We start from the raw sequence: 56,356 nt of genomic DNA on the forward strand, positions 1-56,356 counted from the left end.
CGCGCTTCTCGACCCCGGTATAACCGGCATCGGCGCAGACCACGTTTTCCTCGCCATGCAGCAGTTTGTCGACCTGCGTGACGTCGGCCACATTGGCCGCCGTGACCACCACGCTGTGCACCAGGCCTGACTCATCGTCGACACCGATGTGGGCTTTGGCACCGAAGTAGTATTGGTTGCCTTTCTTGGTCTGATGCATCTCAGGATCGCGCTTTCCATCTTTGTTCTTGGTAGAACTGGGCGCATGAATCAGCGTGGCATCGACGATGGTCCCTTGACGCAACGACAGACCACGATCGCCCAGATAACCATTGATCACACTGAGAATTCCGTTCGCCAGCTCGTGTTTTTCCAGCAGCCGACGGAAATTGAGAATGGTGGTTTCGTCCGGAATTCGCTCCAGGCTCAGACCGGAAAACTGACGCAGGATGGTCGTCTCATACAGTGCTTCTTCCATCGCAGGATCACTGTAGCCGAACCAGTTTTGCATCAGGTGCACACGCAGCATCGCCATCAGCGGATAGGCCGGACGACCACCTTCGCCCTTCGGATAGTGCGGCTCGATCAAGGCAATCAAGCCCTTCCAGGGCACTACATGATCCATCTCGATCAGGAACAACTCCTTACGGGTCTGCTTGCGTTTGCCGGCGTACTCGGCGTCGGCGAAGGTCATCTGTTTCATCATTGAAAAGCTCGGCGACTGGTGTCCGGTGATCTTGCCAAATCAGGAAGTCTTTTTCAGAGTTTCCCTAGATGTTTGGTCTTGCTCACCACATAACGCCAATCGGCGCCCACCAAGTCGACATCTTCCCAGCGCATCTGCACCAGTTCGCCTGGGCGGACCGGCAACATGACCAGCAGGCGCATTGCGACGGCAACGCTGCCGTCGTTGCAGTCATCCAGACGCAGAAGAAATCTGCCCAGGTCCGCTGGCCTTTCGATCGCTGGGTTGCTGGTCACGACATGGCGGATCTTCAACTCTTCAATGTTGCTAAGCGCCACATTGCGTTCCACCCATCCGCGCCCCTCGGCAAAGCCCAGGACTGCACGGATGATGGTACGCACGCGCCGGGCCATGGCCATGGTGCGCTGGCGGCGCAACTCCGTAATGATTGTAGTGATGTGCTCCAGTTTGATCTCGCTGACCGGTTTTTTACCGATTGCGGGCAAGATGTGGTTGTTCAGCGCTCCGTTAAACCCCGAGATGGATTTGGTCACAAGTTCGGCAGACTTGAACGCCAACCATTGCTTGGCTACGTATTCGAAGGTGCGCACTTCGTTGAGCAGGTGTGCTTCGATCTTGGCGGTCTTGGCCTTGAGAGGTGCGGTTTGGTTAGCCACGTCGCGGCGTGCGCCGCGGGCAATGTCGCGCGCCTCCTTGAGACCAATGTCGGGGTAAGCACCGATGGAGAATCGGTTTTCCTTACCATGCAGTCGATACTTCAATCGCCAAACCTTGGAAGGGGATTTGCCGACCTTGCTCGACGCCCTGACCTCCAAGTAGAGGCCAGGGACTTCGCCATCGGCGTGTTTGCCGGGTTCGGTCAGGGAGCGGATTAAGGCATCGCTGAGTTTTCGTTTGAAAACGACCGTATTATCTGGGGGCATCGGTGGGGGCATCCTTTTCAAGGAACCGAAATTTGCCCCCAATTATGCCCCCATGAGTCGTGGAATCCATTGGATTTAGACAGACGGCAATGGACTGAAATTAACAATAAGTCCTTGTTATAAAACAGTTTTATAGACCTCACTAGAACTCCATTACAAGCTATCGGGGTCCCCAAAAAACATCTGAATCCGCGAACGCAACCAGCGCTCCCCAGGGTCGTTGTCCTGGGAGCCGCGCCAGGCCATGTGCAGTTCGAAGCTGCGCACCGGTATGGGCGGGTCTTCGGCGCGTACGCCGCCGGCGGCGGTCAGCGCGTCGGCGGTGTAGTCGGGTACGGTGGCGATGATGTCGGTGCCCGCCAGCAGGGTGCTCAGGCCGTTGAATTGCGGTACGGCCAGCACCACGTGGCGCTTGCGGTCGAGTTTCGCCAGCTCCTCATCGATGAAGCCGCTCAAGTCACCCGCGAAGGACACCAAGGCATGGGGGCGTGCGCAGAACTCGTCCAGGGTCAGTCGGCCCGGCGCGGTGTCGGCCCGCAACACTTTGGGCAAGCTGCGGCGCAAGATCTTGCGTTTGGCGTTGGCCGGCAGGTCGTCGGTGTAGCTGACGCCGATGGAGATTTCACCGGACGCCAGCAAACCGGGCATCAGAATGTAGTTGACCCGGCGCACCACCAGCACAATGCCGGGCGCTTCGGCCCGCAGGCGCTTGAGCAGCATCGGCAGCAGGGCGAATTCGGCGTCGTCCGACAGGCCAATGCGAAACACCGAGGTGCTGGTGGCCGGGTCAAATTCCGCCGCGCGGCTGACCGCCGTGGAAATCGAATCCAGGGCCGGGGAGAGCAGGGCGAAGATCTCGACCGCCCGGGCTGAAGGCTCCATGCTGCGGCCGGTACGTACGAACAATGGGTCATCGAACAGGCTGCGCAGGCGCGACAGCGCGGCGCTGATGGCCGGTTGGCCCAGGAACAGCTTCTCGGCCGCGCGAGTCACACTGCGTTCATGCATCAATGTTTCGAACACGATCAACAGGTTCAGATCGACACGCCGCAGGTCATTACGATTCATCTGGAGTCCTGGCAGATTCGGCAAGCTTGACGTGAGCGGCCATATGGGAACAATGGCCGGCGTGAATCTTACGGGGAAAGGCTGGTACTCTGCACCGGCTAATTGAGTTTTCTTAGGTTAAGTCCTACAGGATTGGTTGGTTTTCTGACTGCGGAATCAATGACAGGCATGTCGACTATTAATAGCCACTGATGGTCTTGGGTACAAACCCCGGATAGAGTTCATGGCATTAGGGTTACTTTGACGAGGTTTGCGATGTCCCGCACGATCCGTTTTCACAAGTTTGGTGGTGCCGAGGTGCTCAAATGCGAAGAGCATGCGGCGGCTCTTCCTGCGCCAGGAGAAGTGCAGGTCCGCGTCGAAGCGATCGGCATCAGTTGGTACGACATCTTGTGGCGCCAGAACCTGGCGTCGTCCCAGGCGCGCCTGCCTTCGGGCCTGGGCCATGAAATGGCCGGCGTGGTGACGGCCGTCGGTGACGGCGTCGATGACTTGGCCGTGGGCGACAAGGTCGCCAGCTTCCCGGCCGAGAGCCCGAACGATTATCCGGTGTACGGTGAAGTCATCGTGCTGCCACGCACCGCACTGACCCGTTATCCCGACGCGCTCAGCCCGATTGAAGCCGCTGTGCATTACACGCCGCTGCTGATCGCGTATTTCGCCTACATGGACCTGGCGCGGGTCAAGCCGGGGCAATTCGCCCTGGTCACTGATGCCAGTCATTGCGCCGGTCCTTCCTTCGTACAGCTGGGCAAGGCCCTGGGTGTGCGGGTGATCGCGGCCACCAAGACGGCTGACGAGCGTGAGTATCTGTTGTCGTTGGGCGCCGAGAAGGTCATCGTCACCGAAGAGCAGGACTTGCTGATGCAAATCAATAAGTTCACCGACAACCGTGGCGTCGATGTAGTATTCGACGGCCTCGGCGGGCCGCAGATGTCGCTGCTGGGTGATGTGCTGGCGCCGCGGGGCAGCCTGGTGCTGTATGGCTTACAGGGCGGCAACCAGACGCCGTTTCCAGCCTGCGCGGCGTTCCAGAAGAACATTCAGTTCTTTGTGCACTGCATCGGCAATTTCACTGGCAAGCCGGAACTGGGCATTCTCCAGGATCAGGTGGCGTTGCTACGAGCACTGCGCGATATCAATCAACTGACCGCCGACCATGTGCTGTTGCCGCTCAAGACTCGGGTCTTCCCGTTCTCCGAGTTTGTTGAGGCTCACCGTTACATGGGCGAATGCCCTTGCCGTGAACGTGTTGCTCTTCAGGTCGTCGACCCGGCCTGAACCCTGTCTTGCGCAAGAGTCATCGTCCGGGCTCTTGCGCTGCCTTCGCCCTGACACCCCATCCTTTCTTACGGCTCCTCCTGCCTGGCGGTGCTGCGTTCGTACCTCACCTTTCGTGCCTTGAATGGCCTGTCCCGGTTCGCTCAAGACTGAAACGGTCTGTCAGCCAACATCTGAACTGGTTTTTGCCCTCAATCTGTATCTTCTAATCATTGTTTAAGTCTTGATAATTGAACGCTGATTTCCATATCAAGGAAGAAATCGTGGTGCGGTATAACTTTTTCGAAGGTCTTCATCCTTCAAGATGCATTCAAGGGGTAATCAACGTTAATGGGTGCGGGGCTATCTATCGACCTTGGGAGAAACAGGGCGGGGTAGAGAACCAATTAAAGTTCGGCAAGTTCTTTGTTTGTCGTACTCATTGTCTGTGGGACGTTGTCGGAATTCTCCTAGGACGTGCCGCTCGGTCGGTTAACCCCTCTGTTTTCGCGGCCTCTGGCCGGAGCGCGATGGGGCGCGAGCTGACTCTCAGTATATGTATCAAATAATTACGACAAGCACTGCTTGAGCGTATTGCTAATACTCTTTGAGTACTAGAAAAACCCTCTAGACCAATACGTCGCTCGGTCACGTTGGTGCGGGTGCGACGCCGATAGTTGAATTTCCAGGTAAATGGCTATGAGTGCAATTCATGAGCAGGCAATGACTCACGTGTATCAACAGATACTGCAACGACTGTTAGGTTTTTATTCCCGGGCAGAACGTACCGCGTTGCAGCTTTTGATCCAGCGTTTAATTGTCGCCGCCGGAGGCATCGAGCGGATTGGCGATTATCGCGTGTTGACGGTCCAGAACGGGAGCAGGGAAAGTTTTTATGTGTTGACCGCCTTGCGGGCCGCACAGCTGAGTATCGCGGGGCGACATCCGGTGACCTTCACCTTGCGCGTCGCCACGCCACGCTTGAGCGAAACCACCCAGGCGACGTTGGAAAACATCCACCGCTGCTACAGCGCGCTGTTTGTCTACGATGATCCCCGGGTCGAATTGCTGATGGCGGATAACCGCGAGGTGTTGCCGTTCAATCACCGGCAGCCCTTATCGGCGGCGGGGCACGACGCCAATCGCATGGACCTGCTGGTCCTGGGACACCTTCGTGCGGTCGACAGCCCCTTGGAGATTGGGGACGACGGCTACCTGGCGATGGCCGAATTCTATCGGCACATGGCCCGCTGGGAATCGGGCGTGGATTCGTTGGTCAGCAGCGATACACCGCGCCAGCAAAAACAATTCATATCGGGCCTTCGCCGCGCGACTCGCAAGATCGGCCTGCTGACCGAGTACGCCTGCAGCTTCGACAACCTCTTTGCCCATCTCGATACCCTGGGCGGTGATGTCTACCGGCATTTCTATGGGCCGGAGCGCCTCGATGCCTGGAGACCCGAGGGTCACTTCGAGGCCTGTCGACGAGTGGGCCACGTCGGCATTGACGACCTGATCGTCGATCGCTCGGAGGGAACCAACTGGCCGCTCTTCAACGAGTTCCTGCGGGTGCAGACCGAGGGGCTTGTCCCATCGGCGCCTGAAAACGAATACCTCAGCCCGTTATTGTCGGCCCATTTGCATGGTCTGCAGGCCTGCTACGTGCACGGACGCAGTTATGAAACGGGATACGGGGACTACGCGCAGCGGGCGATCATGATCATGCATCGCAAGCAACTGCCGGAACACGCCTGCGAACAGGCTCGGGCGCTGTTCGGGTCACCGTTGTCGATTCTCGAACGTCGTGCCTATGCGGCCCTTGAAGCGCAAAAGATCCTGGGGCTCAGCGAAACGCAACTGGTGTGCATGCTGTTCGCTCCCTTCGTGGGCCAGGGCTCGGGCCTGGAGCATTTTCTGCGTTGCTGCCATCCCGGCATGCTGGTGGCGATGCCGGACCTGCACAACGCCATGCAGGGCGCGACCGTCGCCGATCAGGTTGCGCAGTGGATGGTCGATGTCAGCGGCCTGCCCATCGACATCCTCGGCAAGCTGTACCGGGCGTGCATCTCACTGCCGGAACAGCCGGAAATTGCCCCGGGCGCCGATCTGCGGCAGGCCATTGACGGCGTCGACACTGCAGAAGCCGGGTCGCCTGCCGATGGGCTGCATGAACGCTCGGCAAGGCATTGAGGAGCGAGGTTTGACGGACTCATCTACCTCGTCCCCAGTCCTTGTACCCGGCGTTGTGACTGGGCCGGTTGCGACCCGCTGCCCTGGCCTGAGCCGATGAAAGGTTGCCGGGAAACAGACTTCGCCTACCAGGCGGTTTATCGCTACCTGACCACGCTGATCAACGAGCTGGAAGTTGATGCACGGGTTCGTCTGCCGTCATTGCGGCAACTGGCTGAACGTCTGAACGTGTCGATATCGACTATTCAGTACGCGTATTCGTTGCTGGAAAAGGAAGGGCGGGTGTATTCGATCGCCAAGTCCGGTTACTACGCGCTGCCAGTGCCCAGCATGGCCACTCTGGACGGCAGTGACGATTTGCTCGAGACCCTGTACGTCAATGCTCGACGTCCAGGGATGCGGGTGCTCAGTGCGGACGAACCGGCGTCGATGCAGCCATTGGACAGCCCGCTGTTGCTGCTCGAACGCGAACTGCTGCGCCAGTATCCACGCTCCTCGCAGACGCCCTCGCAACCTTGGGGCGAGCTGGAGCTTCGCGCCGCGCTGGCGGCTCGCTACACGTCTTCGCCGGCCCGCTGCTGGAATGCCGATGACGTCTACATTGGCGCCGACCTGCGGGGCGTCCTGGAGATCCTGATCGCGGTACTGGCGCTCAGGGGGGCTGCAGTGCTGATCGAGTCGCCCTGCGACTGGGCGGTGTTGCGCCTGCTGCAGGCGGCGGAGGTGAACGTCATCGAGCTGCCACTGCTGGCAGGCGGCGAGCTCAATGTCGAGCAACTGGAACAACTGCTGGTGAACGAAACGGTACGCCTGGTGGTGGTGTCGTCGGTCTTGAACATGCCGAGGGGGACGCTCGTTCCTGAAGAGAACCGCCGTGCCATCGCGCAATTGCTGGAGCGGCAGGGGATTTGGGTGCTGGAGAACGACAGCCATACAGACTTGGCGTTCGAGGCAAGGGTGACGCCTTTTCGAGACTTGCTCGACCCGGACCGGCTGATCGTCTATTCGACGTTCGAAAAAACCATTGGTCCAGAGGCACCGTATGGCTACGTGTTGTCACGCCAGTTGACTCTGCACCTGCAACGACATTTCCTGTTGCGTGCGTTTCGCTTGTCGCCGATTCGCCAGAAAGCCATCGCCCGGTTGTACAGCAACGGTCGGATCGACCAGCACTTGCTGGTGTTGCGCCGCCTGCTGCGCGAAAGTGCGGTTTCGACCACACAATTGCTGCGCGAGCGGCTGGGGGACAGCCTGCAATGGGCAGAACCCCAGGGTGGCGCAACGATCTGGGTGCAGTCGACGCGACGGGTCGACTTGCGACGGGTCTTCCATCGACTGCTGGCCCAGCGAATCGTCATCGCGCCGGGGGAGTTGTTCAGCCTCCAGGGCCTGTATGCACAACATATGCGCCTGACCCATGCCCTGAACGGGCCACAGGACATGGACGCTGCGCTCTGCGCGCTGGCCGATGCCTTGAGGCTCGAACAATCGTAAGTGGCGGCAGTGGATCGAACCCATCGCGCCATGGTCGAACTGTCAGTAAACTGCACTCCATCTATCGAGCCACTCCACTCAGAGGTTTTGCATGACAGTCAGTCCATTTGCGGGCCAGCCAGCACCGGCAGAGTTGTTGATCGATATCCCGCGACTGGTGACGGCCTATTACACCGGCCGACCCGATGCCTCGGTTGCAACCCAGCGCGTGGCTTTTGGTACCTCCGGGCACCGTGGCAGCTCCTTCGACCTGGGCTTCAACGAGTGGCACGTGTTGGCCATCAGTCAGGCGATCTGCCTGTACCGCGAAGCCCAGGGCATCAACGGGCCACTGTTCGTTGGTATCGACACCCACGCGCTGTCGACCCCGGCCGGTGCCAGCGCTCTGGAAGTATTCGCGGCCAACGGTGTCACCGTAATGATCGCCGAGGGCGATGAATACACCCCGACACCGGCGGTTTCCCACGCCATTCTCTGCTACAACCGTGGCCGCACCTCGAGCCTGGCGGACGGTATCGTCATCACGCCGTCCCACAACCCACCGCAAAGTGGCGGCTACAAGTACAACCCTACCAACGGTGGCCCGGCCGATACCCACATCACCAAATGGATCGAAGCCAAGGCCAACGAACTGCTGGCCAACCAGCTCGCCGGCGTTAAGCGCATCAGCTACGAGCAAGCCCTGAAGGCCGACACCACCCACCGTCACGACTACATCAACACCTACGTGGCGGACCTGATCAATGTCATCGATTTCGATGCCATCCGCGCCGCCGGGCTGCATTTGGGCGTCGACCCATTGGGTGGCGCAGGCGTGCGCTACTGGCCGGCCATTGCCGAGCAGTACCGCCTGGACCTGGAAGTGGTGAACACTCATGTGGATTCCACTTTCCGCTTCATGACCGTCGACTGGGACGGGCAGATCCGCATGGACCCGTCCTCCAGCCATGCGATGCAAGGGTTGATTGGCCTCAAGGATCGTTTCGACGTGGCCTTTGCCTGCGACCCGGACCATGACCGCCATGGCATCGTGACGCCGTCTGGCGGCCTGTTGGCGCCGAACAACTACCTGGCGGTGTCAATTGACTACCTGTTCCAGAATCGCCCGCAATGGCGTGCCGATGCCGCCGTGGGCAAGACGGTGGTCAGCAGCGGGCTGATCGATCGCGTGGCCAAGCGCTTGGGTCGCCGCCTCTATGAAGTGCCGGTGGGCTTCAAATGGTTTGCCGACGGCCTGTTCGATGGCTCGCTCGGTTTTGGCGGCGAAGAAAGTGCCGGTGCTTCGTTCCTGCGCAAGGACGGCGGCGTTTGGAGTACCGACAAGGATGGCCTGATCCCGGCGCTGTTGGCCGCTGAAATGACGGCACGCACCGGTCGCGACCCGAGCCAGGCGTACCGCGCGTTGACTGATGAGCTGGGCGAACCGTTCTCGGTACGCGTCGATGCCAAGGCCAGTCCACAACAGAAGGCGCTGTTGAGCAAGCTGTCGCCCGATCAGGTGGCCTCCACCGAACTGGCCGGGGAGAAGATCCAGAATATCCTCAGTCATGCCCCGGGCAATGACCAGGCCATTGGCGGCCTGAAGGTCATGACCGAAAACGGCTGGTTTGCGGCACGCCCGTCCGGGACCGAGGATATCTACAAGATCTACGCCGAAAGCTTCATTGGTGATGCACACCTCAAGCAACTGGTGGCTGAGGCGCAAACGTTGGTGGATGGGGCTATCACCAGCCAGTGACACCGTTGGCAAGCCTTGTCCTAATGTAGCCAGAGGACTATGTGGGAATAAGGCTTGCCCGCGATCCAGGCGATGCAGTCTCTAAATCGAAGCCCGTTTCGCGAGCAAGCTTTGCTCCCCCGCAAGTTCCCCTCACCACAAGACCCATCAAGCGAGGTCGACGAGCACGATTTCGCTGTCTTCAATGGCGGTTACCCGCAATATCCGTTCATCTTCAATCGCAACACCGTCTCGAGCTTGTACGCGCAACCCATTGATTTCTATAAGCCCTGTGGCAGGCACAAGGTAAGCTCGACGTGCGGCGTCCAGCCTATACTCCGCACTTTCACCCGCCTTGAGATTGGCCGCTACCAGCCGTGCGTCGGCGCGAATGCGCAGGCTTTGGTCATCGCCGGCCTTGCCACTGGCCAAGGTCACGAAGCCTTCGCGCGAGTGCTTGGGAAACGGCTTGGCGCCCCATGACGGTGCCAGGCCTTCTTCGTTGGGGATGATCCATATCTGGAAGATGCGGGTGGCCGTCGATTCCAAGTTGTATTCGCTATGGGCAATTCCGGTGCCCGCACTCATGACCTGTACATCACCGGCCTGCGTACGGCCCTTGTTACCCAGATTGTCCTGGTGGCTGATCGCGCCTTCGCGCACATAGGTGATGATTTCCATGTCCCGGTGCGGGTGCTGGGGAAAACCACTACCGGGGGCGATGACATCATCGTTCCAGACCCGCAAGTTGCCCCAGTTCATGCGCCGTGAGTCGTAATACTCGGCGAACGAAAAATGGTGGCGGGCATCCAACCAGCCGTGGTTGGCGGCGCCCAAGGTGGCGAAGGGCCTGAGTTCGAGCATGTTCGTGTCCTTTTCCGCTGAGCAGCGAAAGCGATGGTTGATGGGGTTATTTTCGCCAAGGAAAACATCGATAAAAAGCGTAAAAAACGCGTCAAAGCTATTGTCTATTTAGATATAAAACCGTGAGCCAACTTTCACTTCATCGCCTAAACCCATGACTTAAAAGCTTTTGGGTGGAACCCGGCGGCAAATACAGACACCATAGCCGTCATGGTTCATGAACACCGGAGTCCCCAGCGTGACGCAACACACTCCCGATCTTCCCCCCGAACTTCTATCCCTGGCCCAGATGCCACTGTTCAAACGCCTGGCCGCCCGGTTCTTCGGCCATGGCCTGACACGCCTGCGAGCTCAGCATCGCGCCTCCTGGTTGCATGGCCAGGCCGACGGTTTTCGCAGCGGTCATACCGCTGGTTTTGACTACGGCTACAAGGAAGGCCGGGCCGAAGGGCTTGAGGAGGGCCGTCAGGTCCTGTTGATCCGTGATTCGCGCAGCACAGAGCATCCGGCACCGCAGGTCGATGATCTGCTGTTCGATGACTGGCGCCTGCCGCTGACCGCCGAGTTGAAGAAACGCATCAAGGCAGATGTCGCCCGATTGCTGCCGGCGCATGCACAACCGAGTGCTGCGCAATGGAAGATGATTTTCAGCGATACGCCCTCGACCTCGGTGGTCGCCGGGGCCGGGGCGGGCAAATCCACCACCCTGGTGCTGCGCATTGTGCTGTTGTCCCATTACCTGGGTTTTGAACTGGGCTCGATGACCGTGGTGACGTTCACCCGGGAGTCGCGCAAGGACTTCATCCAGAAACTGATCGAAGTGTTTGCCCTGTGGGGGCGAACCGTCAGCCTCAAGGAAGCCCGTGATTTGGTGCGGACATTCCATTCACGCATCTTGCCCATGGTCCGCAGCCTGCCCGGGTTCGAACGGCTCCAAGCCTTCGAGACCCTGAGTCACCGCGCCGAGGCGGGTGACGATGATGCCCAGGGCAACCCTTTTGACTTGCGCATCAACGACGCCCAGCGCCAGCAACTCAATGCCTGTTATTACAACCTTTACCAGTGTGACACGCGTTTCCGTGAGTTGATCCTGCCGTTGTCCCGCCACGCGCTGCAGCTCAAGGCGCTGGAGCGCGATCACCCGGATGTGCAAAAGCGCGTCGCCGTGACCGAGCTGGCAGCCCAGCGCGACGAAGCATTGTGCGACGCGGTTGAAGACCTGTGGTTGCGCGCCGGTGCCTGGCCGATCAAGGGTATCGAACCGAAACGACAAACGTTCGAAATCAATGGTTCGACCTTCCACTGCCATGGTTACGCGCCTTCCCTGGATGCCTGGGTGATGCTGGGGTTCGATCCACGGGAAGACGCCCGGCTCAGTCGTCCCAGCGCCAAGCTGAGCATCCGCGCGGAATGGGCCGTAAAACGCACATTGTTTCAAGCTTTCTGCCGTAAACCACTGATATGGCTGGAAAGTTATGACGCATCAAAACGTGTATTAGCATCATTGGCGGGCGACGCCAGCGCCGGGCCTGGGTTCGACTACAAGGTCAAGGGCGAGCTGGGCTCAGCGCCTCTACTGGACTGTTTTGTCGCGGCGGCGGGCTTTATCGAGAACCTGGGCCTGGACGTCCCGGATGCCGTGGGTCGGATGTCCTTTGCCCAGGATGACCCCGATCGGTATTTCTTCGAGGCACTGAGTCGCTACTGGCGGGCATTCGAAGACCATTTGCTCGACCAATCGCCGCCGGTCATGACCTACAACCGCATGTTCGCGCTGTTCAGCGAGCACTCGCCAGAAAATTTCAAGTTGTTGGGGGATGCGTTGCTCAGGCCGCTTTCGCACCTGATGATCGACGAATTCCAGGACGTGTCGCCGCAGATCGTCTCCTGGCTGCGCGCCAGTCTTCGGGAAATACGCAGCCGTGGTCCCGCGATGCACGTTGGCCGCGGCGCCCAGCGCTCTTCATTGTTGTGTGTAGGGGACGATTGGCAATCGATCTATGGCTGGCGCGGCAGTTCACCGAGCTATTTCATGGCATTCAACAAGCAATTCCCGTCGCCGACAACGACCCGGGTCATGCTCACAGACAACTACCGCAGCCACCAGCACATCATCGATGCGGCCGAGCATATTGTTCGCGCCGCTGCGGCTATCCCTGGTAAGAAGGCCAAGGCCAGTGGCGTGTCTCGCGCACCGATCCCGGTCAATGTGTTGGATCGAGACGACGAAGGGCTGGCGCGGCGACTGGATGAGCATTACCGCAAGGGCGATTCGATCTTGATGCTGTATCGAAAAAGCAGCGATAAGATATTGATAGAAAAGTATATTCAGTCAACAGTTAATGTGGATTCTAGCTTGCCGTACGAGGCCCGGCGGCTCAGGCAAATGACTTACCACAGCGCCAAGGGGCTCCAGGCCGATGCAGTGTTCCTGCTCGGCGACTGCCAGCACCTGAGCAGTTCACCCTACAAGAACCAGGTCTATCGAATGGCGGGGTTGGGCCAGGACGGTGATGCCGCCCCTTACGACTCGGCGCAAAAGGACGAAATCCTGCGCCTGGCGTATGTGGGTATCACGCGTGCGGTGCAGCACTGTTACTGGTACGTCGATGGTCAGGACGGCCAGGCGACCAACGGGCCCAAGGCCTCGGATCGTATTGTCGGGGACAAGCCCTTTTTTGCTGATCATCGCCGGAGTGTGGCCAATGGCCGGCAAACAGCCTGAAACATGATGGCACCTTTGAATAAATGATCCACGCCTATGGCAAGGGATTGCATTACCAAGGTCGGCATGCGGTTGATCGGTCGATCACCGCGCGAAATCTTCGCCATACTCCCTTGATAACGTTCCCACCCGGCTGCCAGAGCCAGACCTGATCGCGCCCACTTGGCGGGCGCCAAGGAGTGCGTCACATTATGGCCCCAGTGGTATCCGCGGGCTCACCAAGGAGGCAAAGGCCTACGCCATCGGTGGCAAGCGCCGCTTGACGGGCGTCTTCTTGACGATGGCCGTATTGGTCTCGGCGTGGACATTGAGCTTATCCAGCAGGGTATCCAGCTGTTCCATCGAGCGCACGTGCAGGCGGGCGATGAAGCAGTCGTCGCCGGTCACCTTGTCGCATTCGGTGAATTGCGCGATGGCCTGGATCTGCCGTTCCACTTCCTGCAACTGCCCCGGCAGCGGGCGGATGCGCACGATGGCCTGGAGTTGATAGCCGAAGCACTTGGGGTCCACCTCGACGGTATAGCTCCTAAGCACGCCACGTTCTTCGAGTCGACGAAGGCGCTCGGCGACACTGGGGGAGGACAGGCCACTGAGGTTTGCCAGGGCCTTGAGGGAGCGTCGGGAGTCCTCCATCAGGGCGCTGATGAGGATCTGGTCAATGTCGTCTGTCATTTCAACTCCATTAGGCGAATGTGTGAAGTTGCCTTGATAAAAAAGGTGAAAGTCCAGTTTAGCCTTTTCCAAACCATGGAGAAGCCTCCCGTCGGCTCGGCATACTGTGCCTACTTGCTGATGGAGCCTGAAGATGGACAAGACCTTACGCCGCGGTTCGCTGGAAATGACTGCCGCCATGCTGATCTCCGGAACCATTGGTTGGTTCGTGCTGGTTTCCGGCCTGCCGGTGCTGGATGTGGTGTTCTGGCGCTGCGTGTTCGGCGCCGTGACCTTGCTGCTGATCTGCGCCGGTTTCGGCTTTTTGCGCCCCGGCATTCTCACCCGTACCACCTTCCTGCTGACGGTACTCAGCGGTGTGGCGATCGTCGGCAACTGGGTGTTGTTGTTTGCCTCTTATTCCCGCGCCTCGATTGCCATCGGCACGGCGGTGTACAACGTCCAGCCGTTCATGTTAGTGGGGCTGGCGGCGTTGTTCCTGGGGGAAAAAATCACCGCGCAGAAGCTGTTCTGGCTGGCGGTGTCGTTTCTCGGAATGCTGGCCATCGTCAGTGCCCATGGTGAGCAAGGGCAGGGCGGCGGCGACTATCTGCTGGGCATTGCCTTGGCGCTGGGGGCCGCATTGCTGTACGCCATCGCGGCGTTGATCATCAAGCGTCTGACCGGCACGCCGCCTCATCTGATCGCGCTGATCCAGGTCAGCACCGGCGTGTTGCTGTTGGCGCCCTGGGCGAACTTCTCGGCGTTGCCGCAGCAAACCGAAGCCTGGGCCAGCCTGCTGACCCTGGGCATGGTGCACACCGGCGTGATGTATGTGTTGCTGTACAGCGCCATACAACGCTTGCCGACTGCATTGACCGGTGCGTTGTCGTTCATCTATCCGATCGCGGCGATCTTCGTCGACTGGTTCGCCTTTGGCCATCGCCTGGAGCCGCTGCAATGGTTGGGCGTGGCGGCGATCCTGCTGGCGGCTGCCGGCATGCAACAGGGCTGGGCTCTGACGTTTCGGCGACCGGCTCCGCTGTAATCAGTCAGAACACTCGGTCAGTTTTTGTTTAATCGTGTCAATTTTTTCGACCCCTACACTATAAGTCGCATAGTAGTTTTGTGCTCCTTTGCTTTCGAATATCGCAGCTTTGGGGCTGCCGGTAACAAAGATGCCGCAGGACTCTAGCCATCCAGGGGCATGGCCGGTCTCTTCTGTTGTCATTGTCCATTTAGTGGAGCAGTTTTTTTTAAAAATCAGATAGATATCAACGCTTCTTTTTTCTGACATTCTGAATAGAGGTGTGGTGCTGATCTGTTCATCGCTTAAAAGCTCTTGGCAGTCCTGCTGTAAGGCGTTAATTTTTTTTTGCCAATCGTTTTGATCCAGGTCCAGGCGCGCCGCTAATGTTGGTAAATACCAGTCAAGAAACTGAATCGGTGAATCATCGAAGCACTGGGGCAGCCTGGAGAATAAGGGCAGCGGCACGTGGTTCGGGATATATTGGAAATGCGCTGTAGCTTGATCGCTGCTGCTTTCGAGTGGGTTTTGTACAATGAAGTCGCCCGGAATATTTTTTTGTGCCAAATATTCAATCATCTCGATAAAATAGCGCGCCTTGTTTGATAGTTGTCCGGAGGCGCGCATGAGCTGTTCGTTTTTATAGACGATGTCGTTATATGATTTGAGCTGTTCAATTGGCGCTGGGTCGAACCCTATCGCACTGTCGTCGTGCGTACGGCAGCGTATTAAGTTTATCTCTTGATTTTTTTCGTCGCGCCGATAGATTCTGAAGTCTGGGGTAATGATCCGTTGGTCCCTGAAGTATGGGCTTGTTGGCTCTTGCTCGATAAAGGGATCGCCATTAAGGGTGAGTGCTATGGGCGTAGAAGTGTAGAATCTTGAGATATTGATGTGATCGGAAAATAGTCTGGCTTGGCGTTTTGGTTTCGCACTGTCGTCAATGCCAAGCGAGTCCAACATTCGTTTTCTTGACATCTGAAGTGTTCGCTCAGCGAAAGCCAAGGTCGTCGTGCGGCCTAGTAGATCTATCATGTAAGGAGAGTAGCCATCCTCGTCAGGCGTGGCAAGAGGCTGTGTCATTTTTTCAATGCTGCTAGGGCCACTTCCTCGCACGTCGTCAAGAATGACGATGCCTGTTTCTTTCTGTCGGTTCAACTGCGTTGAATGGGGCTGATCGGCTGGTTTGAGTGGAATAAAATCTACTATCGTCAGTCTGTAATTATTATTAAGTAGCATAAGAGCCTATTGCGGTGGAGTGACGATCAAGACGTCGGGCTTATATGAAGTTATATAGTTCTTTAATGCACTGCGGGGGTTGTTGTCAACCTTTTTGGCTATCGCCAATTGTGCGGTGAGCTACGAAGTGCTGCAGTATTCGTACTCTTTCTTCTCGGATTTGTTTCAGTTTTGGTGTGGTGGCTTCAGCATCGGTAATATTGTTAAGGTCTTCAATCATGTAATAAAGAAACAGGCAGAGCGTTTGGTGGGTTTCATCTGTTGTGGCCCTTGTAGGCAATTGCTCTGTATATTCTTTCGCTAGGGCGGCTCGGCTTTTATACAGCTCGATGGTGGCCTTTGACTGCATGGCTTCCGGTTGCTGTTCAATGTAATCGTTGTAGAAAATATGGATTTTTTGTGCTATGTCGATGAGTCGGTCGGGTGTCAGGAGATCACGGGAAGGATTGATGTCGGATTTTATGCTTCCAAAGTCCCGTTCTAGTGGGGTAAGAAAGGCGCTCTTTGCTCTTTCTCTTAGTTCGGTGCGCGCGGGGAAAGCATCATTTTCCGAACAGTCTGGTTTGAGGGCTGCATTCTGGTCGTAGTTCATCATCGCCGGGACAATTCTAGATATTGTTTCTAGCGAGTAGTTGTCTCGTGTCAAAAGTGGGAGTTTGTCAGGAAGCTCTGGCAGATTTTCGTACGTATTGATCTGCTGATCGAACTGCGCACGATCTATGATAGTGGTGCCATCTATAGAAAATTTGGCAATTGTCAGGCTGTCGAGAGACTTGATTTTCGTTTCAGTGATCAGGCTCCGTACTTGGTCGTTAAGAATTTTTTTCTCGCTGGCTAGGCGCTCCATGAAAACGCCTGGCTCGACATTTTTGAAATCGCCTAGCACGAAGCGTTGCAATGGCGTAAGGTGTTCTTCTTGCGCTAATTCTTTCTCGCTGAGAAACGGTTTGCAGCGACCCACTGAATGGAGTGTCATCAGCTCGGAACTTCTCGACTCATGTCCTTTTTCATCACTCGCTGAACGGTGATGTGGGATCATTTCGGTTCGAATACCGGTTTCCAGTGGAATGCCACCGGGGTTTTTTATGACCACATAACATGCACCGGGTACCCCACGGAATTCTCGCTCAAGGTTTTCCAGTGTTGGAAATTTCGTAGCGGCTTCGCTTTGGGTATATCGGATGGATTTTGTGGTGTCATAGGGAAAGGCGGCCAGGCACTGTTCGTCATTGGCTTCACAGGTGTTGCTTCTACGGGTGGTAATCAGTTTAAATTCTGCGTCATAGTTACTATTGTCGAAGTGGTACATCCACTCTCTATATTTGCCGTCACCTTTGCTGGGTGGGTTTTCCATGAATCGAAAGTTTGAGACGGCCGGTTCTTCACCAAGCTGGTAGGCAGCCCTGAAAATTTGAAGTGGCGTTAGCTTGGCGTCCAAGCAGCGATTATCTGCGATGCAGGGTTTTATATTTTGCGCGGCGAAGTCGAGCTTGCTGTAGTCGTCCTTTCGTATGGCATGCTCGGACATTTTTTCGTCATAGAACTTCTTGAATCTAGCATAGGTGGGGGTATCGACTTCAGTGACCGATATGCCAAAAACTGCCCACTCTTTCAATACTAATTCAAAGGGTGCTTTCAAGTCTTTATCGATGAGCGAGAGAAGGTTGGCTCGAATGCGCTCAATTGAGTTTGAATTGGATAGTTGTTTGTAGTTACCAACTTCTTGCGGAGCTAGATCATTGATGGCTTGAAATCTATTAGGCAAGGAGGAGGAATTGGTAAACCGCGCGAGAATGGTGTTTTTCAGGCTGGGGTTGGGATAGATTGTTTCTCTGATCTCTGCGAAATTGCGTTCGTCAAGTGCTTTTTTAAAAGGGGGGGATAGCACTAATTTGGCGTTGCTCTGGTTGGTTGCCCTACGTAGTTCGCTCGATAATGTGTTGCAGGTGATTACAGCGGAAAGTTCTTTTTCAGAGGGAGGTGTTGGTACGCTTGATGCAAAGATTCTGGGCATTTGTCATTCTTCATGGGTTGGGGCTTTTAATTGCGGTCACCATTTTAATAACATGGGTCGATTTGGCCAGCCTATTTTTATGTAGGAATATTCTTCGAAATCAAATATTTCATTCGTGGCGAAGGTTTGAATAGCCGAAATTTATCCGGCTATTGCACGATGGTGTTTGTCAAAATATATAATCAGTGGTCAGGAAGTTGGAATCCCGCTCTCGGATAATGTCGCTGATCAACGCCTTGTTGCTGTCCTGGAACTTGGTTGCCACCAGCGTGCGGATGGAAAAAGTACGTAGCGCATCGTGCACCGACAAGGTGCCCTCGGCCGAATTCTTCCGGCCATTGAACGGGAACGTGTCCGGGCCACGCTGGCATTGGGCGTTGATGTTGATGCGGCCGACCTGGTTGGCGAAGGTGTCCACCAGTTTGCCGACTTGTGCCGGGTTAGTGCCGAAGATGCTGAGTTGCTGGCCGAAGTCGGACTCCAGCACGTAATCGACCACGGTATTGAGGTCGCGGTACGGCACGATGGGCACGACTGGGCCGAACTGTTCTTCGTGGTAGACCCGCATCGCCGTGTTCACCGGGTACAGCACCGCCGGGTAGAAGAACGAGCTTCGTGATTCGCCCCCGTGGGCATTCTTCACTTCTGCACCCTTGGCGAGCGCATCGGCGACCAGCGCATGCAGGTAGCCGACTTTTCCCGTCTCGGGCAATGGCGTCAGTGCCACACCGTCTTCCCAAGGCATGCCAGGTTTGAGGCTGGCAAGCTTGGCGTTGAATTTCTCGATGAATGCCGGCGCCACATCTTCATGGACAAACAGGATTTTCAGCGCCGTGCAGCGTTGGCCGTTGAATGACAGCGAGCCGGTCAATGCCTCGCTGACCGCGTTGTCCAGGTCCACGTCCGGCAGCACCAGCCCGGGGTTTTTCGCATCCAGCCCCAGGGCGGCGCGCAAGCGGTGCGGGCGCGGGTGGAGTTTCTTCAGGTCACTGGCCGCCTTGTTGGTACCGATAAAGGCGAAGATGTCGATCTTGCCGCTGGCCATCAGCGCACTGACGGTTTCACGGCCGCTGCCGTAGATCACGTTGATCACGCCTGCCGGGAAGCTGTCGCGGAAGGCTTCGAGCAACGGCCGCACCAGCAGAACGCCGAGCTTGGCCGGCTTGAACACCACCGTGTTGCCCATGATCAAGGCCGGGATCAGTGTGGTGAAGGTTTCGTTCAGCGGATAGTTGTAAGGTCCCATGCACAAGGCCACGCCCAGGGGGACGCGGCGGATCTGCCCGAGGGTGTCCTGTTCCAGTTCGAAACGGCTGGAGCGGCGGTCCAGTTCCTTAAGGGCGTTGATGGTGTCGACGATGTAGTCGCAGGTGCGGTCGAATTCCTTCTGGGAATCCTTGAGGTTCTTGCCGATTTCCCACATCAGCAACTTGACCACGGCCTCGCGCTGCTCGCGCATGCGTGCCAGGAAGGTTTCCACATGGCGGATGCGCTCGACGACGCGCATCGTGGGCCACAGGCCCTGGCCGCGATCATAAGCCCGCACGGCAGCGTCCAGGGCGGTGAGGGCGGTCTCGGCGTCCAGCAACGGCGTGCTGCCGAGAATCACTTGCTCATCGCCCAGCTCACCCGCCAGGTAAACGGGGCTGCGGACGACGGCCAGTGGCCCTTGCCAGGTTTCCAGAACACCGTCGACCAGGTATTCGCGCTGTTCGATCCGGCCTTCGAGGCGGTAGGCGTCCGGGATGTCGGCGGCGCTGGGAAACAGATTGGCGAGGAAGGGGGCTTTGGTCATGTCGTTACTCCATCAATGAAATGAGCCAGGGGCAGACGGCTTGCAGGTATAAAACGCTTTTAGCGTTATACGCCTTAATGGAGGTGTTTTTTAAGTGGCGGCAGATTGCCTGCGCCAGGCTTATGTGGGCGCTGCCGAAGGCTGCGATCTTTTTGATCTTGATCTTGATCTTGATCTTTCGCTTGAGATTCAAGTGTCTGGGGAAAGATCGCAGCCTCGTTGCACTCGACAGCTCCTACATGGCTCCTACATAGCTCCATGCGGGGGCATCGATTACAGCGTCGGCGTCACCAGCGCATCTTGACTCCCATGCTGGTAATGATGCCGTTGAGATCGTTGTCGTCGACGTCACTGCTGTAGTCGGCGCTGAAATACAGGCTTACCGCCGGCGTGACCCGGGCCACCAGGCCCAGGCCGACTTCGACGGTGGAGGATTTTCGGCTGCTGCTGATCTTGTCGACCTTATCCAGGGACACGGTATCGGTGTTCTGCACGGTGTGCCATAGGTTGGTACGCACATAGGGCTCCATGCCGAGGCTGTTGACTCGGTAATTGCCTTTGAGTCGTGCACCGACACGGCCGCTCCAGCTGCTCAGTTCGTTGCCAGTGCCGCTTTCGGCATTCGGTGTATCGAGGCTGATGCGTTGATTGATCAGTTGGGCCTGGGGTTCGACGACCCAGTGGGTCCCGATGCCAATCGGAAAGCCACCTTCGACCGACAGCGTCACCGCATTGCCTTCGGTGGCCTGGCGCTGGCCTTGTTCGGTGCGGCTGTAGCCATTGACCCGGCCGCCGCTGGCGCTCAGGTCCACGTGCCAGCCTGCGGGGCCGGTCAGGCTCCAATATGCGCCAAGGCTCGAGCCTTTCAGGTTCAGGGCATCTTTGCCCGGTTCGGCCATCGCAGGTGTCACCAGCAGGCCGCTGCCTGTTGAAATAATCTGGTTCTGTCCACTGATCAGGCCCATACGCTGGGTATGGCCGCTGTCGTTTCGCAATGTGAACAAGGCGGGACTCTTGCCGGAGGCGGGGTCGCTGCCGATGGCTGCGGCAGTGAGGTTGCTGGACTGCGCTCGCCCATACCAGGGCTGCACTGCCTCTTCGCCAGGCCAGGCCTGTACTTCTATGGATGAAAGCAGTAACAACGAAGAGGAGAGGGTGTGGAAGGTGGCGGTGGAGATACCTTGTAGACGGAGGGAGGTTTTCATGGGGGCCTGCCTTGCAATCGCATGCGTTTCTCGCTTTTTGGCGTCTCTCCTACCCCGAATGAGGGGCGACCGAATGGATTGAGGCAAGCCTCTGGCGGCCCGTCTTTGGCGGGTTCCAGAGGCCTGCCCCTGACTGTATTTCCGGGGGTAGTACGGTGTAGTCAAGAAGACCGATGGCGGCGCGTCAAGAAAATGAACGATGAATGGCAATATGAAATTAGCGTCAATAAAGCGCTGATTTAAATTGGTTAATTAGGAAAAAATTTGGGCGTCAAATCATCGTCGTAGAACCTGGCTACCAACTGATACGCACACCAAGATTACCCGCCACACTTCGTTGCTGATGGCTATCGAGGTTGTTGCTGTAGTCCGCGCCGGCGTACACGCTGACTGTGGGCGCTAGGCTCACGATGACGCCGACGCCCAGGTCACCGGTGGACGCACGCTGTTGCGTCACGACCCGGTCTGTATCATCGAACGTCACCGTATCGGTGCCGGAAAGCGTGTGCCAGAGGTTAGCGCGCAGATACGGTTCCACGGGCATGCCGCTGACCTGATAGCGGCCCTTTAGGCGAGCGCCGAGGCGACCGGTCCAGGCACTGTCGGAATCGAACTCGACCCTGGAGACCCCATCGTCCTGGGTATCGAGGGAGACCTTCTGGTGGATGATCTGAACTTGGGGTTCGAGGACCCAGTCGGCAGCCACCGCGAAGGGGTAACCGGCTTCCGCCGACAGGGTCAGGGCGTGTCCGCGATTGTCGATTTTCAGCCCGCGTTCGGAGCGGTTGTCGCCGTCCAGTCGCGTGCCCATCACCACGGCGTCGACGTAGCCGCCAGTGGGATCGGTGAACGTCCAGTAAAGCCCGTAGCTGTCACCATCGAGTTCTATCTTGCCGGCGCGTCGGCCTTCGAAACCCAAGTTGAAACCATCGACATTGCCGTTGAGTTCGGTATGGCCGACGAAGAAACCGATACGCTGGGTCAACCCATTGGACAGCAGCGAGCTGTACAGGTCATTGCCCACCTGGAAACCCTTGATCGACCCATCGAACCGTGGCGTTACCGTGCCGGCCCAGGTTTGATCCAGGTCCTTGCCATAGACCCGGCCCCAGCCTGCACCGAACGCGCCGTTTTCCGTGAGCAGGCGTTGGTCTCCCTGGCGGTCATGGAACGTGCCCAGGGCCACCAGGGTCAGTTGTGCCGCCGCCGGGGGCAAGACCGACCAGGTCGGCACTTCCGGCCGGTACAACGGGATGGGCGCCGCACCGGGTACCGCGGTTGGCAGGGGCGGCAGCGTTGGCACGGGTGGCGCACCCGGCGCGGGAGGCGCCGTCGGGATAGGCGCCGCTAGCGGTCCGGCGACCACGGTGGAGCGCAAGTACCAGTTGTTTTCATTGCCGCTCACGCCGCCTTTGAACAGTCGGTAATCGAACGCACCGGCCGAGACGGATTGTGCCTGCGAAAAGGCGCCGCTCTCACTGACCGCGCCGCCTTGGGCCTGGACCACTTCTATGCCGTCCTGGGTCGTCAGTGCGCCCGTGCCGCCCAGGTTCGTGATCGTGATGGCGGTACTGCCCGTGAGCGTCCCGCCATTGACCACCAGCTTGTCGCTGGGGGAGTCGTCGGCGCCGAGTACCGTTTGCAGGTGCAACTGGCCGTTGTCACCGACGTAGTTGCCCTGGACGGTGAGGGTATCGTTGGTGCGGGTGTTACCCTGTGCGAGGTCCACCACGCCGGCGTTGTTGAGCGTCGCCAACTGACCGGCAGTAAAAGGGGCAATGACGCCTTGGGGCGACGTTAACGTGCTGCCTGATTCTATGTTGAGCGTCCCGGTGGCGGTGGCGCTGTCCCCCAAGATCAGGGTGTCGTTCAGGTTCAGTTGCGAGCCTTGGGTGAGGTTGATCGTTTCCCAGTTGAGATAGCGGGCGCCGGTGCTGGAAGTGCTGCCGTCAAAGGTCAAGACGTCCTGGCCCAACCCTCCGTCCACGCTGGGCGTGGTGGCGAGCTCTGTTTCGTCGAGGGTACTCAACCTCGCCGTGTCGTTGCCCACCCCCATTAAAACGGCCGAGTGAATGAGGCCGCCGCTCCACTGGAACTGGTCATCGCCCGCGCTGGTCCGGACCTCGCCGATGATTTCGCCACCGCTGACGGTAATGCTGTCATTGCCGCCGCTGACACTGACATTGCCGCCGATGCGTCCTGCCGAGAGGATGATGGTGTCGTGGCCGAAACCGCTTACCAGGTTGCCGATGATATTGCCGCCGGACATGTCAAAAACGTTGTCATCGAGTTTCATGTTGACCCGGCCGATAGTGCCGCCGGTCATCTTCGCAACGTCACCGTCTTCGAACGCGTCGACGATGGTGCCGCCGGTCATCAAGAACGTATCGAGACCGTCACCTTGGGCAAGGGACAGGATCCTCCCGCCATTCATGATGAAGTCGTCCACGCCGGAGCCTTGCTGGACATCACCGTCAATCAAGCCGTTGGCATTGATCACGATGCGGTCGACACCTGTGCCGAATGTGACGTCGCCGCTAATGACGCCGCTGCCGTTGGCGGGCATGGTCAGGCTGTTGTTCCCCGCAAGGTCTGTCAGCCCGGGGCTGGTGCCGCTGTCGCAGACAAAGGCGTCATCGCCTGCGGTTGGGGTCAGCGTGCAGGCCGCGAGGGCGACGGGTGCAGGTAGCAGAAAGGGGGCCGATACCCACAAGGCGGTGAGCAGCCGATGGAGTCCTTTATCGTGCCGAGTCATGTGCTATCCCTCTGAGTCGGCATCCCCATGGACACCGATTTCAGCATCGGTTGCGCAACAGATGGCACGCTGGGCCTGGCAACGCTCGCTGTATGGAATGGCACCCTAGCAACGAATAAAGGGCGTCGCTACTGTCAGAACTTACAGGTCAATGCGCTGAAAGAGTGAGGGAAGGCCGCTCTACAAATGCACTTCCACCGACAGCGGCAGGTGGTCGCTCAGGTGGGGCCAGGGTTTGTTTCCCAGTATTTGCGGGCAATGACTGCTGGCGTTGCGCAGGTAGATGCGGTCCAGACGCAACAACGGGAAGCGGGCCGGATAGGTCCTGGCGGGGCGGCCCAGGTGGTGCTCGAAGGCTTCGTGCAGGTAGCCACGACGGGCGAGAGCGAGGTTGCCGCGCAGTTGCCAGTCGTTGAAGTCACCGGCAATGATCACCGGAGCGTCTTCGGGCAGCGAATCGAGCAGTTGGCAGAGCAATTGGAGTTGTAACTGGCGGTGGCTTTCCAACAAGCTCAAGTGAACGCAGATCCCATGGACCGCGGCGTGCCCCGGCACATCCAGCACACAGTGCAACAACCCGCGCCGCTCCGGGCCGGTGATGGACACGTCGAGATTGCGGAACTGGCGGATCGGGTATTTGGAGAGCAGGGCGTTGCCATGGTGGCCATCGGGGTAGACCGCATTGCGGCCGTAGGCGAAGTCGCTCCACATGCTGTCGGCGAGGAATTCGTACTGGGACGTCTGGGGCCAGTTGTCGTAGCGAGATGCGTGCCGGCCATGTTCACCCAGCACCTCTTGCAGGAACACCAGGTCGGCACCGGTACTGCGCACCGCTTCGCGCAATTCGGGCAGGATGAAGCGACGGTTGAGGGCGGTGAAACCCTTATGGGTATTGACCGTCAGGATCCGCAGCCGATGAACCGTCGCAGGCAGGTCCGATAGCATGGGATCGACGGTTCGCCAATCGGGATCTTGAGTCACGTTCCCTCCTGAATCAGACGTACCTGTTCATGCGACTGACCCAAGGCGCCGGCAGTTCCGGATTATTCGTGCCCTTGTCGAGTTCATCACATCTGACCCACAGCCTTCGCGGGCAGACTTGCTCCCACAGGGGATTCGGGGGTATGCAGCATTTTGTACACCATCGAACTCTGTGGGAGCTTGCCTGCTCGCGAAGGCGGTGTCCTGTCACCGAGACGCCGAAAACACCGCGATCTCCACAAAAACAACTCCGGCCCCCACAGTTGCATGTTCAGATGAAGACAATCTCATACGGCATGCCCATCCGATCAAGGATGACCCGGGGCACCAGCGGGGAGATGCCGCTCGCCGGTTCGCCGTTGAGTTGACTGACGTACGCGTACATGGCATGACGCTTGCGGGCGGTGGTCCAGACGTCGAGGCGCAGTTTGCGGGCCCGGTGCCAGGGGATTTTATTTTGCGCGCGGACCGGCCAGTGCCAGGCCCACACGGGTAGTTCGTTGAACGCCACCCCGATCCTGTCGGCGGCCACGGCCCCGGCGCGCCCGACGGTGTCGTGGTCGCTGTCGCCATCCTGGCGCCAGGTGCCGAACACCACATCACCGGGGCGCAGGTGACGTGCAATAAAGTCGACGAGCTCGGCTTCGTGTTCGGCCAGGGCCTTTTCCGGGAAGCCGCCACGCACCCATTGCAGGCCATGGGCTGCAATGCCCAGGCGATGGAGGGCGTCCACGCTTTCCTGCGGGTGAGGGCGGTGTGTACGCAGGCGCTCATCGGTCCACAACGGTGAACCGGGATGGATCAGGGCTCCATCGCTGACCGAGATCAGCAACATGGGTTGGTCCAGGTTGTTCAGCAACTGCAGCAATCCGCCACAAGCGCCGATCTCATCGCCCGGATGCGGGGAGAGGATGACGGCGCGGGCGCCGGCGGGAATGAGCGTCTGGGTACTGATGATCGGGATATCGGCCAGTTGCGCAGCACTGTTCCAGATTTGCGGATGCTGCCGGCCGGGCAAGCGAGAGGCGGGTTTCATGAGAGACGTCCTTGTTTGTTTTCAATCTTTCAGCCATGTACCGGGCCTACTGTCCGATGATGCCCGCGTGGGCATGGCTGCGATTCACAGCGCTCCGAATCCTGGAGACTATCGCAGGTGAAGTATTGACCATGTCGGCCGATTCGTCTCGCGAGATGTGTGTCTGAACTGCATTTTTTTCTTCAAACTGAGCTGGGCGCATCGAAAAACCGCGTCCTTGCGGTCCTCATGGCTGTTTACAGCCGATACCTCATTCCTCCTCTTCGCGTTGCAGCTCGAACAGCAGCAGCGAGCGCCCGGTGACGGAGTATTCGCAATCGAAATCGAAGCGCTCCTCGCCACGAATGGTCGGCTGGTTCGTGTCGACCATGCAGGTCCAGAAACTACCCTCAGGGACTTCAGGCAAGCGGAAGTTAACGATGTCATGGTGGGCGTTGACCACCAACAGCAGCGTCGCATTGCCGCCCTTGCGCCGAATACCGGTCTCCTGAGCCCGGCCATCCATGAGCATGCCGAGGCAGCGACCATGGCTGTCCTGCCATTGCTCAATGGTCATTTCGCTGCCATCCGGGGCCAGCCAGGTCACGTCCTTGACGCCGATGTCCTCGTTGTAGTTACCCACCAGGAACCGCCCGCGCCGCAGGATCGGATAGGTCAGGCGCAACTTGATCAGGCGTTTGACGAACTTGAGCAGCGTCGCGCCATCCTCGCTCAGGTTCCAATTGACCCAACCGATCTCGCTGTCCTGGCAATAGGCGTTGTTATTGCCGTGCTGGGTACGGGCAAATTCGTCGCCGGCGACGATCATCGGCGTGCCTTGGGCCAGCAGCAGGGTGGCGAAGAAGTTGCGCATTTGCCGATGACGCAGTGTGTTGATCTCTGGATCGTCCGTCGGTCCTTCGACGCCATGGTTCCAGGACAGGTTGTTATTGCTGCCGTCCTGGTTGTTCTCGTCGTTGTCCTCGTTGTGCTTGTCGTTGTAGGACACCAGGTCATGCAAGGTGAAACCGTCATGGGCGGTGACGAAGTTCACCGAGACGTACGGACGTCGGCCTCGCTGATTGAACATCTCGCCCGAGGCCGTCATTCGGCTGGCGAAATCGGCAAGCTGGCCGTCGTCGCCCTTCCAGAAGGCACGCACCGTGTCGCGGAACTTGTCGTTCCACTCGACCCAGCCCGGCGGGAAGCGCCCCACCTGGTAGCCCCCGGGGCCGCAGTCCCAAGGCTCGGCGATCATTTTCACCTGGCGCAGCACCGGGTCCTGGCGACAGGCCACGAGGAAGCTGTGGCGCTCGTCGAAGCCGTCATGGTAACGGCCCAGAATGGTCGCCAGATCGAAGCGGAAACCATCGATGTGCATCTCCGTGGCCCAATAGCGCAGGGAGTCGGTGACCATTTGCAGAACACAAGGATGGCTCAGGTCCAGGGTATTACCGGTGCCGGAATCGTTGATGTAGTAGCGCTTGTCGTCGGGCATCAGCCGGTAGTACGAGGCATTATCGATGCCGCGCATGGACAGGGTGGGGCCTTGTTCGTTGCCTTCGGCGGTGTGGTTGTAGACCACGTCGAGAATGACTTCCAGGTTGGCCTCGTGCAGGTGGGCGACCATCTCCTTGAACTCGGCGATCTTGCCACTGGCCAGGTAGCGTGGGTCCGGGGCAAAGAAGGCGATGCTGTTGTAACCCCAGTAGTTGGTCATGCCTTTGTGCAGCAGGTGCTGGTCATTGACGAAGGCATGGATGGGCAGCAGCTCCACCGAAGAGACACCCAGTTTGCGGATGTGCTCCAGCACATCGTCGACCATCAGCCCGGCGAACGTACCGCGCAGGTTCTCGGGCACCGAAGGGTGACGCATGGTGAGGCCACGCACGTGGGTCTCATACAAGATGGTCTTGTCCCAGGGGACGCTGACGCGATGGTCGTGGCCCCAGGTGTGCGCAGGGTCGATGACCTTGCACTTGGGGACGAACGGGGCGCTGTCGCGCTCATCGAAACTGAGATCGCCATCGGGATGGCCGATGGTGTAGCCGAAGAGGGCTTCGGACCACTTCAACTGACCGACCAGTTGCTTGGCATACGGATCGATCAGCAGCTTGTTCGGGTTGAAACGGTGGCCGTTCGCCGGGTCGTATGGGCCGTAGACCCGGTAGCCATAGATCAATCCCGGGTGGGCGTCCGGCAGATAGCCGTGGTAAATCTCGTCGGTGTACTCCGGCAGCTCGATGCGTTCGAGTTCGACTTCGCCGGCATCATCGAAAATGCACAGTTCGACCTTGGTGGCATTGGCTGAAAACAGCGCGAAATTGACCCCGAGGCCATCCCAGGTTGCACCCAGTGGAAAAGGCAGCCCTTCACGAATCCGCGAAGCCTCGATCACGGGCGGCGGTGTGGTTTTGTTTGGACGGGTCATAGTTGCTCCTGCAAAAGACAGACAGACTCAGCGATGCGGTTCACTTGCGGTGGATGGCTCCACCCTTCACCTGTGGCGAGGGGATGTGGGACAACGTTGCTTCTCTGTGGGAGCAAGGCTTGTCTGCAGGCATCGAGGTGCCTTTTTTGCGAACAAGCTTTGCTCCCACTTGGCGAGGAGACCGATAGGGGGATGAATCAAACCGCCGGCGGCTTGCGTGTGGCCCGCGGCTTCTTGTCTGCGCTGGTCGCAGCAGCTTTGGCCGCAGGCTTGGTCTTGGGCGTGGTGGTTTTTGCCGCGGTCTTGGGCGTGGAGCTCTTGGCGGTCGCAGGCTTGGCGCCATCGGTTTTACTGGCTGCTGATTTGCTCGCCGCCTTGGGTGGCTTGTTGGGCGCCAGCGCTTCGGCTTCGGCCAGTGTGCGCGCCATCTCCCAGTGGCGTTTCTCCTGCCCCGTGGGCTTACCCTCGGACTCCCATATCTGATAGGCGAATTCGCGAATGCGTTTATCGTCGGTACTCATCGCAGTGCTCCTGATTCAACTCGAGGTTGGATAAAGACATTGACCGGGAAATTCCCCAGCGCGGCGCTGATCAGCAGCTCCCTTTGGGGTGTGACTGTTGCGCTTGAAAAAAGTCCCTTCAGTTGTTCATCCTCGGCGGCGAACGGTAACGACACACGGGTATCGCCCCAATCCGACGCAGCCACCAGCGGCACGGCACTGTTTTCCAGCAATGACGCCGCATGGACAGGTACAACAATGATCGCGCGTTGTTGCGCGTCTTCACGCATGAAGGCCAACACCCGTTGAGCCTGCTCGCCGAGCACTTCCAGCGGCTGGTAGCGACCCTGGCGCCATAGCCGCGGATATTCGGCGCGCATGGCCAGTGTCCTGGCGATCAATGCCTGTTTGACTCGGCCGTCACGCCAATCGTGTATCAACGCGGCTGGCGTGCTGTCGGCCCGTAACGCCTCGCGGCGTGCCTGGAAATCCACTGGGCGACGGTTATCCGGGTCCACCAGGCTGAAATCCCAGAGCTCGTTGCCTTGGTACAGATCCGGTACGCCGGGCACGGTCATACGCAGCAAAGTTTGCGCCAGACTGTTGAGGGCACCTGCCGGGGCGATGGCCTGGACCGCTTCGGCGATGGCGCTGCGCAAGGGCAACCCCTCATCGCCCAGCAGTAAGCGTTCAAGGAACACCTGGGTGGCTTGCTCATAAGCGTCGTTGACCGCCGCCCAGCTACTTTGCAGCTTGGCTTCGCGCAGGGCCTTGCGTTGCCATTGCCACAGGCGCTCGTTGTATACGGCCAGGGCCTTGTGGTCCTGGAGGTCGAGGTCCAGTGGCCAGCTGCCGAGCAGGGCCTGGTACAGAATCAGTTCATCGCCGGCCGAGGGCGCCGCCGGGTCACTGTGCAGCGAAGGCGAAAGGATGCGCCATTGCTCCACGCAGGCGGTGTACCAATCGGCGCGCTCGCTGAGCACGGCCAGCCTGGCGCGGGTGTCTTCGCCGCGCTTGTGGTCATGGGTGGCGGTGGTGATCAGGTTGTCGGGAAAATATTCGAGTCGTTCAAGGCAGGCGTCGTGGAACACCTGCGCCGGGGCACTGAAGCGCTCGGTGTCATAGCCCACGTCGTTGCGTGACAACAACACCGCCGAGCGATAGAGCGCGGTGTCCTCCACCGCTTTGGCTGCGGTCGGCGAGGTCAGTTGCTGGAAACGCACGCAGGCATGGCGCAGGCGCTTACGCTGGTTGCCGCGTGGACATTGCCGCCAGGGCTTTCCTCCGAGCCAGCCGGCCAGGCAATCGAGCACCGGCCAGTCGGCTTCGCTGAGGGTTTGTCGGGCGCCTTCCAGGGCCTGGCGGAAGAACACCTCGTCTTCGGCGGAGCGGCCCATGGGGGTGATGTAGGTGCGATACACCGGGAAGTGCACGATCAGTTCCTGTAAGGCTCGCCGAATCGCGCCCAAGGTCAGGTCGCGGGTCATCACATCGTCCCGGGCCACTTGCAGCAGTGCCTGGGCCACGCTTTCGAAGTCTCCGGCCAGGGAACCATTGAGAATTTGCTGGCGGGCCAGACGGGCTTCTTCGATGAAGTGCGCTGGCCGTTCACTGTGCCGGCTCCAGAATTCGGCGAGGGGGGCGGCGCCGGCCGGATCATGTTGGAGCAGCGAGACCTGGTTCATGAATTCGTAACCGGTGCTGCCGTCGATGTTCCAGTCCCGCCGCAACGTCTCGCCATCGCCAAGGATCTTCTCGACGAAAATTGGCAGGTGTCGGGTCGGCGACAGTGAATCGACGCGTCTGCGCAATTTGCGGCAGTAACCGCGAGGGGCGGCAAGGCCATCGATGTGATCGATTCGGAGGCCGTCCACCAGTCCGTCGCCGATCAATTGGAAAATCTTGGCATGGGTCGCCTCGAATACCGCCGGACGTTCGACCCGCAGTCCCCCCAGTTCGTTGACATCGAAAAAGCGCCGCCAATTGATGTCGTCCGCCGCCGTGCGCCAGCTGGCGAGCCGGTAGCTCTGACGTTCGAGCAGTTGGTGCAGGCGCTCGAAGCCTTGGGGCTGGGTAGCGTCGTAGCTGGCCAGGTTGTCCTCGATGGCGGTGAGGATGCCCACTTGTGCCGCCAGGTCCCGCAACTCTTTTTGCAATGGGCGGGCGAGGGTGTGGGCGTCGGTCTGGTAATTGAGTGTGGTGAAGCGCTCGGCCAGGGCCTTGAGCAGTTCGATTTGCTCGGCAGGCAAGGTTTCGGTGGGTTTGAGCAGTTCGCCGTAGTGCATCGGGCAAATCGGGAAGCGGTGTTCGTAGTGCTCGACATAGAAGCTGCCTTGGCTGGCATCGAAGTGCAGTTGCAAGGTGCCTTCCTGTAACGCTACGCCGTAGTCGCTGCCGAGGAACGGCAGCAGCAGTTGGCCTTCCATCAGCGGGTCTGGGGAGTGCCACTGGATGTCGAAGAACTCGCCGTAGGGGCTGAGACGCCCCCATTCCAGCAAGTCCAACCACCAGGGGCTGTCATTGCCGCCGACGGCCATGTGATTGGACACGATGTCGAGGATCAAGCCCATCTGATGCTCGCGCAAGGTCGCGACCAGGCGCTTGAGCGCGGCTTCGCCACCCAGTTCGGGGTTGACCAGGGTGGGGTCGACGACATCGTAGCCGTGCATGGACCCGGCCCGGGCCTTGAGCAGCGGCGAGGCATACAAGTGGCTGATGCCTAGCGAGGCGAAGTACGGCACTTGGGGGATGGCATCGTCCAGGGTAAAGCCTTTATGAAACTGCAAACGCAATGTTGCCCGTAGGGGTTGGATCAACGTCTGTTTCATCGGTCACGCTCGTTCGCCTGAAGCCTCGCACAGGCAAGTATTTCCAGACGCCGGGCAGCGTCCGGGTGATCCAGCAACGCCTGGCTTTGCCCGGCCAGGCGGCGACGCCAATTGGGATGGGTGTCGATGGTGCCTGGCAGGTTGGCCTGTTCCTCGATGCCCAAGGCGTCTTCGAGCGGCAACAACACCAGCGGCGCACGGGTGTGGCCGAGAAAGCGCACGCTGGCATCGAGCACTTGGTCGGTCTCGCGGTGTTCTTCGCGAAAGTTCTGCGGGTCCTGGTTCAGCACCTGGCGCAGGCCTTCGCGTTCGCGCTCGCGGTGTTTGCGCCAGTCCATTTCGACGTGGGAATCGATCATGTCCAGCCGGGCGTTCCAGTCGATGTCGTGACCGTGCCACCAGCCATTGAGCGTCGGCAAGTCATGGGTGCTGGTGGTGGCCAGGGCATTGTCCGGCCAGTCGAGAGTTGGCTTGAAGAGGGTGTTGTCCTGTTCGAACAACAGCACGCGCATGCCCAGGATCGAGCGGGCGATGAGTTTTTCGCGCAGGCCATCGGGCACGGTACCGAGGTCTTCGCCGAGCACGATAGCCTGATGACGATGGGATTCGAGCGCCAATAGGCGCAGCAGGTCATCCACCGGGTAATACAGGTAGGCGCCATCGCAAGGCGGGGATTCGTTAGGGATCACCCAGAGCCGTTGCAAGCCCATGACATGATCGATGCGCAAGCCGCCGGCGTGGGCGAAGTTGGCCCGCAGCATTTCAATGAAAGCGCGAAAGCCGTTGCGCACCAGGCCTTCCGGGGAAAACGCCGAGATCCCCCAGCCTTGGCCGGAGCGGTTGAGAATGTCCGGCGGGGCGCCCACGGTCAGCGAGGCGAGCAGTTCGTCCTGCCGGCTCCAGGCCTGGCTGCCACCGCCATCGGCACCCACCGCCAGGTCGGCGATCAGGCCGATGCCCATGCCACTGGATCTGGCTGCGCTCTGGGCGCGCTCCAGGCAGCGGACGATCAACCATTGGCAAAAGGCGTAGAAGCCGATCTCATCGGCATTTTCCTCGGCAAAATGGGCCAAGGCGGCGCTGCGCGGGTCGCGCCATTCTTCTGGCCAGTGCCGCCAGTCGAGGCTTTCACCCCGGGCGGCGCGTTCGGCCTGCAGGGCCTCGAAGCGGCAATGGTTTTCCAGGGCTTCGCCGCTGGTGTGGCGGAAACTGCTGAAGTCTTCATGCAACGGATGCTCACCCTGGCTGAAGCCGTCGTACAGGGCACGCAGGATTTTCTGCTTGGCCTGGGCGGCGACCGGCCAGTCGATCAGCGGCTGTTCTTCCAGGGTGCGCAGCTGATTGGTCAAGCCGGTGGCGTCGATGGCGGCACGCAGCGCGCGCTCACCGAGGATGGTGCCTGGCGCGGCGTACAGGCTGTTGAGGAACAGTCGGCTCGACGGTGAGTAGGGGCTGTAGCGCCCGGTGTCGCTGCTGAACATCGCGTGCATCGGGCTGATGGCGACGGCCTCGGCGCCGCGCTCGCCGGCCACCCGCGCCAGCTCCTCCAAGGCTTGGGTGTCGCCGAAGCCACCGTCACCGGGACGCCTGAGGGCATACAGTTGTGCGCTCAGGCCCCAGGCCCGTGGCGTCGGGTTGTCCATCGCATCGGCCACGCTGTAGCAGCGGGCTGGCGCGACGGCCAGGGTGAAATGCTGGTCCTGGAGGCTGACGTGCTGATAACCCACCGGGACCATCCCTGGCAGCTTGGCATCGGCATCGAGGTTCAGGTTCAGTGTCGCGCCATCTTCGAGTTTGATTTCGCAGGGGGTCCCCGCATCAAAGTAGCGGCTCAAGTCCAGGCCGACCCCGACATCGGCGGTGATTAGCGGTGGCAACTGATGGTTCTGTTGATCTTCCTGCAACTGCAGCAGACTGGCGTCGATTTCCTGGGCACTGCCGGCTGGATGGCCGAGGCCGGTGAGGATCGAACGCAAGACGGCCGGCGAGACTTTCTGGGCCCGGCCATTGGCATCGATCCAATCCACCGCCAGGCCCGCTCGGCTGGCGAGGATTTCCAATTGCGCATCGCTCATAGGCGCTCTCCAGTGATGTTGAGCAAGGTTGTCGGCTTCGTCAGGCTGACCCGCGCGCTGTAGGACGCAAGGACGTCCTGTTGCAACAGACCCGCGACCGGCTGCGGATGTTCGAAAAGAATACGTGCCTCGTCCGGGGCGTGGTGTTCGACGGGTTGATCGCCCAGGTTGAAGTCGATGCGCAACACACTGCCATCGCCCAACCGCCAGCGTGCGCTGATGGCGCCACGGCCCAGCACATCGGCGCCGAGGGCCTGGGCACCGGCCAGGCGCGGGACGATCTCTTCACGGCGGATTTTCAGCAATTGGCGATACAGCGCTTCGTTGGCCTGTTGCTCCGGGCCTTGCGACTCCAGGCTTGGACGTGACGCCTCGAAGGTGTAGGCCGCGTTGGGGTCGGGAATCCGCTCGCGCTGCTGCGGATCGGCAAAGGCACTGAAGGCCTTGAATTCGTTGCGTCGGCCTTCGCGCACCTGTTCTGCCAGCTCGCCGTGGTGGCTGGTAAAGAACAGGAACGGCTGTTCGGCTATCAGCTCATCGCCCATGAACAGCAGCGGGATCATGGGGGACAACAGCAACAAGACTGTCGCTGCTTGCAGGGCCTGGGGGGCGGCGAGCTGATGCAGGCGTTCGCCCAGGGCACGGTTGCCAATCTGGTCATGGTTCTGCAGGAACAGCACGAACGCGCTCGGCGGCAGGTGACCACTGGGTTCACCCCGGGATTCGCCGTGGCGATTGAGATGGCCCTGGAAGACGAAACCCTGGCACAGGCAACGGGCCAGTTGTTCGGTCGGCTGCTCGGCGTAGTCGGCGTAGTAGGCGTCGGTCTCACCGGTCAGCAGCACGTGCAGGGCATTGTGCCCGTCGTCGTTCCACTGGGCGTCGTAGCCGTGCTCCAGCAGGTGGGCCTGGTTGTGTTCGTTTTCCACGGTCAACCAGACATGCCGGATCGGGTCCACCTGCTCGCGCACCCGGGCCGCCAGTTCCTTGAGAAAGCCTGGGTCTTCAATGGCGTGTACCGCGTCCAGGCGCAGGCCGTCGAAACGGTATTCCAGCAGCCACATGAGCGCGTTGTCGATGAAGAAGTCCCGCACTTCGCGGCGTCGAAAATCAATCGCTGCACCCCAGGGCGTGTGCTTTTCTTCACGGAAGAAGCCCTTGGCATAGCGGTGCAGGTAGTTGCCGTCGGGGCCGAAGTGGTTGTAGACCACATCGAGGATGACGGACAGCCCATGGCCGTGGGCGCTGTCGATCAGATGCTTGAGCTGTTCGGGCGTCCCGTAGGAGGCCTGCGGCGCGTAGGGCAGGACGCCGTCGTAGCCCCAGTTGCGATCACCGGGAAACTGCGCCAATGGCATCAGCTCGATGGCGGTAACGCCCAACCCGGCCAGGCGTGCCAGATGCTGTTCCACGCCTTCGAAACCACCCAGGGCGCCCACATGCAACTCGTAGATCACCGCTTCGTGCCAGGGGCGACCGGACCATCGGGTGTGTCGCCATGAGTAGGCATGCGGGTCGACCACTACGCTGTGGCGGTTGATGTCGCCGGCCTGGGCACGAGAGGCCGGGTCCGGCACCTCCAACTCGCCATCGATGTTGTAGCGGTAGCGGGTGCCGGCGGGGCAACGGGTCTGGATCATGAACCAGCCGTCGGCCTGGGGCAGTAGCGGTATTGAATCTCCAGTGTCGAACTCGACACTGACAAAAAATGCATCCGGGGCCCAGAGGGCGAAGCGGGTGTGCTCGTCATCCAGCATGACCGCCCCGTGGGTCCATGTCTCCGGCGTCCTTGACGTCATTGTTACCTCATTGTCTGGCCGATTTTCCCAGTGACTTAGTCACCAGCTGTTCGTAGAGTTCGGCGTAGGGTTCCACGGCCTGGCACCAGTTGAATGGCGCCGACATGGCCCGGCAGCGCATGGCGTTGAGCAAGTCGGGGAACTCGAAGACCTTGAAGGCCCGGCTCAAGGCTTGTTTATAGCTCTCCACGGTGGACTCATCGAACAGGAAACCGGTGATGCCATCTTCGATGGTGTCCGCCAACCCTCCGGTATTGCGCGCCACCGGCAGCGAGCCGAAGCGCTGGGCGTACATCTGGCTCAAGCCACAGGGCTCGTAGCGCGACGGCATCAGCAGGAAGTCGCTGCCAGCGAACATCCGTCGCGCATCGGTTTCATTGAAGCCGATGCGTACGCCGATGCGTCCGGGGAAGCGCAGCGCCAGTTCACGCATGGCCTGTTCTTCCTCCGGTTCTCCGCGGCCGATGATGGCGATCTGGCCGCCGGACTCGACGATGAACTCGGCGACCGCTTCGGTCAGGTCCAGGCCTTTCTGGTAGACCAGGCGTGAAACCACGGCGAACAGCGGGCCAGTGGCGTCGTCGAGGCCAAAGAGCTCACGCACATGGGACGCGTTGACCGCCTTGCCTTCCCAGTCGCCCATGGCGAACTGCCGGAACAGGTGGGTGTCGGTGGCCGAGTCCCAGCTTTCATCGATACCGTTGGGGATGCCGCTGAGCAGGCCTTGCTGGGTCTTGGCGGCGAGAAACCCGTCGAGCCCGCAACCAAACGCCGGGGTGGTGATCTCCTGGGCGTAGGTAGCGCTGACGGTGGTGATATGGCTGGAGTAGGCCATCCCGGCCTTGAGGAACGACAGTTTGCCGTAGAACTCCATGCCTTCCTGTTGCAGGGCGTGTTCGGGGATGCCCAGTTCCGGGCACGACGCCAGGCTGACGACGCCCTGATAGGCCAGGTTATGGATAGTAAACAGCGTCGGGGTGCGTTGCCCGCGCCAGTGCATATAGGCCGGCGCCAACCCGGCGGGCCAGTCGTGGGCATGGACCAGGTCCGGGCACCAGTGGATCTGCGCGAGGTTGGCGGCGATGTCGGCCGCGGCCAGGCCCAGGCGGGCGAAGCGAATGTGGTTGTCGGGCCAGTCGCGACCGTTATTGGCACCGTAAGGGGAGCCTTCGCGGGCAAAGAGTTCCGGGCAGATCAGGACGTAGACCACCAGGCCGTCGGCCATGTCCATGCGCCCGATCTTGCAAGGCGGTAGCGCTGCGTGGCCGCCCAGTTCGCCGATGATGTGGATCGGATTGCCGCTGTTCATCACTTGCGGATAACCGGGGATCAGCACCCGGACATCATGCAGGCCGGCCATGGCCCGGGGCAATGCGGAGGAGACATCGCCCAGGCCGCCGGTCTTTACCAGATCGGCGATTTCCGAGGTGACGAATAATATTTTTTTGCGGTTGGGATTCTGTCGAACGACGGGGAGCAGTGCCTTGCCGCCGGTGGCCAGCACCGGTGCCGTTGGCGATTCGGCCGCGGGCGGTAGTTGAGAACGGACTTGTTGTGGTTCCAAGGCAGCACTGATCATAAATATCTCCCATTTTCTCGATCTGTTTCCGGCAAGCGCCAGAGCTGTTGTTTCATTGGCCACATCCTGCGGCCAGGCGCACAAGCGCTACGCAAGGAAAGCAAACGGCTACCCAATGCGGCGAAGCGAATCAGCTGAAAGAGCTGTTGCAGTGACCCGTGCAAGGACTGCACCAGTCGCGGTTGCCCTACCTCTAACCTGACCTGTCGCCGCTACGAAAAGTTTCGACTTTTTTTCGTCTGGGTGACCGGTTGGTTTCCCCCCCGGCTAGGCAGTCTAGGTCAGAACGTAGAGCGGTGCGGCTCGGTTCGTCGAATTGTCCGACAATCACGGCTTTTGTCGGCAATCTCTTACATGACAAAGGGGGATACGCACCGACGAAGTGCAGTTTTCTGAAAGAAAAAGAGTGTATAGGGGCGACGTTGTTTCATCGGCGTGCACGATGGAGTGGCGCAATGCACCATTGGAGAGCGGGTAGAGTGGAGGCGTTTTGATAGCATTTATGGGCACTGGAAACAGTGGGAGGTGTCCTGGGTATTTGGGTAGAATTCAGCCGGCCGGCGTCAGCAACCGGATCGGCTGTCCCGCCGCCCAGGCCAGCAGGTCTTCGATCATCAGGGAATAGAACCGCTGGTAATTCTGCCGGCTGACGTAGCCCACATGCGGCGTGGCCAGTACGTTATCCAGGGTTCGGAACGGATGGGCAGCAGGCAAAGGCTCCTGGGCGAATACGTCCAGGGCGGCGCCGGCCAGGCGCTTGTGCTGGAGGGCGTCGATCAGGGCGCTTTCGTCGATGATCGGCCCGCGGGAGGTGTTGACCAGCAGCGCCTCGGGTTTCATCCAGGCCAGTGCCTGGGCATCCACCAGGCCGCGGGTGCGTTCACCGAGCACCAGGTGGATCGAAAGAATATCGGCCTGCTCGAACAATGCCTGCTTACTCACGTAGGTCACGCCCGCTTCGGCGGCGCGCTCGGCGCTGAGGTTCTGGCTCCAGGCAATGACCCGCATACCGAACACCTGGCCAAACTGCGCCACCCGCGTACCGATGCTGCCCAGGCCGAGGATCGCCAACGTCTTGCCGTGCAGGTCGCCACCCAAGCCTTGTTGCCAGAGGCCGGCGCGCAGGGCGTTGGCTTCCTGCACCAGGTTGCGGGTCAGGGCCATGATCAGTGCCCAGGTCAGTTCGGGCGTGGCGTGCTTGTAGCTGTCGGTGCCGCACACCTGGATACCCAGTTCGGCGGCAGTCTTCAGGTCCAGGGCGGCATTGCGCATGCCGCCGGTGAGCAACAGCTTGAGATTGGGCAGGCGACGCAGCAGGCCTTCGTCGAACAACGTGCGTTCGCGCATCACGCAGATCACTTCGAAGTACTGCAAACGCTCGACGAGGGTGTCACGGTCAGCGGGATAGTCATGGAGAAACGTCACCTGGCCGACGCTGTCCAGCACCGACCAGTGCGCCACGTCACGTGCCACATCTTGCCAATCGTCGATGACTGCTATTTGCACCGCCATGGAACACCTCGTCAGGGAATGGGTTTGTCCAGCCAGTTCAACAGGGCCTTGTGGAACCGATCCGGCGCTTCCATCTGCGGGGCATGCCCCAGATTGGGGAACTCCACCAAAGTCGAATGGGGAATCAGCCCGGCGGCCCGCTTGCCCAGTACCTCGTAGTGGCCCAGCGTGGCCTTGACCGCCGGCGGCGCAATGTCCCTGCCGATGGCGGTGGTGTCGCTGGCGCCGATCAACAGCAGGGTGGGTACCGTCAGATTCTTGAACTCGTAATAGACCGGTTGGGTGAAGATCATGTCGTAGATCAGCGCCGAGTTCCACGCCACTTGCGTATGACCCGGGCCCTTGTTCAAGCCGGCGAGCATCTCCACCCAGCGCTCGAACTCAGGTTTCCAGCGACCACCGTAATAGGTCGTGCGCTCGTAGCGGCGAATGCCCTCGGCGTTGACTTTCAGCTCCCGTGCGTACCATTGGTCAACGGTGCGATAGGGCACGCCCAAGGCTTTCCAGTCTTCCAGGCCAATGGGGTTGACCATCGCCAGGCGTTCGACCTGGTCGGGAAACTGCAAGGCGTAGCGGGTGGCGAGCATGCCGCCGGTGGAATGGCCGAGGACGATGGCTTTCTGTACGCCGAGGGCTTTGAGCAAGGCCTGGGTGTTACTCGCCAATTGCTGGAAACTGTACTGGTAATGCTCGGGTTTGCTGGAGGTGCAGAAGCCAACCTGATCCACCGCGACGACCCGGTATCCGGCTTCGCTGAGCACCTTGATCGAATCGCCCCAAGTGGCGGCGCAGAAATTCTTGCCGTGCATCAGCACCACGGTGCGGCCATTGACCTTGCCTTGGGCCGGTACGTCCATATAGCCCATCTGCAGCGACTGGTCCTGGGACTGTAAAGCGAAGTGCTTGAGGGTGTAGGGGTATTCGAAGCCCTCCAACTGCGCTCCGTAGGCCGGGCCCTCAGGTGAATTGGCGGCCTGGGCGAACAGGGGTAGGGCGGCGGTGAGGAACAGGCTGGGCAACCAGCGCACGGTGGTGCGGGGCATGGTCAATCTCCTTGTGGCCGCCGCCGATCCTGGCGCGACGCGATTATGGCGACATTAACCAGTGGCAACCGAACAGCTCGAACGTTCAATCCATCCAACCCTGTGTCGCCAACGCGAGAACGCCGTAGCGCAGGCCCTTGGCAAGGGTCACGATCAGCAGGAAACGCCGCCACGGTTCGCCCATCACCCCGGCCACCAGGGTCAACGGGTCACCGATGATTGGCAGCCAGCTGAGCAGCAGCGACCAGCGGCCGAAACGCTGGTAGTGCACGCGAGCCTTGTCCAGGTGGGCCGGGCTGACCGGAAACCAGCGCCGATCCTTGAAGTGCTCCAGGCGCGTGCCCAGCCACCAGTTCACCAGCGAACCCAGGACATTGCCAGTCGTGGCGACCCCCAGCAGCAACCAGACCTCATGGCGTTCGCTGAGCAACAAGCCGACCAACAATGCCTCGGATTGCAGCGGCAACAAGGTTGCCGCGCCAAAAGCCGCCAGGAACAAGCCGATATAGGCTTCACCCATCAGTGGGCCGGGTAATCCGCCACTACGGTTTGGGTCCCGTCTTTCTTCAGGCCGATGACTTGGTAGGCATCGCTCATGCCGTCCATTTCCATGCCAGGCGAGCCCATGGGCATGCCCGGCGCGGCGACACCGAGCAAGTCATCGCGCTTGCTCAGCGCCAGCACTTGGTCGGCCGGGACATGGCCTTCGACGAATTTGCCGTTGATCTCGGCGGTGTGGCAAGAACGCAGGTTCGGCGCCACACCCAGGCGCTGCTTGACCGAACTCATGTCGGCCTCGACATGGTCGTTGACCTTGAAACCGTTTTCTTGCAGGTGCGAGATCCACTTTTTGCAGCAGCCGCAATTGGCGTCGCGGTGTACATCGATACTGATCGGTTCGGCGGCCTGGGCCAGGGTGGTCATGAACAGGGCGCTCAAGGCGAGCAGGTGCAGGGGATGGGCCATGGAGGTGCTCTCGTTTCAACGGTTGGGCGGGAGGATAACAGAGTAGCGAGCGCGAGCTGACGGGGGGCTGAGGCGGGGATTACAGAACTGTCAGGTTGGAAGGGCGATGAACATTCAAGGACGAGGCGGATGCCAGCAAGATGTTGGCGCGGTGTGGAAACTTGCTCTCTCACCAGGGGCCGTTAGCGGGGCATGTCGAAGCCCGGGCCGCCACGGTGATCAGGTCAAAAGACTGATACGACGAAACATACATAATTGCTCATGATTAACCGCCGCAGTTGCGCGCATACGCGCCTTCGGCTGTACCATGGAATCCCGTTGGCAGCCCGTCAGTCCCGCAGTACGGTATGGGCTTGGCAAGTCTCGGATACAGAACGGATACATTCAGGAAAAATTGGTAATGACTCACTCACAACGTTTGAAATACTCGATTCTGATCGTCCTCGTCGTCCTGGCAATCATGCTTGGGCTGTCGTGGATGCAGGGCAAGGGGATGATCAGCGAGCAGCTGTTTCAATACATCGCCATCGCCGTGGCGGTCATCGTGGTGGTGATCAACGGCGTGATGCGGCGCAAGGTCAAGTCCTGAGCGCCGGTTTCAATCCTTGGCCTGGAGCACGGCCATCGCACTGGGGTGCAGGCTGTAGCTTTTATCGGGGTTGAGGGTGACGACGCCCTCGCTGCACAGGCGCTTCAACACCTCGCGCACACTGAGAAAGGACAATGGAATGTCCAGTCCCAATAACTGGCTGTGCACCCCGCGCACGCCCAGTCTGCGGTTTTCATGGGCGGCCTTGAGCAGCGCGTCGATGACTTTTAGGCGAATCAGGCTGGTCCTGAGCCCGAAGCTCTTGAGCAAGCGCCTGATGTGGTCATTGCCGCCTCGCTCTGCAGGCCTGTCGAATACTCGGTGGGGGGCGCTCAGCGAGACACCGGTCGCCCTTGGTTTGCCCTCCATGGGCAGTTGCGCGTTACGCATGCAAAAACTCCTTACCAGCCTGATCAGAAAAGGTCACGGATACTCTCCTGTAATAGGACGAACGAGGACGCACAATCATGAGGGGCATCATGTGAAAAAAATGCCCTTGCCGCGTAAAACCGCCGTGCTCAAGCGGCTGTCAGCCATTAATTTTTTTTCATCCGGTTCGTTTCAAGGTAGGCACATTCCGGTTCAGCACGCGGCATGTGATTTCCCAGGCGGACCAAGTGTTTGTCTACTGTCGCACCGGTAGCCGTCCTGGTTTCTGAAGGGTTTCATCAGGAGTGAACGTGAGAATGTCCGGGCAGTTATCGAGGGTTGGCCTCGCAGGCGCTTTTCTGGGGATCGCCCTCGGGCTCAGCCCGGTGGTCAATGCGCAAGACGATGGGCAGCAAGCCAGTGCCGAGATCCGTCGCACCCGTTTTGGTGTGCCGCATATCCGGGCGCAGGATGAACGTGGGTTGGGTTATGGCATCGGCTATGCCTACGCCCAGGACAACCTGTGCCTGCTGGCCAATGAGATCGTCACGGTCAACGCCCAGCGCTCGCGTTATTTCGGACCGGAGCAGGTCACGATCGAGCAGCGGGAGAACCGCGTCAGCGATCTGTTCTTCAGCTGGCTCAACACGCCGCAAGCGGTTTCCGCTTTCTGGCAGGCCCAGACACCTCAAGTGCAGCAACTGGTCGAAGGCTACGTGGCGGGCTACAACCGTGCGCTGGTCGAACGCCAGGCCAAAGGCCTGCCTGAACAATGCGCCAGCGAGTGGGTGCGGTCGATCACGGCACTGGACCTGGTCAAGTTGACCCGCCGGCTGTTGGTGGAAGGAGGTGTCGGCCAGTTCGCCGAGGCCCTGGCCGGCGCGCAACCGCCCCAGGCGACCGCGCTCGTGGGTGCCCCGGTCACCGGTTTCGCGGCCGCCGCAACCCGGCAGCAGCGCTTTGCCCTGGAGCGCGGCAGCAACGCGCTGGCCATCGGCAGTGAGCGTTCGTTCAACGGTCGCGGGATGTTGCTGGCGAATCCGCATTTTCCGTGGCTGGGCGGGATGCGTTTCTACCAGATGCACCTGACCATTCCCGGCAAGCTGGACGTCATGGGCGCGGCGCTGCCAGGGCTGCCGATGATCAACATCGGTTTCAGCCAGCACCTGGCCTGGACCCACACGGTCGACAGTTCCAAACATTTCACCCTGTACCGCCTGCAACTCGACCCGAAAGACCCGACTCACTACCTGCTCGACGGCAAGTCTGTGCCGATGAGCCAACAGACGGTCGCGATAGACGTCAAGCAACCTGACGGCCTAGTGCAGACGCTTTCCCGAGTGGTCTATGGCTCGCAGTTCGGCCCGATCGTGCAATGGCCCGGTCGGCTGGACTGGGATAACCGGTTCGCCTACAGCCTGCGGGACGCGAACCTGGAAAACGATCGCGTGCTGGCCCAGTGGTACGCCATGAACAAGGCCGTCACGCTTAAGGATCTACAGCAGGCCGTCCATAAGATTCAGGGCATTCCCTGGGTCAATACCCTGGCGGTGGACGACCAGGGGCAAAGCCTCTACATGAACGTGTCGGTGGTGCCGAACGTCGACGCCGAGAAACTGGCTCGGTGCAGCGATCCCCGGGCCGGGTTGCGACTGATCGTGCTGGATGGCTCTCGCAGCGAGTGTGCCTGGGATATCGATTCCAACGCCGTGCAAAAAGGCATCTATGCCGCCGACAGGCTTCCGCAGTTGCTGCGCCGCGATTATGTGCAGAACTCCAACGATTCGGCCTGGATGGCCAACCCTTCGCAGCCGCTGTCCGGTTACTCCCCGTTGATCAGTCAGCAAGGCCAACCCCTGGGACTGCGGGCGCGTTTTGCGCTGCAGCGGATGGGCCAGTTAGCCAAGGACGGGCCAGTGAAGGTGGAGGATTTGCAGCGCATGGTCATGGACGATCAGGTTTACCTGGCTGACCAGGTGATGCCGGACCTGCTCGGCGTTTGCGCCGCTGACCTGGGGGGCGATGCTTCGACATTGGGCCAGGCTTGTGCCAGCCTCAAGGCCTGGGATCGCAAGGCCGGCCTGAATAGCGGCCTGGGGTTCGTGCATTTCCAGCACATCATGAACCGGCTGCAAGCTGTGCCTGATTCATGGCGCGTCGCGTTCGATCCCAAAGACCCGCAACACACCCCGCGCGGCCTGGCGATCGAGCGGCCAACAGTGCTCAAGGCCGTGCGCGATGCCATGCTGGCTTCGGTGGAGGCGGTAAAGGTCGCCGGGGTGTCGAAGGACAGCCAATGGCAAGACGTCCAGGTGGCTAGCAGCGGCAGCCGACAGACACCGATTCACGGCGGCCCCGGGGAACTGGGCATCTACAACGCGATCCAGAGTGTGCCGGGGGCGAACGGCAAGCGGGAAGTGGTCAGCGGGACCAGCTATCTGCAAGTGGTGACGTTTGACGGCAAAGGTCCGCAGGCCCAGGGGTTGCTGGCATTCTCTCTCTCCAGCGACCCGGCGTCGCCTTATTCGGCCGACCAGACCCAGGCGTTTTCGCAAAAGCAGTGGAGTGTGCTGCCATTCACCGAACAGCAAATCAAGGCCGATCCGCATTATCAGGCGTTGATTATCCGGGAGCGTGATGAGACGGGCAGGGTGGCGACGCAATAGCCGCTGGTGTGCGGTCACATTCAAACTGGATGTAGACCGATCCACCGCTCGCGAGCAAGCTCGCTTCCACAGGGGATTTGTGTTGGCCGGGAAATCGCAGGCTGGCACCGATCCAAGCTGTGGGAGCAAAGCTTTCAGTGAGTGGCCGGTCGTTGTCCGATGGAGTTGAGGACCGGGTTACCGTGCTTGTTCTGGGTCAGGTAGACCGGCAGCACCTTTGGCAGCGAAGGCACCAGGTTCTGCACTTCGCTGATGTTGTAGATACCACCGATCCGTAGGCTTCCGGTGCTGTTGTCGGCCAGCATGACGGGCCGGTCGAGGTAGCGGTTGATCAGCGGCAGTGCATCGCTCAGGGCGAGGTTATCCAGCACCAGCTTGCCGTTGCGCCATGCCAGCGAGCTGTCATTAGGGGCTGTCTCACGGACTTGCGGTTGGTGGTCGCCCGCCTTGTAGCTGGCTTGCATACCCGGGGAAAGCGGTAGGCCGTCACGGGTGATCGCCTGGTTGCTGGTCACCCTCACCGAACCCTCCAGCAGCGTGACCCGTACCTGGTCCTGGTACATCCATACGTTGAAGCGAGTGCCGGTTACGCGCACCTGGCCTTGGCCGGCCCGAACGACAAACGGGTGCTGTTTGTCGTGGCTGACGTCAAAAAACGCCTCGCCCTTTTCCAGCGTCACCCGGCGCTCGTTTTTATAGTTTGCAAATACCAGCTCACTGCCCAGGTTGAGTTCTACCTCGCTGCCGTCGCCCAGGGTGACATGACGCACGCTGGCGCCGGCTTCGAAGCGCTGGTAGGAATTGGCAATCCAGCCCAGGTTCCAGCCGGTGTACGCGGCCAGGGGCAGACCGACTACGAACACCGCAGCGGCGACCGCCAATCGGCTCCAGCGCGACCGGCGGCGGGGCGCTGGAGCGGCCGGCGCCGACTCGACGCGCGGCAGATGATCGGCAACAGCCCAGATCTCCAGCATGGCTTCGTATTCCAAAGCATGCAGAGGATCGGCATCGTGCCACTGCTTGAACGCCTGTCGTTCGGCATCGGTGCAATCGACGGCATGCAAACGCATGCACCAATGGGCAGCGGCATCGGTAATGGCGTCGTATTCGGTTTGCGAGAGGGTATGTTCGCTCATTGACTCTTCCTGGTTTGCCGCATTCTAACCTTGGGCATGAGCTGCCGAGAACCGCCACCATGGCGTTTACGCATCAATGAGCCTGTTTTTTTACTCAAACACTCGTTGTCGCCTACCGTCGCATACAGGGCGTGAAAAAAGATCAACCACCCAAACCCTTCACTGCGCGGCAATTTGCCGTGATGGAGTGGGGTCGAGTTGGCGTCCCAATTCACAAATCAAGAGTGTGAGCGAGTCGGCGTTGCGAAGTATGACGTCGATGCGTTTGTCCGGCAAAATCGGATCGAGAAAATCATCGCGAGCTTTATCCATGGTTCTGGCGCCGGTTATCTTCAGGATTTCCCGGGTGGTTTGCCTGTATTCAGGCAACAGCTCCAGCTTCTTGTAGGTGTTATCCATGCTGTCCCATTGCGTGAACAGTTTTGACTTTGGTGTGGTCAATGAAAGCCCGTTGAGTTGCAGCTCCCTTTGCTTGTCGTATTGCAACTTTGCGGCGTAAGTCGCTGTTGAAATCAAATCGAGAAATGGTAGTGCGGCGTCCAGGTAGATGATGTCGAACGTATTGAACAGCTGATGGGAAATTTCGTGGATGAAGGTCGCTCCCTGGGCATGCGCATCGACATTGAAGATGTCGGGTACGACGGCCTTGTACCAATCCAGGCCCAGGTCGAAAAAAAACTGCGTGATATAGATTCGTCCCACGGCTGCCGGCTCGAGTACGAAGGCGGTTGCTCGATCTTCCAGGTGCTTGAGGTTGCCGATCACGATGCGGTCGGCATTCTGTAGCGCCCAGGATGGATCGGCCAATGCCTGGCATATGGGAGAAATCGCCGCCTCAATTTTGCTGATAAGACGGGCGTCGACGCTGTTGACCCCAAAAAACAATCTCAGGAAATGATCCAGCCGAGAGCCCACAAGTGGTTGTCGCTTGAATTGCTCGAAGTTGTGAAGGGCGTTGAATGAGTAGAACCTCGCGGTCTCCAGTGCCTGCACGATTGCATTGGCCCGGTGCGGATATTTCCTGCGTATCTCGGCCATGCCCCGTGCTTCAATGTTCAATGAACCTTTGGCCTTTAAGTCGCTATAGGTGATGGCCAGCTTCGACCCGGCCTTGCCGAATCGAATGGTTTGGCGTTGCGGGTCGATTTCCCATGTCCGGCCGTCCGGGGACTTTTTCAATAAAGGCCCTTCACCGTGTTCGTGAATGACTCGCCAGGTCTGGCCGGCTTTTGCCACTTGATAGACCTTGCCGGCGAGTGGGATAAAAGACTTGCCATTCGCCGCAACCTTATAGATCCCGTCGCTCAGGCTAAGTTGAAGATTCGAGAGGCTGACGTCCGAGGCTTCGAAGACCTGGAGGTCGGTGCGCATCGGAGCCGTGCAAGAGATGTCCTTCCAGTTTGTCGCGGGTGTAGCGTTTCCAGAAACCGGTTCGATAGGGTCGAGAAGACCGAATGTATCCTCGCGGTTCAAGAAGCCAAGCGAGACCATCTCCGCGGCGCCTGCGATAAAATTGTGCAGGCCTGTTTTCCAGTCATGCTGTTGCAAGGCTTCGGCTGACCCCTTGAAGTCCTGATAACTCTCCCAGAGCGTTTCCAGGAAAGTCAGTTTGGCCGGTAACTGTCTTCCCAACATCCTGACCCCGGAGCTGAACAGATGCAGCACCGTTGCCCAATCAGACTGACGATGGTCCTGGTTTTGCGCGGTCAACATATCTGCCAGCAATGTCGCGTTGTCGTCATACAGCGTATGCAGAATATTTGTATTGATGGGGCTGAAGCCCAGAGTCATTTCCGATTGTTTTCCGCGCGTGGCTGCGAAGAGATTTTTGAACGTGGCTTGCTGGTCCTGGGGAAGCCGACGAATCAACAAATCCTGGAGCGCGCCGGGTGTATTGAATGCCGCGACGATGCTCGCTTCATCCTTGAACTCCTGTAACAGCTCGCCGTCATGGTAGGGCGAATACAGGACGTGAGGGCTGGTTGCATCGGTAGCCGAACTGAACAGGTAAAGCCCCAATGCCTTGATCGCGGCACCGCCTTCGGTTTTGATCAGCTCCAAAGGGCGGAAGAATGCGCTGACGCCCTCGACCGCTTGACGAGCGATGGCGTCCGGCATGTCCATGACTTGCCGGAACAGGTCGAATGCCGGAGGGGAAAGGTGTTGCTGTAGATACCGTGCGTGAGCGTACTGCAACAATTGCCACGGCAACTGTTGCCGAAAGCGCCGTTTTCTTGGCTGGTCATCCACAATACTGTTGGAAAGTGCTTGGGTTACATGGTTTTTATAGGCGGTCGGGATATCCAGCGACGACAACATTTGCCGTACGGCGCTCTCGTTCAAACCATCGGGCAACGGCTGCGTGGATGTCGACGAAACCTTGAAACCCTTTTTGGTCACCTCAACGTGATTCAACGCAAAATCGGTCAGCGAGCTGGCCGGTCCCACGATCGCGAGGTTGGGCGTGATCTGGATCGTTTCGGGGTTCAGGTTTTTCCGAGGAAAGCGCGCGTCCAATAGCGTTTGCAGTTTTTTATGCACATAGGTGCGCAGGGGCTCGATACCGTCCAGGTAATCCTTGCCATCGGACACGCTGTTTTTATATTGCTCAAGCACTTCTATGTGCAGGCGTTTTTCTTCAAGGGACGCAGTGCCAAGCCAGGCAGGTAGTTTCTGTTGCCGTTCATTTGCCTGAGCGATAGCGGTAGCGCGTTTCAGATTGGTGGGCGCGCCTTTGTTCAGGAGCGCCTGAAGACTGTGGACCAATGCCGATCCGGTCAGTTGCCAATCACCGGCTTCTAATGTGCTCAGATAGCCATACTCGGCCTCAAAGTATTTGATAAACGAACTCATCCGGTTGATCAGTACGTTGTCTTCGATCAATTCATAGGCCTGGAGTTGGTAGCGCCTATGGGGCAGGCGTTGAGTGACCGTTAAATTTTCAAGCAATGCAAAGCGTCTTTGGGAATCGAGCAGATCTTGATTCAATTGCCGGGTGGCCACCTCGACGGAAGGAAAAGCCCGCAAGCCATCGGCAGGTGTCCAAAGGATTGCCATGCCTGAGTGGGGAGTATCCAGCCCTCCACGCTCGGTTAATAAAAAACAATTGGCGAGCGGCAGCAGGACCGTTCGGCCTTCTTCGCCACAGGCGAGCGTCAACGAATAGACATCCGGCCGAAAGCCCCTGACCGTTTTGCGTTGCGAGCGGTCCGGGTAGTCTGGGTCGTAGACTAAAACTGCTCTGATCAGGTTATTTGCAATCGACGACAGACTCGAACCAAGCTCCCTGAGTTCGGCCTCGGCGCGGATACCCAAAGAAAAAACATTGGTCAGCTCAGCCAGTAGCGGCCTCAGCCCATTGAGCAGCGAAACGTTGGAGGATGTTGGCAACTGACTAAAGAGACCGTCGAAAGCCTCTTCCACATCGGTATAGCTCTTGCCCCTTCTTTCCAGTTGATCGGCCATGAAATTGGATGGGCGCAGGTCCCCATGAAACGCGGGACGAGTTCCCCAATGTCCGGCGGTTGGCTGCGCCAAGAGTCGTTTGTTGATGAAAGCGCGTATATCCAACGCCTTGTCAATGAGCGAGTGGATGTCGACATCGGCCTGGCGAGACATCTCCAATGCGTAATGGAAGTTATTCTTCTGCTTTTCAATTATTGCGCTTGCCAGGGTTTCGGCGACCGGTAAGTCCAGTGACTTGCCCGAAAGCTGCGGCTCATCGAAGCGCTGGAAGCGGTTACGCTCTTCCAGGCTCAAGAGGCTATAGATTTTCTCTTTTTCTACAGTGCTTGCGGATTGACCGTACAACCTGTCCTTGAAGCCCGTATAGTTGGTTATCTTTTGAACGCCGTCGAGGGGCGTATAAAGATAATGCCCCTTGGCGCTGATCATCATGGAGCCGGCAAGCTCCACGTAGTTCGGTTCATACTCCCAGAGTCGAATCGTTTCGATGAACAGCAGTGTTTCGTCTCGGCGAGAGGGACGCAATAACCGAAACAGCTCACGACTCTGCTCATCCGTCAGTTGTCCTTTCTCCCGTTCGATCAGGATGGACGCCGATAACCCATCGTGAATGACGCGAGATAGAAGTTTGCGTCGTGATATATAGAAAGAGGCGGCTCTTCCCTCCCAAAAGGCATCGATGCAGCTGATCAGCGTTGGAATCAGTGTTGTGGCAATGTCTTTTATGATGTTTTCCCATTGCTGCTGACTGTAGGACGATGCGGGCGTACCCGGATGAGTCAGATCGAAGTCATGCCCGGCACGCCACCCCTGATGATGGAAGTAGTCCAGGACTGCATTGCTCAGTGGGATGCTTTCAGTCACCGGGATTGCCTTCGGATCTTGCGGGTGAGTCTCCTTGGAGAACGCCACGCGGATCTGTCGATGATCCAGATCCGGCAGCGCCTCGTTCAATAGCTGGTCAAGCATCGATCTTAACGAGGGCAATTTGATCAGTTCATTCACCATGGCCAAGGCATTGAGGCTCTGGGCGTGCTCGATGGATTCGAGCTGGGTCTTGAAAACATCCTCTTCGATGAGTCGCCGGGTCTGCCTGATGTCGGTGGTGCTGTTCAGTTCGCTGCGTTGGGCAATCGACAAGAGACGAAACAGGTCATCGCGTTGCGCAGTGTCCCGGCGCATCTGGTCAATCTGTGCTTCGAGGGATACCAGGTTGTCGAATTTTTTGATTCCACCACTTGGCGTGTAGAGGAACACCGGGTGGGTGCTGGTTTCGCTGCTGTTCGACGAGGTGCTGAGGACAAAGCAGCCGGCCAGTGCAATGGGCGGTTTTTCATCGGCTTGCAACAGAATGGTTTCGGCGAACATCGGGGGTGTCTGCGCTGCGCGCTGGGTGTGGTCGGGCAGGGCAATGTGCTGCAACCAGTCGAGGTCTGCCTGCGTCAAGTCGTGGGTGGCGGTCAATTCGTCCAGGCGATGGGCGTGCAATACCTCGGGAAATAAAAGCGGCGTGGTTTCAGTGAGCATCGTTGCTTCTCGATCAAGGCGCCTCAAAACGACGCGAACGTGGAGGAGCCGCCAGACTAGGCAACGATGGCTGAGCAAAGGTGGTACATAGTTACCGCACGCTGGTTTCTGACCTGTCAGGCAGGGCAGGCGCCGTGGTAAGCATTGACAGTGCGCGCCTGAAACGGTGTTTAATCACCCGGCGGGTCCTTTTACGCTGTTGCTACCTCCAACAATCATTCTGGAGCTTCAGATGTCTGCGCCATCCGATCATGCCGCTTCTTGCACTTTGTCTTTCGATGCTCTGGTGAGCTTGCTGGAGAAAATTTTCCTGCGTCATGGCTCGTCGGCCGAAGTCGCTCGGTGCCTGGCTGAAAACTGCGCCGGGGCCGAGCGCGACGGTGCCCACAGCCATGGGGTGTTTCGCATTCCCGGCTATGTCTCGACACTCGACAGCGGTTGGGTCAACGGCAAGGCCGTGCCGGTGGTCGAGGACGTCGCTTCAGGGTTTGTCGCGGTGGACGCCGGTAACGGGTTTGCCCAGCCGGCCCTGGCCGCCGCGCGTCCATTGCTGGTGGCGAAGGCCCGCAGTGCCGGTATCGCCATCCTGGCCATTCGCAACTCCCATCACTTTGCCGCCCTCTGGCCGGATGTCGAGCCGTTTGCCTATGAAGGCCTGGTGGCGTTGAGCGTGGTCAACAGCATGACGTGCGTGGTGCCCCATGGCGCAGACCGGCCATTGTTCGGTACCAACCCCATTGCCTTCGCCGCGCCACGGGCTGGCGGTGAGCCGATTGTCTTCGACCTCGCCACCAGCGCCATTGCCCACGGCGACGTACAGATTGCTGCACGCAAGGGCGAGTTGTTGCCGCCGGGGATGGGCGTGGACAGCGTCGGCCAGCCGACCTGCGACCCCAAGGCGATTCTCGAAGGTGGAGCGCTCTTACCCTTTGGCGGGCACAAGGGCTCGGCCTTGTCGATGATGGTCGAGTTGCTGGCGGCGGCCCTGACTGGCGGTAATTTTTCCTTCGAATTCGACTGGCACAACCATCCGGGCGCCAAGACCCCGTGGACCGGTCAGTTGTTGATCGTGATCGACCCCACCAAGACAGCTGGGCAAAACTTCGCCGAGCGCAGCCAGGAACTGGTCAGACAGATGCATGGCGTTGGGTTGCGGCGCTTGCCGGGAGACCGTCGCCATCGCGAACGCAGCAAATCCGATGAGCATGGGATTAACCTGGACGAGCAGACCCTGGCGCAGTTGCGCGAGTTGGCAGGGACTTGAACAGCCCGCTGTGGCGGCCAGCCTGGCTGCCACTGCCTTGCCGTGACACGCTGCGCCAAGCCTTCTACTATGATGGCTTCTTTTCTGTGGAATCGCCTGGATGAGTAAGCCCGGCCAAACGGTGCTGGTTGCGCTGCGCAAAATGATCGCCTCGGGCGAGTTGACCGCTGGCGAGCGCTTGATGGAAGTACCCACGGCCGAGCTGTTCGGCGTTTCGCGCATGCCGGTGCGCATGGCGTTTCGTACCCTGGAGCAGGAAGGGTTGCTGGTGCGCTTCGGCGGACGAGGTTTCCAGGTGCGCTCGGTCAGTGCCGAGCAGATCGCCGGGGCCGTGGAGGTGCGAGGCGTGCTGGAAGGTCTGGCAGCACGGCAGACGGCCGAGTATGGCTTGTCTGAAGAGGCCCGCGCGATACTCGAGCAATGCCTGCTGCAGGGCGATGAACTGTTCGCCAAGGGCTATGTGACCGAGGAGGACCTGGAGGTCTACCACGACCTCAACATGCGTTTTCACCAGGTGATCGTCGAAGGCAGCCACAACCCGGCGATTGCCGATGCCCTGGCCCGCAACGACCATCTGCCATTCGCCTCAGTCACCGCCCTGGCGGTGGATCGCCAGAACATGGCCGGCGAATTTCGTCGTTTCAACTATGCCCATATGCAACACCATTCGGTGTTCGACGCCCTGATCAACCGCCAGAGCGGCCGCGCCGAGGCAATCATGCGCGAGCATGCTAACGCGACCCTGCGTTACGCCGAAGTCTTCGGCTCGACGCTGGCTGACGAGCGGATGACGGTGATTCTTCGTTCGGAGTGAACAGCCCCAGTTGTGGATGGATTTGTGAACCCAGCACAAATCCCCTTGTGGGAGCGAGCCTGCTCGCGATAGCGCCGGGTCAGCTTGCATCAATGCTGGATGTTCCGGCCTCTTCGCGAGCAGGCTCGCTCCCACAATGTTTTTCGGTGAATGCAGAATTTGTATTCAGCACAAATCCCCTGTGGGAGCGAGCCTGCTCGCGATAGCGGTGGGTCAGTCACTATCAATGCTGCTGAGCTGACGCCATCGCGAGCAGGCTCACTCCCACAAAAGGCCTGTGTTAGAGGTCCAGTACCAGCATCGGTGTCTTGGACCTGGAGCAACATGGCGTGAACTGGTCGTTGCAGGCCTGTTCAGCCTCGGTCAGAAACATGTCCCGATGCTCTGGTACACCTTCGAGCACACGCGTCAGGCAGGTGCCGCAGACACCTTGTTCGCACGAGATCGGAATCTCGATGCCATGGCGCTCCAGCGCCTGCACCACACTGCAGTCCGCCGGCACGTCGAACACTTGGCCGCTGCGGGCCAGCTTGACTGAAAAGCTGCCATCGGCACGGGTGTCGGTGGGGGCTGCGGCAAAGTATTCGCGGTGCAGGCGGTCTTCCTGCCAGCCCTGGCCCTTGGCGGTGTCGAGGACGTGTTGCATGAACCCGCCGGGGCCGCAGACGTAGAGGTGTACGTCGTCACTGGGCGCGGCCAGCACCCTGGCGGCGTCCAGCAGGGTTTCAGGTTCTTCATCGAAATGCAGGAAGACCCGGTCGGCATAAGGAGACTGGCGCAGACGCTCGACAAAGGCCGCGCGGTCCCGGGCGCGGGCGCAGTAATGCAACTCGAACGCCGCACCGCTCTGAGCCAGGTGCTCGGCCATGCACAGGATCGGCGTAATGCCGATCCCTCCGGCAAACAACAGGCTGCGCCGGGCTTGCGGGGCGAGCGCGAACAGGTTGCGCGGCTCGCTGATGTGCAAGCGCATGCCTGGCTGGATCAACTCATGCAGGCTGCGCGAACCGCCACGGGACGCGGGGTCCTTGAGTACGCCAATGAGGTAGCGATGCCGTTCTTCGGGATGGTTGCACAGCGAGTACTGACGAATCAGCCCTTCAGGCAAGTGCACATCGATATGGGCACCGGCGGTGAAGGCCGGCAACGGCTCGCCATCGACACGCGTCAACTCGTAGCTGCAGATATCGAGGGCTTCGTTGTGTCGCGCTGCGACCTGGACTTCGATCATGACCGTTGCTCCACCTGTTGCGGTTGATGGTTGCTGGCGATCAACCCGGCCTGTGCTTCCCGTTCCCGTGCGATCCAGCGCTCCAGCACCCGGCGAGACTGTACGCCGCCAGCGTCGATGTTGAGTTTGAGCAAATTGCGTTGCGGATGGTCCAGCAGGTTGCGCTGCTGGCGTTCGAGCATTTCCAGGTCTTCGCTGAAAATCTTGCCCTGGCCTTCGTGAATGGACGCGGTGAGGGCGTCATCCTGTGGTTGGAAGTGCCGGGCCATGCCCCAGAAGTACCAGATCGACGTCTCGGTTTCCGGCGTAATGAAATCCACCACGATGCTCGACGCCTTGAATTGCGGCGCAGCGTGATAACCGCCGTTGCCGGCATGGGCCACGCCGACTTCGATCAGCACATGGCTGGGCGGGGTGAAACGGCAGATTTGCCAGCGGTCCACCGGCACGTCGTCGGCCAGGTTGTTGCCGCGCAAAGCCATGCGCCAGAACGGCGGGGCCATGATGTTTTCCATGTGCCGGGCGGTGACCACTTCATCACCTTCGACCGTGGTCACCGGCGGCGCCTCGTCGATTTCCTTCTGGCCGATACTCGAGGCGTGGACGTAGGTTTCGTGGGTCAGGTCCATCAGGTTGTCGATCATCAGGCGATAGTCGCACTGGATATGGAACAGGCCGCCACCGTAGGCCCATTCATCGCTTTCGGCCCACTCCAGATGATGGATCAGCGCCGGGTCGGCCAGCGCCTGGTCACCGGGCCAGACCCAGATGAACCCATGCCGTTCCTGTACCGCAAAGGTCTTGTTGCAAGGGAAGCCTCGTACTCGTTGCCCTGGCATCTCGACGGTCTTGCCGTCGCAGCCCATCACCAGGCCGTGATAACCGCACACCAGGTTGCCATTTTCGACATAACCCAAGGAGAGCGGGGCGCCGCGATGGGGGCAGAAGTCTTCCACGGCCGCGACCTTGCCTTCATGCCCCCGGTAAAAAACCATCTTCTCACCACAGATCTGGCGACCCAGAGGCTTGTCGACGATTTCATCGGGGGTGCAGGCAACGTACCAGGCATTTTTGGGGTACATGAGGGATCTCCAGGCGGATGTTGTTCTTATCTATGGATCCATTAACTCTCTTAACTAATTTGCTTGTCAACGTTTTTGCGGGTCGTTCGGACAACTGGTTTTATCAATGGATCCATTGGTGCGGGCGTAGGTATTCGCCTCAAGAGCGGTAGATCACCGGTGCCAGGGCTTCAATGAACGCCTACATGTGCGCTATGGTCCGCACAACCTATATTTCGACCGGATGGGCGGGCGCCTGATTGTCTCCCGGGCTTGTTGTTGCACAGTAGGAGTGATCCATGAAAACCAAAGCGGTACTCACTGAGCAGGACGTCGCGCAATTGCTGGTGGCGGTCAAGGAGCTGGCTCACCAGCGCCAATGGGCGGTGTCGGTTTGCGTGGTGGACGACGGTGGTCATCCCCTGGGGCTGCTGCGCCTGGACGATGCCTCGCCATTGTCGGCCTATATCGCCACCGAAAAAGCGCGAACCGCCGCCATGGGGCGGCGCGACAGCAAGGTTTTCGAGGACATGATCAATGGGGGACGTTACGCGTTCCTCAGCGCTCCGCACTTGCAGGGGATGCTCGAGGGCGGCGTGACCATCCGTCATGACGGCCAGTGCATTGGTGCTATCGGGGTGTCTGGGGTCAAGGCTGAGCAGGATGCTGAACTGGCCCGTCTGGCGGTGGAGACGGTGTTGCCGGTGATTACTCCGGATGCCTGAGGTGGGAATGGCCGGTTTTGTTGATCGGGTACATATCCATTTTCGCGGTAACGGCTGCTTAGGGTTCCGCTCTCGGCGTTTTTCAAGGTAGTTGTCGCGTCACCGTCTAACTATGCTGCTCTTTTCTCGGCTGGCTGCTCCCGATCCGGGTTCAGCAGCACCGTGCCTATCGGCTCCCAGTTGCGTGTCTGGCCTGGCCAGCGTTCCGGATTGTTCTCCCTCGCCTGCTCGTACACTTCATGACGCCGAGCCAGGATTTGCCGATCCAGCCCTTGGTGCCGTTCGGCCGGGGTCACGTAACGGATCCGGCTATGCCGGTGTTCGTGGTTGTACCAGCGCATAAAATCCCTGACCCAAACGCGTGCGGCCTCCAGGCTGGCAAAGCCATCCACCGGCCATTGCGGGCAATACTTCAACGTTCTGAACAACGACTCCGAGTACGGATTGTCGTTGCTCACACGCGGTCGGCCACGTGACGGTGTGATACCCAGGTCATGCATTTTGCTCAACAGCGTCAGCGATTTCATCGGCGCACCGTTGTCCGAGTGCAGCACCAGCGACTCGCGCAAACATTGTTCGCCGATCACGCTGCGTTGCAGCAGCGCAGCCGCCTTCTCGCCGCTTTCCTCTTCGTAAACCTCCCAGCCCACGGCCTTGCGGCTGTAGATATCCTCAATCAGGTACAAGTAGTAATACTTTCCACGCACCGGCGAAGGCAGGTATGTGATGTCCCACGACCACACCTGATTCGGCCCTTGGGCGGCGTGCGTCGTCGGCACCACGTGCCGTCGCGGACGCTGGCTGCGACCTCGATGCTGTTGTTGACCTGCTGCACGCAGCACCCGATAAAACGTGGCCTCCGATGCCAGGTAGCGCTGCTGATCGGCCAGCCTCGGCACGATCTGACTCGGCGGTAGATGAGCGTAGGCCGGGCTGTTGCACAGCGTCAGGATCGCTTGTCGTTCGCTCTCGCTCAACGCATTGCGCGGCGTGGGGCGTACCGTGGTGGTTCGGGCATCCGCCTGAACAACTTCGGTTTCGGTCCAGCGCTGCAAGGTTCTGAGCGAGAGGCCGACTTCCTGACAGGCTCTGATCTTCCGGGCTCCGGCCAGCTCTGCTTCATGCAACCAGGTCACGAGCAATTGCCGTTCCGGCAGAGCCGTCAATT

At 59.5% G+C, this 56,356-nt stretch carries 39 protein-coding genes and 1 pseudogene; 12 read left to right on the forward strand and 28 right to left on the reverse strand.

Annotated elements, in window-relative coordinates; translation table 11 throughout:
- From AACY42_RS24665 to AACY42_RS24675, 3 genes and pseudogenes are all read right to left on the reverse strand, one after another.
- Window positions 1-682 (reverse strand): IS5 family transposase (locus AACY42_RS24665; protein ID WP_339482920.1); only part of this gene is annotated, 682 nt, incomplete at its 3' end.
- Between the two features lie 62 nt (window positions 683-744).
- Window positions 745-1,608 (reverse strand): annotated as a pseudogene (locus AACY42_RS24670) (tyrosine-type recombinase/integrase); the annotation flags it as partial.
- A gap of 153 nt (window positions 1,609-1,761) precedes the next feature.
- Window positions 1,762-2,676 (reverse strand): LysR family transcriptional regulator, encoded by a 915-nt coding sequence (locus AACY42_RS24675; RefSeq protein WP_339482922.1) that lies wholly within the window; start codon window positions 2,674-2,676, stop codon window positions 1,762-1,764.
- Between the two features lie 255 nt (window positions 2,677-2,931).
- Between AACY42_RS24675 and AACY42_RS24680 the strand changes: the two genes are divergently transcribed.
- The 4 genes from AACY42_RS24680 to pgm all read left to right on the forward strand — a co-directional run bounded on the left by AACY42_RS24680 (window position 2,932) and on the right by pgm (window position 9,358).
- On the forward strand, window positions 2,932-3,957 hold the full coding sequence (locus AACY42_RS24680; RefSeq protein WP_339482923.1) for a zinc-dependent alcohol dehydrogenase family protein: 1,026 nt from the start codon (window positions 2,932-2,934) through the stop codon (window positions 3,955-3,957).
- Window positions 3,958-4,635: 678 nt separating this feature from the next.
- Window positions 4,636-6,126, forward strand: coding sequence for a hypothetical protein (locus AACY42_RS24685; RefSeq protein ID WP_339482924.1), 1,491 nt, complete (start codon window positions 4,636-4,638; stop codon window positions 6,124-6,126).
- Between the two features lie 96 nt (window positions 6,127-6,222).
- Window positions 6,223-7,620: a PLP-dependent aminotransferase family protein gene (locus AACY42_RS24690; RefSeq protein WP_339482925.1), complete on the forward strand. Its 1,398-nt coding sequence runs from the start codon at window positions 6,223-6,225 to the stop codon at window positions 7,618-7,620.
- 91 nt (window positions 7,621-7,711) lie between these two features.
- Window positions 7,712-9,358, forward strand: a complete 1,647-nt coding sequence (pgm, locus tag AACY42_RS24695; protein ID WP_339482926.1) for a phosphoglucomutase (alpha-D-glucose-1,6-bisphosphate-dependent) — start codon at window positions 7,712-7,714, stop codon at window positions 9,356-9,358.
- Window positions 9,359-9,505: 147 nt separating this feature from the next.
- On the opposite strand, the gene AACY42_RS24700 is transcribed toward pgm, so the two are convergent.
- A complete protein-coding gene (locus AACY42_RS24700) occupies window positions 9,506-10,201 on the reverse strand; it encodes a pirin family protein (RefSeq protein WP_339482927.1) in 696 nt (231 codons plus the stop codon).
- A gap of 238 nt (window positions 10,202-10,439) precedes the next feature.
- On the opposite strand from AACY42_RS24700, the gene AACY42_RS24705 reads away from it, so the two are divergent.
- The gene (locus AACY42_RS24705) at window positions 10,440-12,926 is read left to right on the forward strand and encodes a UvrD-helicase domain-containing protein (RefSeq protein WP_339482929.1); all 2,487 of its coding nucleotides are present in this window, start codon (window positions 10,440-10,442) and stop codon (window positions 12,924-12,926) included.
- 234 nt (window positions 12,927-13,160) lie between these two features.
- Here AACY42_RS24705 and AACY42_RS24710 read toward each other — a convergent pair whose 3' ends face one another.
- On the reverse strand, window positions 13,161-13,598 hold the full coding sequence (locus tag AACY42_RS24710) for an Lrp/AsnC family transcriptional regulator (RefSeq protein WP_339482931.1): 438 nt from the start codon (window positions 13,596-13,598) through the stop codon (window positions 13,161-13,163).
- A gap of 133 nt (window positions 13,599-13,731) precedes the next feature.
- On the opposite strand from AACY42_RS24710, the gene AACY42_RS24715 reads away from it, so the two are divergent.
- Window positions 13,732-14,625, forward strand: coding sequence for a DMT family transporter (locus AACY42_RS24715; protein WP_339482933.1), 894 nt, complete (start codon window positions 13,732-13,734; stop codon window positions 14,623-14,625).
- Here AACY42_RS24715 and AACY42_RS24720 read toward each other — a convergent pair whose 3' ends face one another.
- The 5 genes from AACY42_RS24720 to AACY42_RS24740 form a co-directional block, all read right to left on the reverse strand.
- Complete coding sequence (locus AACY42_RS24720; protein ID WP_339482935.1) at window positions 14,626-15,843, reverse strand: hypothetical protein; 1,218 nt, start codon at window positions 15,841-15,843, stop codon at window positions 14,626-14,628.
- Window positions 15,844-15,928: 85 nt separating this feature from the next.
- Window positions 15,929-17,857 carry a hypothetical protein gene (locus AACY42_RS24725; RefSeq protein WP_339482936.1) on the reverse strand — a complete coding sequence of 643 codons (1,929 nt, stop codon included), beginning with the start codon at window positions 17,855-17,857 and terminating at the stop codon, window positions 15,929-15,931.
- A 169-nt stretch (window positions 17,858-18,026) separates the two neighbouring features.
- Window positions 18,027-19,652 (reverse strand): NADP-dependent glyceraldehyde-3-phosphate dehydrogenase, encoded by a 1,626-nt coding sequence (locus AACY42_RS24730; protein ID WP_339482938.1) that lies wholly within the window; start codon window positions 19,650-19,652, stop codon window positions 18,027-18,029.
- Between the two features lie 287 nt (window positions 19,653-19,939).
- Complete coding sequence (locus AACY42_RS24735) at window positions 19,940-20,857, reverse strand: autotransporter outer membrane beta-barrel domain-containing protein (RefSeq protein ID WP_339482939.1); 918 nt, start codon at window positions 20,855-20,857, stop codon at window positions 19,940-19,942.
- Between the two features lie 295 nt (window positions 20,858-21,152).
- Complete coding sequence (locus AACY42_RS24740) at window positions 21,153-23,612, reverse strand: autotransporter family protein (protein WP_339482940.1); 2,460 nt, start codon at window positions 23,610-23,612, stop codon at window positions 21,153-21,155.
- A 27-nt stretch (window positions 23,613-23,639) separates the two neighbouring features.
- Between AACY42_RS24740 and AACY42_RS24745 the strand changes: the two genes are divergently transcribed.
- Complete coding sequence (locus AACY42_RS24745) at window positions 23,640-23,780, forward strand: hypothetical protein (RefSeq protein ID WP_339482941.1); 141 nt, start codon at window positions 23,640-23,642, stop codon at window positions 23,778-23,780.
- Between the two features lie 12 nt (window positions 23,781-23,792).
- On the opposite strand, the gene AACY42_RS24750 is transcribed toward AACY42_RS24745, so the two are convergent.
- The 12 genes from AACY42_RS24750 to AACY42_RS24805 form a co-directional block, all read right to left on the reverse strand.
- The gene (locus AACY42_RS24750; RefSeq protein WP_339482969.1) at window positions 23,793-24,557 is read right to left on the reverse strand and encodes an endonuclease/exonuclease/phosphatase family protein; all 765 of its coding nucleotides are present in this window, start codon (window positions 24,555-24,557) and stop codon (window positions 23,793-23,795) included.
- A 307-nt stretch (window positions 24,558-24,864) separates the two neighbouring features.
- Complete coding sequence (locus tag AACY42_RS24755) at window positions 24,865-25,629, reverse strand: PIG-L deacetylase family protein (protein ID WP_339482943.1); 765 nt, start codon at window positions 25,627-25,629, stop codon at window positions 24,865-24,867.
- 250 nt (window positions 25,630-25,879) lie between these two features.
- Window positions 25,880-28,039: a glycogen debranching protein GlgX gene (glgX, locus tag AACY42_RS24760; RefSeq protein ID WP_339482945.1), complete on the reverse strand. Its 2,160-nt coding sequence runs from the start codon at window positions 28,037-28,039 to the stop codon at window positions 25,880-25,882.
- Between the two features lie 197 nt (window positions 28,040-28,236).
- Window positions 28,237-28,560, reverse strand: coding sequence for a DUF2934 domain-containing protein (locus AACY42_RS24765; RefSeq protein ID WP_339482946.1), 324 nt, complete (start codon window positions 28,558-28,560; stop codon window positions 28,237-28,239).
- Complete coding sequence (locus AACY42_RS24770; protein WP_339482947.1) at window positions 28,557-31,367, reverse strand: malto-oligosyltrehalose synthase; 2,811 nt, start codon at window positions 31,365-31,367, stop codon at window positions 28,557-28,559. Before AACY42_RS24770 ends, AACY42_RS24765 begins: the two co-directional genes overlap by 4 nt.
- Window positions 31,364-33,442 (reverse strand): 4-alpha-glucanotransferase, encoded by a 2,079-nt coding sequence (gene malQ / locus AACY42_RS24775; protein ID WP_339482948.1) that lies wholly within the window; start codon window positions 33,440-33,442, stop codon window positions 31,364-31,366. The genes AACY42_RS24770 and malQ overlap by 4 nt, the downstream gene beginning before the upstream one ends.
- On the reverse strand, window positions 33,439-35,241 hold the full coding sequence (gene treZ, locus AACY42_RS24780) for a malto-oligosyltrehalose trehalohydrolase (RefSeq protein WP_339482950.1): 1,803 nt from the start codon (window positions 35,239-35,241) through the stop codon (window positions 33,439-33,441). Before treZ ends, malQ begins: the two co-directional genes overlap by 4 nt.
- A 7-nt stretch (window positions 35,242-35,248) precedes the next feature.
- Complete coding sequence (gene glgA / locus AACY42_RS24785) at window positions 35,249-36,820, reverse strand: glycogen synthase GlgA (RefSeq protein WP_339482951.1); 1,572 nt, start codon at window positions 36,818-36,820, stop codon at window positions 35,249-35,251.
- 549 nt (window positions 36,821-37,369) lie between these two features.
- Window positions 37,370-38,332 (reverse strand): D-2-hydroxyacid dehydrogenase family protein, encoded by a 963-nt coding sequence (locus tag AACY42_RS24790; RefSeq protein WP_339482952.1) that lies wholly within the window; start codon window positions 38,330-38,332, stop codon window positions 37,370-37,372.
- 11 nt (window positions 38,333-38,343) lie between these two features.
- Window positions 38,344-39,375, reverse strand: a complete 1,032-nt coding sequence (locus AACY42_RS24795; RefSeq protein WP_339482953.1) for an alpha/beta fold hydrolase — start codon at window positions 39,373-39,375, stop codon at window positions 38,344-38,346.
- 85 nt (window positions 39,376-39,460) lie between these two features.
- Window positions 39,461-39,895, reverse strand: a complete 435-nt coding sequence (locus AACY42_RS24800) for a YqaA family protein (protein WP_339482954.1) — start codon at window positions 39,893-39,895, stop codon at window positions 39,461-39,463.
- Window positions 39,895-40,341, reverse strand: a complete 447-nt coding sequence (locus AACY42_RS24805; RefSeq protein ID WP_339482955.1) for a DUF411 domain-containing protein — start codon at window positions 40,339-40,341, stop codon at window positions 39,895-39,897. Before AACY42_RS24805 ends, AACY42_RS24800 begins: the two co-directional genes overlap by 1 nt.
- A gap of 400 nt (window positions 40,342-40,741) precedes the next feature.
- Here AACY42_RS24805 and AACY42_RS24810 point away from each other — a divergent pair, with 400 nt between their 5' ends.
- Window positions 40,742-40,930 carry a hypothetical protein gene (locus AACY42_RS24810; protein WP_003202135.1) on the forward strand — a complete coding sequence of 63 codons (189 nt, stop codon included), beginning with the start codon at window positions 40,742-40,744 and terminating at the stop codon, window positions 40,928-40,930.
- Window positions 40,931-40,939: 9 nt separating this feature from the next.
- Here the strand turns inward: AACY42_RS24810 and AACY42_RS24815 are convergent, their stop codons facing one another.
- Window positions 40,940-41,320, reverse strand: a complete 381-nt coding sequence (locus AACY42_RS24815) for a fe2+ zn2+ uptake regulation protein (protein ID WP_339482957.1) — start codon at window positions 41,318-41,320, stop codon at window positions 40,940-40,942.
- A gap of 296 nt (window positions 41,321-41,616) precedes the next feature.
- Here AACY42_RS24815 and pvdQ point away from each other — a divergent pair, with 296 nt between their 5' ends.
- Window positions 41,617-43,965: a bifunctional acylase PvdQ gene (gene pvdQ / locus AACY42_RS24820; protein WP_339482958.1), complete on the forward strand. Its 2,349-nt coding sequence runs from the start codon at window positions 41,617-41,619 to the stop codon at window positions 43,963-43,965.
- Between the two features lie 134 nt (window positions 43,966-44,099).
- Here the strand turns inward: pvdQ and AACY42_RS24825 are convergent, their stop codons facing one another.
- Both AACY42_RS24825 and AACY42_RS24830 read right to left on the reverse strand, forming a co-directional pair.
- A complete protein-coding gene (locus tag AACY42_RS24825; RefSeq protein ID WP_339482959.1) occupies window positions 44,100-45,101 on the reverse strand; it encodes a FecR family protein in 1,002 nt (333 codons plus the stop codon).
- Between the two features lie 159 nt (window positions 45,102-45,260).
- The gene (locus AACY42_RS24830) at window positions 45,261-50,093 is read right to left on the reverse strand and encodes a dermonecrotic toxin domain-containing protein (RefSeq protein ID WP_339482961.1); all 4,833 of its coding nucleotides are present in this window, start codon (window positions 50,091-50,093) and stop codon (window positions 45,261-45,263) included.
- Window positions 50,094-50,325: 232 nt separating this feature from the next.
- On the opposite strand from AACY42_RS24830, the gene AACY42_RS24835 reads away from it, so the two are divergent.
- Both AACY42_RS24835 and AACY42_RS24840 read left to right on the forward strand, forming a co-directional pair.
- Window positions 50,326-51,357, forward strand: coding sequence for an Ldh family oxidoreductase (locus AACY42_RS24835; RefSeq protein ID WP_339482962.1), 1,032 nt, complete (start codon window positions 50,326-50,328; stop codon window positions 51,355-51,357).
- A 100-nt stretch (window positions 51,358-51,457) separates the two neighbouring features.
- A complete protein-coding gene (locus AACY42_RS24840) occupies window positions 51,458-52,171 on the forward strand; it encodes a GntR family transcriptional regulator (RefSeq protein ID WP_339482963.1) in 714 nt (237 codons plus the stop codon).
- A gap of 280 nt (window positions 52,172-52,451) precedes the next feature.
- On the opposite strand, the gene AACY42_RS24845 is transcribed toward AACY42_RS24840, so the two are convergent.
- Together AACY42_RS24845 and AACY42_RS24850 are read right to left on the reverse strand one after the other, a co-directional pair.
- Window positions 52,452-53,402, reverse strand: coding sequence for a PDR/VanB family oxidoreductase (locus AACY42_RS24845; RefSeq protein WP_339482964.1), 951 nt, complete (start codon window positions 53,400-53,402; stop codon window positions 52,452-52,454).
- Window positions 53,399-54,484 (reverse strand): aromatic ring-hydroxylating dioxygenase subunit alpha, encoded by a 1,086-nt coding sequence (locus AACY42_RS24850; RefSeq protein WP_339482965.1) that lies wholly within the window; start codon window positions 54,482-54,484, stop codon window positions 53,399-53,401. Before AACY42_RS24850 ends, AACY42_RS24845 begins: the two co-directional genes overlap by 4 nt.
- A 278-nt stretch (window positions 54,485-54,762) precedes the next feature.
- Between AACY42_RS24850 and AACY42_RS24855 the strand changes: the two genes are divergently transcribed.
- A complete protein-coding gene (locus AACY42_RS24855) occupies window positions 54,763-55,188 on the forward strand; it encodes a GlcG/HbpS family heme-binding protein (RefSeq protein WP_339482967.1) in 426 nt (141 codons plus the stop codon).
- 110 nt (window positions 55,189-55,298) lie between these two features.
- Here AACY42_RS24855 and AACY42_RS24860 read toward each other — a convergent pair.
- Window positions 55,299-56,356 (reverse strand): IS3 family transposase (locus AACY42_RS24860; RefSeq protein ID WP_339482968.1); only part of this gene is annotated, 1,058 nt, incomplete at its 5' end.

It is taken from the genome of Pseudomonas sp. RL_5y_Pfl2_73 (assembly GCF_963970515.1).
GTDB lineage: Bacteria > Pseudomonadota > Gammaproteobacteria > Pseudomonadales > Pseudomonadaceae > Aquipseudomonas.

Excerpts from the sequence above, each read along its gene's own strand:
- AACY42_RS24675 (WP_339482922.1), bottom strand. The coding sequence starts at position 2,676 with ATGAATCGTAATGACCTGCGGCGTGTCGATCTGAACCTGTTGATCGTG.
- AACY42_RS24680 (WP_339482923.1), top strand. The coding sequence starts at position 2,932 with ATGTCCCGCACGATCCGTTTTCACAAGTTTGGTGGTGCCGAGGTGCTC.
- AACY42_RS24685 (WP_339482924.1), top strand. The coding sequence starts at position 4,636 with ATGAGTGCAATTCATGAGCAGGCAATGACTCACGTGTATCAACAGATA.
- AACY42_RS24690 (WP_339482925.1), top strand. The coding sequence starts at position 6,223 with ATGAAAGGTTGCCGGGAAACAGACTTCGCCTACCAGGCGGTTTATCGC.
- pgm (WP_339482926.1), top strand. The coding sequence starts at position 7,712 with ATGACAGTCAGTCCATTTGCGGGCCAGCCAGCACCGGCAGAGTTGTTG.
- AACY42_RS24700 (WP_339482927.1), bottom strand. The coding sequence starts at position 10,201 with ATGCTCGAACTCAGGCCCTTCGCCACCTTGGGCGCCGCCAACCACGGC.
- AACY42_RS24710 (WP_339482931.1), bottom strand. The coding sequence starts at position 13,598 with ATGACAGACGACATTGACCAGATCCTCATCAGCGCCCTGATGGAGGAC.
- AACY42_RS24715 (WP_339482933.1), top strand. The coding sequence starts at position 13,732 with ATGGACAAGACCTTACGCCGCGGTTCGCTGGAAATGACTGCCGCCATG.
- AACY42_RS24720 (WP_339482935.1), bottom strand. The coding sequence starts at position 15,843 with ATGCTACTTAATAATAATTACAGACTGACGATAGTAGATTTTATTCCA.
- AACY42_RS24725 (WP_339482936.1), bottom strand. The coding sequence starts at position 17,857 with ATGCCCAGAATCTTTGCATCAAGCGTACCAACACCTCCCTCTGAAAAA.
- AACY42_RS24730 (WP_339482938.1), bottom strand. The coding sequence starts at position 19,652 with ATGACCAAAGCCCCCTTCCTCGCCAATCTGTTTCCCAGCGCCGCCGAC.
- AACY42_RS24735 (WP_339482939.1), bottom strand. The coding sequence starts at position 20,857 with ATGAAAACCTCCCTCCGTCTACAAGGTATCTCCACCGCCACCTTCCAC.
- AACY42_RS24740 (WP_339482940.1), bottom strand. The coding sequence starts at position 23,612 with ATGACTCGGCACGATAAAGGACTCCATCGGCTGCTCACCGCCTTGTGG.
- AACY42_RS24745 (WP_339482941.1), top strand. The coding sequence starts at position 23,640 with ATGGACACCGATTTCAGCATCGGTTGCGCAACAGATGGCACGCTGGGC.
- AACY42_RS24750 (WP_339482969.1), bottom strand. The coding sequence starts at position 24,557 with ATGCTATCGGACCTGCCTGCGACGGTTCATCGGCTGCGGATCCTGACG.
- AACY42_RS24755 (WP_339482943.1), bottom strand. The coding sequence starts at position 25,629 with ATGAAACCCGCCTCTCGCTTGCCCGGCCGGCAGCATCCGCAAATCTGG.
- glgX (WP_339482945.1), bottom strand. The coding sequence starts at position 28,039 with ATGACCCGTCCAAACAAAACCACACCGCCGCCCGTGATCGAGGCTTCG.
- AACY42_RS24765 (WP_339482946.1), bottom strand. The coding sequence starts at position 28,560 with ATGAGTACCGACGATAAACGCATTCGCGAATTCGCCTATCAGATATGG.
- AACY42_RS24770 (WP_339482947.1), bottom strand. The coding sequence starts at position 31,367 with ATGAAACAGACGTTGATCCAACCCCTACGGGCAACATTGCGTTTGCAG.
- malQ (WP_339482948.1), bottom strand. The coding sequence starts at position 33,442 with ATGAGCGATGCGCAATTGGAAATCCTCGCCAGCCGAGCGGGCCTGGCG.
- treZ (WP_339482950.1), bottom strand. The coding sequence starts at position 35,241 with ATGACGTCAAGGACGCCGGAGACATGGACCCACGGGGCGGTCATGCTG.
- glgA (WP_339482951.1), bottom strand. The coding sequence starts at position 36,820 with ATGATCAGTGCTGCCTTGGAACCACAACAAGTCCGTTCTCAACTACCG.
- AACY42_RS24790 (WP_339482952.1), bottom strand. The coding sequence starts at position 38,332 with ATGGCGGTGCAAATAGCAGTCATCGACGATTGGCAAGATGTGGCACGT.
- AACY42_RS24795 (WP_339482953.1), bottom strand. The coding sequence starts at position 39,375 with ATGCCCCGCACCACCGTGCGCTGGTTGCCCAGCCTGTTCCTCACCGCC.
- AACY42_RS24800 (WP_339482954.1), bottom strand. The coding sequence starts at position 39,895 with ATGGGTGAAGCCTATATCGGCTTGTTCCTGGCGGCTTTTGGCGCGGCA.
- AACY42_RS24805 (WP_339482955.1), bottom strand. The coding sequence starts at position 40,341 with ATGGCCCATCCCCTGCACCTGCTCGCCTTGAGCGCCCTGTTCATGACC.
- AACY42_RS24810 (WP_003202135.1), top strand. The coding sequence starts at position 40,742 with ATGACTCACTCACAACGTTTGAAATACTCGATTCTGATCGTCCTCGTC.
- AACY42_RS24815 (WP_339482957.1), bottom strand. The coding sequence starts at position 41,320 with ATGCGTAACGCGCAACTGCCCATGGAGGGCAAACCAAGGGCGACCGGT.
- pvdQ (WP_339482958.1), top strand. The coding sequence starts at position 41,617 with ATGTCCGGGCAGTTATCGAGGGTTGGCCTCGCAGGCGCTTTTCTGGGG.
- AACY42_RS24825 (WP_339482959.1), bottom strand. The coding sequence starts at position 45,101 with ATGAGCGAACATACCCTCTCGCAAACCGAATACGACGCCATTACCGAT.
- AACY42_RS24830 (WP_339482961.1), bottom strand. The coding sequence starts at position 50,093 with ATGCTCACTGAAACCACGCCGCTTTTATTTCCCGAGGTATTGCACGCC.
- AACY42_RS24835 (WP_339482962.1), top strand. The coding sequence starts at position 50,326 with ATGTCTGCGCCATCCGATCATGCCGCTTCTTGCACTTTGTCTTTCGAT.
- AACY42_RS24840 (WP_339482963.1), top strand. The coding sequence starts at position 51,458 with ATGAGTAAGCCCGGCCAAACGGTGCTGGTTGCGCTGCGCAAAATGATC.
- AACY42_RS24845 (WP_339482964.1), bottom strand. The coding sequence starts at position 53,402 with ATGATCGAAGTCCAGGTCGCAGCGCGACACAACGAAGCCCTCGATATC.
- AACY42_RS24850 (WP_339482965.1), bottom strand. The coding sequence starts at position 54,484 with ATGTACCCCAAAAATGCCTGGTACGTTGCCTGCACCCCCGATGAAATC.
- AACY42_RS24855 (WP_339482967.1), top strand. The coding sequence starts at position 54,763 with ATGAAAACCAAAGCGGTACTCACTGAGCAGGACGTCGCGCAATTGCTG.